This window comes from Marinicella marina, from assembly GCF_030065545.1.
In the GTDB taxonomy this organism is placed as follows: Bacteria; Pseudomonadota; Gammaproteobacteria; order Xanthomonadales; family Marinicellaceae; genus Marinicella; species Marinicella marina.
The window spans coordinates 173,015-220,635 of sequence record NZ_JASJNC010000006.1 but is presented as its reverse complement, the minus strand read 5'-3'; the positions used below and the strand labels follow the sequence as shown (position 1 = coordinate 220,635).

Genomic DNA, 47,621 nt, shown 5'->3' with positions numbered 1-47,621 from the left:
CATCAACTGTTCTTTCCACTTGTATAGCTGATTACGTCTGATTCCTAGCTGTGTGGCTATTTCCGATGATGGACGTTCTGATTCATCCATCATCCGAATGGCTTCAAGTTTGAACTCCTTGGTGAAGGTTTTATATGGTTTTCTTTTTCTTGTCATTTGGATACTCCTGGTAGACTATTGTCTACTAATAAATGTATCCGTCAAACTATGGCAGGTTCAGTTTTAGATTCCATGCGATCAAGGTCATCATAACTCATGCATGCACTAATTAGTTTTTCAGGAATAATTCATTCCATCCTATTTTCATATTTATATTTATACTTTTCATCTTTAGCATTATCTTCTGAAACCACCTGAAATGATTCTATATCAGCCCCTACAACTGGTTTATCGGTATAATATACTTGCGCATTATCAGCAATGTATCTTCCATCCAGTAACTTAAGGTTATTTACATCCAACGGAAGCCTTGTCCCCCACCAATACACATGAAATTCATCTTTGTAGAAGGCATCATAAAGAAGCTCAAATGTTTCAATGGATTTAACAGGCATATATCGATAATCACCATCGAAGCATTTATATGCAGCATGTTTATCAATCCCTAGTTGAACTTTCTTACCACTTAAATTTTGAAAATCTTTAACTTCGAATGTAGCCGTATCAGCTTCCTCAATTGGCTGATAATCACAAGACACTGTTTTGTCATCTTTCGCAAATAATTTATTCAGCAATATAAAAGTATTTGGATCAAAAAAATCAAGTTTCCTCCCTCTTAAAAAAATATTTTTATTATCCTTAGCCCATAGTAAATTATTACCTCCTAAAATTTCAAAGGTTTTAGCTTCAGCATCTGTTTCAAAAACTCTTGTACCATGGCCAGTGTTCCATGGCATTTCGTATAACACTCTATTGCCTTCAATTCTATAACCATCATCGTACCAACAAGAGCTCAAAAATATTATTAACCCCAAAACCAGTAACAATTTTATATTAGTTTCCATAATTACACTCCTTACCTAAGGATTTGCAAACATTACCAATACCATGTTGTTTGAACGACCAATCACTAGAACCACGAACTAATTGAGTCCTTTTCCCTATTGCATTGGCTATTCCAGGAATGCTGTCCTGAAACCTGCTCAATACTTCACCCTGCACAAATAATGCATTAATAAGTTCATCTTGATTATAAGAATTTTCAAGGTTAGTTAGACCTGTTTGAATTTGATAGTAGAAACCTAGACCAGCAGCATTAAACGTAGTTGCTTCTCTACCTGTTAATAAAGAAGCAAAACTAGCTAATCCACCACCTAGAGAGTGACCTGTGAAAGACAAATTAACACCTAACTCATGTGCACGATTAGATAAATCAATCACCATTTGTTCAATCTCATCATATTGAAAAGTTAAGAAAATAGACTGTGATACATTAGCTATACCATCTACAAATATTTCTTTAAAAATTAATCAAGGACAGGCATCCCTTTCAACCAAATTAATCAAGGACAGGCATCCCTTTCAACAAATTCTTACACGCTCATCAGAGTTTTGCCACAGATAATTGGCCACCAATTGCTGAAAATATAGTTTTTACATGGAATTTTGTATGACTATTGCCCGAAACCAGCAAATTTGTATCGAGGAAACGCCCTATTACCATGTCGTCTCAAGATGCGTTCGACGCGCCTTTCTTTGTGGTGAGGATAAAGTCACCGGAAAGTCTTTCGAGCACCGCCGTGGGTGGCTTATTGATCGTATCAAACAGGTGACATCAGTCTTTGCAATTGATGTATGTTCATATGCCATAATGTCGAACCATTTTCACATTGTTCTGAAGGTTAATTCAACTGAAGAATGGAACGCCACTCAAGTCCTTATGACTTGGTGTTCGTTATACTCACTACCTGTGCTTTGTGACCGCTATCTGAAGGGTGAAATCAACACCGAAGCTGAAATCAGGCGAGTAAAGGAATATGTGGCTGAATACCGTTCCAGATTGATGTCTGTATCTTGGTATATGAAGTCGATCAATGAGTATGTCGCCAGGATGGCCAATGAAGAAGATAAATGCACAGGACATTTCTGGGAAAGTAGGTTCAAAAGCCAAGCATTGCTTGATGAGCGCGCTTTGCTAACCTGCATGTGTTACGTTGATTTGAATCCTATCAGAGCAGCCATGGCTCAAGATTTAAAGGGTTCAAATTATACATCTATCAAAGAACGAATTGAGCATTCAAACACATGGCTTTCAGGCTTTGGCAAAGGTGATAATGAACTACCCTTTTATTTTTCTAGCTACATCAGTTTAGTCGATGAAACCGGTAGATGTTTGCGAGCTGATAAACATGGTTTTATTTCTGAAAAAACAGCCAAGGCCATCGATCAAATTGGCATAAATCCCGATGATTGGCTAGATGAATTGAAAGGCTTTAAATCCATTGGATTTTCGGCTGTAGGAACTGCTCAACAACTCAAGGAATACTCTGCCAAAACCAAGCGCAAATGGACGCTTGGAATTAAACTTGTTCCTGCTCTGGAGTAGCTAAAAAACCATCAAATACGAATCAGCAGATTCTGTCTGCAACCGTCTAGCTCGGTCGAAAATCAGCTAAACACCCTAAAAAGTCCAATCAAATCAAGCCAGCATAAAAACGCACTCGATTAACGCCTTGAACAATCATTTTTAAGCACTCAATACCCTTAAAAGATTCAGCTGGATCTCTTTAATCGATGCCTGTCCTTGATTAGTTGCTACAGGTATAGGTTCAAAAACAGAAACTCCTCTAATTACCTGATTAGCAAATGCCGAAAATGTATATTGTACGACAGCACCATCCCTTACACCTGATTGAGTAAATACTGCAAAATGTTCCGCATCACCTCTGTTATCGGCCAGATAAAACCCTCCACATGAAGCATCCCAATTACAATTAGACGTATCAATGTATATTGGTCCTTTGTTCAACAAGTACACTGCTGTCGTTATGTCCGTGCCATGAAAATACTCGTATTGACTAGAGTCATCTTCATTAATTTGATCCCGCACTCTTTGCGATATTTGCGAACTAGTTAATCTACTCGCAACAACAATTAACCATCCATCACTTCCCGGCCTACTCCAGTCATCATCATCCCAATTGGCAGCTCCTGCGTTAAAAAATTTATTATACGTATATACAGCATAAGCGGTAATAATACCAGCCACAGCTGCTGATGCACCTACTTCAACCAAAGAACTGAAATACCCACTAGGATCAATATTATTAACCGGATCCGCGTGCGTATACAAATACTTATGTAATGACTTCGGCTCAAACTGCATCCCCGGAAACACATCCATCTGACTGAACCTGCCTATCTCCGGATTATAATATCGTGCCCGCAAATAATAAAAACCCACATTATTATCATACTGCTCACCGGTAAACAGGTAGTTATTCTCAACGGAGCCGTATTCATAATCCAACTCACCAAAAGCTTGGTAACCATAGCTATTAACCACAGCGCCAGTTTGGTCAGTCAAGATTCTGGTAGAACCTAACCCATCATACCCAAAAGTATGCACACCTTGGTCATTGGTCTGATTGATCAAATCATCACCATAGGTGTAAAGCACCTGTGGCAAGAACAGATCATCTTGTTCTTCCAGTACTTGGTGGTATGACCTGTTGGGGTCTACCAAGTAATGCGTTATGACGCTATCCACAGTCTGTGACTGCCTGATACCACCGGCATCATAGGTGTAACTGATGCTTGAGCCATTGGTATTGGCCGTCAACATGCGGTTGTCTTTTGAGTAGGTATACTCAGCATCCAGTGCAGCACCAACAGTTTTAGTCAAAGTATTACCATTGGCATCATAGACATAACTGGTAATAATTCCATTTTCGGTTTCTGTCAGCAAATGATCGTTGTCGTTATAAGTGTATGTGGTCACGACACCATCAATGTCCTGTTGTAAACGATTACCCACCGCATCGTATGACCACTGGCTGAAGTGATTGCCATTGATGGCATCGGTCACGGTTTCAGTTTCTAATCGATACAGTGCATCATAACCATACTCAACCAAGCGGCCGGTGCCTTCAGTCAGGCTCAGACGGTTGCCATTGGGGCCCAGTTCGTAGGAATAACTGGCAATTTCAACGTTTAAGCTGTCAGTGTGCACCAAGTCCTCAAGGCGATTCAAAGCATCGTAACTGTAAGTTGCCACGGTGCCATTGGCGTTGATTTGTGAGGCACGGTTACCCACCGCATCGTAGGTATAAGTGGTGGTACCCGAACTGTCTGTAACAGTTTTTAATCGGTTCAGTTCATCATAGGTGTTGGTTACGGTTTGATTGGCTGTTGTTACTTCTGTTTTGTTACCATTCAAATCATAGCTGTACTCGATGTAGTTACCAGTTGGGTAATCAATGCGAATCAATCGGTCCTGGCTATCGTAAGAATAACTGGTGGTGCCATTGACTTCTGTGACTGTTTCCATCTGACCAGTGATGGTATAAGTGTTTGCCACTGTGGTGAAATCACTGTAGGTGGTTAACACCAACTGATTCAGGTTGTTGTACTCATAAGTGGTGGTGTCACCATTAAAGTCAGTCTTACTGATTCGATTGCCCACCGCATCATAGGTGTAGGACTCGAATTCGCCCATCGGTAAGGTTCGGCTGGTCACTCGACTCAATGCATCGTAAGTCCAAGAGGTGGTGTTACCTCTGGCATCAGTCTGAGTGAACTAATCAGGGACATGCATCCCTTCAACCAACTCTTAAAGACTCAACAAAAACTTACCAAATAATTAACCACTGATGATTCAGGTTTTTGAATTATTCATGCCGTTTTTCTTATTCTGATTGTAATTACTGTTTAATTAGATTACATTCAGCTTTCGAATCAGTGCCAAACCCAGATTTATTCAATTTTAATGGGTCTTGCACTTTAAAGGATTACCGAGGCTGTCAATCAGCACACCAACCAAAAACACATGGAGTCAAATATGATCAAAAACAAATTCACGTTTTTTTACAAAGAAAACACCCAAACACATCTAGAAACAAACAAATCAAAAGCTGCCATTGTTGGCGTGATTATGCTGCTTGTCTCTTTGACAACAGCTGCCCAACAAACATCTTTAGATATGGTCAGCGAGCCTGGTGACTATATTGGTCAAGGTCAAACGTATGAATTTGATGAGAACGATGGTACTTTCACTGCATCCACCAATTTTGATGATGGCGTGACCATCAGTTTTAACGGCCCTCCGGGATCTTTCACCATGAACTTTGCACCGAAACAAGATGCTGATTTCATCATTGGTCCCTACCCTGGAGCCACAAGATTTCCATTTCAATCACCGCGGGTTCCGGGCTTGAGCGCCACTGGTTTTGGTCGCGGTTGTAACCAATCATTCGGTGAATTTACTGTTTTGGATGTGATGGTGGATGGCAACGATGATGTCGTTTACTTTGCTGCTGATTTCGTGCAGCATTGTGAGTCAATTGATGCACCAGCACTGAGTGGCGAAGTCAGATTCAACATCACAGGTGATACTTTTCCACCAGTTCCAGATGATGATGATGACACCGTAGCCAACACCATTGATAACTGTATCAGTACCGCAAATTTGGATCAAAATGACACAGACAAAGATGGCATTGGAGATGCCTGTGATAATTATTTTAATGATACTTTCTTGGTTTTAGATTCTGAACAAGGCGACTATATTGGTCAGGGCCAATTCCAAGAATTATTTTTAGTTGATGGCACGTTGACTGCCGATAGGAATTTTGATAATGGTGTAACCATCCGTTTCAATGGCGCTGACAATTGGACTTTAGACTTTGCGGCACCGAACGAAGTACCACTGGCGGTTGGCTCCTATGAAATGGCAACACGTTTCCCTTTTCAAGATGCCAGTGAACCTGGTTTGAGTGTGTCAGGCGCTGGCCGAGGTTGTAACACCTTGACCGGTCGTTTCGATATTTTGACTGTTGAATACAACACCAATGGCGATGTTGAATCTTTCATTGCTACTTTTGAACAACATTGTAGCGGCGCCAAGCCGGCTTTATTTGGTGAAGTCAGGTACGATGGCATCATCGATTTGATTTTTGCGGATGATTTCGAGGATTAAAAACGATCCTGTAGAACCCAACTGGCCCATTCAGGCCAGTTGGGTCAATGATTCAGTTCAAAATAATCCCAAATCAAAATCCATACATGTTGTGTCCATTTCAGCCAGAAGCTCAAGTGCCGGTTTGATGTTGGGTAACTCATAGCGGAAGAAGTATTGGCAGGTTTTGATTTTGCCTTGATAAAACTGGCGATCTGTATCATTCACAGCCTCACTCATGGCAGTGACAGCTGTATGGGCTTGTTGCAACCACATCCATGCCACCACCACGTGACCAAAGGCATCCAAGTACAGGGACGCGTTGGCCAGGTAGGCATCGATGCCTTTATTGGGAATCTGTGCTTGCATGCCTTGGGTGGTGGCAATGATCAACTGCAAGTGACTGGCTAAGTCCGCAGCCATGGGCTGTAGTGCTGGATCTTTGACTTCAGCCAGGGTGGCCTGAATGGCTTGGATCAGTAGTTGGGTAGATTGACCTTCAAATTGTGTGACTTTGCGACCGAGCAAGTCCAAGCCTTGGATGCCTTTGGTGCCTTCATGAATGTGGTTCAGGCGGTTATCACGGTAAAAGCGTTCCACGGGGTAATCACGGGTGTAGCCATAGCCACCGTGTACCTGGATGGCCTGTTCGTTCGCTTTGAGGCCATATTCAGATGGCCATGATTTAGCAATAGGTGTGAGTATATCCAACAACAGTTCATGCGCTTTGGCTGCCTTCATCTGCCCTTCACTTATGGCGATGCGTTGTTGGTCGACCAATTGCGCACAATACAAACCCAAGGCCAAACCACCTTCGGCATAACTTTTCTGTTGGATCAGCATGCGTTTGACATCGGTGTGCTCAATGATGGGGACCATTGGGCTGCTGGGGTCTTTTTGATTCAATGGCCTGCCCTGTTTGCGGTCAGTGGCATAATCTAAGGCGTGTAAATAGCCGGTATAAGCCAGTGCCGTGGCTCCCAAACCGACTGCGATTCGAGCCTCGTTCATCATGTGAAACATGTAACTCAAGCCTTTTCCAGCCTCACCCACCAAATAACCAACAGCACCTTCGTTCTCACCAAAATTCAGTACGGTATTAACGGTGCCGCGGTAGCCCATCTTGTGGTTCAATCCGGCTAATACCACATCATTGCGAGCACCTAAACTACCTGCATCATCGACCATGAATTTCGGTACGATGAATAAAGAAATACCTTTCACACCGGCATCGCCACCAGGGATTTTAGCCAGCACCATGTGGATGATGTTTTCACTTAAATTGTGTTCGCCGCCGGATATCCACATCTTATTGCCGGTAATTAAATAACTGCCATCTGATTGTGGCACGGCTTGGGTTTTGATGTCCGCCAATGACGAGCCTGCTTGGGTTTCGGATAGGCACATGGTGCCAAAATATCGGCCCTCAATCAGTGGTTTTAAGAATTTTTGTTTTTGCTCATCAGAACCACAAGCACTGAGTAAATTGGCCACACCTAAGGACAACAAAGGATAGGCCGAAGTGGAAACATTGGCAGCAGCGAAAATAAAAGCCATGGCCTGAGTGACGGCATAAGGTAATTGCATGCCGCCTTCGCTATAACTGAAACTGGCTGCTGGCAAACCCGACTCAATAAAGGCATCCAACGCTTTTTTCACTTCAGGAATGATCTCTACTTGACCCTCCTTAAATGTCGGCTCATTGGCATCGACCTTGGCTGCGTGCGGTTGAAACAGTTCTTCAGCCATGCGCTCAACCAAATCAATCAGTTGTTCAAAATCATCAGTATGGTGATCCCTATACAAGCTGTTGTTGCACAGTTTTTCTAAGTTAAGTACTTCGTAAAGTTGGAAAGTCAGGTCACGGCGGTTGAATATGTGGGGCATTTTTCAGTCATTGGGTTAAAGACAATCATTGTAAATTAATTGCTGGTTGGGCATGAGTGAAAATTTTAATTTTTAGTCTGTTATGAACTGACTAAAGAACACTCAGCCTAGCGCAAACGAGCATTTTACCAACCGCCACCGCCACCGCCACCGCCGCCACCGCCGGAAAAGCCACCACCACCGCCACCACTGGATGAAGGCGGTACAGATGCTGCCGACACAGTGGATGCCATACCGGTACTCAAAGTACTGAAGTTATTGGAAGAACTGGACAAGTCAAAACGTCCACCAGAATACCAGTTGGGGCTGTAATCGTGCTGTGACTGTTCCAAGCCAGATGCTTTGAGATGATTTGCAAATCGTTGAGACCATTGGTTCTCCACACTCAATGCCATGGCATAAGGCAAATATTTCTCAAAGATTTGTGGTGTCATTTCTGGTGGGTGCATGATATCCAAGCGGTGTTGTTCAGCTGTAGACAGGTACAGTTTAAAACCCTCGATTTTATCCATCAATTCTCGACCAAACGGCGTGGGCGATTTGAGTAACCAGATAAATACACCGTTGATCACCACCAAGAAACCAGCGAGTATTAAAACATCGCCACTGATTTTTAAACCACTGCCACTGAAAACGATGTATAGCATGTATCCAACAAAGCCCAAGTTGCCGAGGTTAAATTGACTCTTAAAGGAGTGGTATATTTGGTAAAGACCGTAAGCCAAAACCCCGCCAGCAATACCAATACCCCAAAATATGTGGTGGCCAAATATATTCATGTGCATCAGATAAAACATCAAAATCACCACACTGATCATGATACCGAAGACCCCCAGCATGGTGTTGTCCTTAAAGCACTTGGCTTTGAACTCTTTTTTCAGGTGTTGTTTCAATTCACTGTTGGTTTTATTGATTTTTTTGTCATAAGTTTTGTTGATGGTGATGCTGTTGCGATTAGACAACAACTTACGCATGATGATTTTCTCACCCGATGACATTGACTCCAGTTGTTTTCCAGCCGTATCTTGTTTTTCAAGCAGGTAACCTGAGCCTATTTTTTTCAGTTTGACATAGCCCTTGACCGCTAAATTAATCAAGGCGGCTGTGAGGTTTTTGTGGTTGCTTTGTTCCTCCATCACAAAACGCATGGCAGCAGGTGATAAGTCTTTGGGCGGATAAAACAACGGCATGATCACTCCAGGCTCTGGGTCCTGGCCATGTTCTCTCCAAGCAATGGTATAAAACATCAGTAAAGATAAAAATGCCAGCACCATCAGAACCCACATCATGTTATCACTGAGAAAATCCAACAACCAGCTGCTGTTGTCAATGATATGTCCTTTCGGAATTTGTAAGCTGAAGGTCATGCCTTGGTAGGCTGCCAATGGTTGGGTACTGGTGATTTTGAGTTCATTGTCGTTGATTTCACTGTTGAAATCAGCACTGCTCTCACCACCAAAACCAGTCCAAACCTCACTGTTGACCATCGCCATTGAAACGCCATCCGGTAAACTGACTTGGGCGGTGACTTGATTCATGCGAAAGCGCCAATCATTGCCTGTGACATTCCAATAAAATCGATCATAGCTATCCATGAAGGCCACTTGGCGATTGGTGCGGTATTTAATCTGATAGGTTTGTTCACCACGTTCAACCATTTGTGACCGGGTGCCAATGTATACCCGCACACCATTGGACAATTGCTCGGTGTGGTGTGGCTCTGGCACACCGTTTCTGGTGACTGAAATCACCTCAAAATCAACCGTAGACTTGGTCAACAATGGTGTTTTATAAATGGTTGGGAAATCACGGTAAATGCCGCGCTTGATGTTGTGGTGCTCGACATTAACGGTGATGGTTTCAGTGACATACACATCGCCGTTGGCTTTTAACTCAATGTCACTGTGGTAGTGCTTGATGTATTCTTCAGCCAGCAGCAAGGTGCTGCTGCCCATTAAAACCAGCAATAAAATCAGTCTTTGCATCAGTTTAAAACTTAACTTCAGGATTTTCAGCGTGTTTTGGGTTATCCAGTTCAAAGAACTCGGCCTCTAGAAAGTTGTATTTATTGGCGATGATACTGGATGGAAATGACTGTACAGCGGTGTTGTATTCTCGTACCGCACCATTGTAGTAACGGCGTGCATACTGAATGTCATCTTCAATTTTTTGCAATTGTTGTTGGAGGTCGATGAAGTTGGTGTTGGCTTTCAAATCTGGGTAAGCTTCCACTTGCACCATTAAACCAGACAAGGCCTGTGATAGTTTTTGTTCATCCTGACTTTGTTGGCCTGGGGTGTGAGGGCCGCGCGCTGCATTTCTCAAGTTGATGACCTTTTGCAAAGTGTCCTGCTCATGTTCAGCGTACTTCTTTACCACATTAACCAGGTTTGGAATCAAGTCATGACGTAGTTTCAATTGCACATCAATACCACTCCAGCCATCCTCGACATGGTTGCGCTTTTTGACCAGGCGGTTGAACAGGGTGACGCCCCAAAAGGCAGCTGCACCGATGATCAATAACAAAAACAACAATAAATTGGGTCCACGCATTAGTCTACTCTCCTATGAATCTTACCAATCATTATAACGAAAACAATCACTTACCGATAGTGCCAGAAGTGATGCATGCCACCATTGCAGTTCCTCAAAAGTTTATTCATCCGGTTAAGTTAATTGCAGGTGTCAACAAAATCAATACAACAATCAAGGTCAACAAACCACTGAAGATACCGGCGTAAAACCATTCAGCGTTATCCTCATCAAGAGTGACTGACTTATTGAGGGTGAATGGGGGGTTTAGCACGATTAAAGCTGAATAGCCTGATAACCAAAGCGCCTGTTGAATATAATATGATGTATACAAAAATTTCAATCAAAGCAAAAAACAAAAATTCAATCAACAAAGCAACCATCAATCTAAACACATAGGTATTGAATCATTTTATGATAGCATTATGACAAGGGGGTTTTTAAGTGCCAAAAGTGATGACTCACATCAGGCCAATCTGCTTTGAAAAAGTTTGATACAAGCGATTATAACAATGTATCAGTCGTGCTATTTACAGCAAGTCAATCAGATGAATTCATCAAACAAATCAGCATGTACTTCACCATCCCACGGGTGCAGCATCATCAATTCACGCAAGCGCGCAAACTGTTCTGGGAAGCGTACGATCACTTGATGCGGCTGTGGCACTGACTTTTTATCCACAATCAAGCCAAATTCAACTTGGTCGTTGTAGGATAAAATACTGATACCCATGCCAATGGTGCCATTTTGGGGTACCCAGAACATGGTCTTTTCGACCTTACAACCAGCAATATACAACGGCACGGCTGGGCCCGGTACATTGGTCAGTACCGCTGTGGCTTTTTTGGAAAATTGATTCAGCAACATGGTTTGCACCGCTTGGGGCATCAAACCAATCAAGCTCAACAAGCCTAAGGACATCAATGCTTGTTTGGATTTTTTCAATTCGTTCATTTCATGGTGAACATAGGCCAAACGCTGTAATGGGTTTTCTTCGAATATAGGCAAGTTTAAAAACACCAGCCCGAAATGGTTACCCAGTTCTTTGGCGTGCTTCAGCGGCCTTAAATTCACTGGTACCGTGGCGCGAATGACTTTTTTATTGGGGTCGTCGCCCCGTTCAATCATATATTCTCGCAAAGCTCCGGCCAAACTTGATATAAGCACATCATTTACAGTGGTTCCGGTGGCTTTGGCAATGGCTTTAACCTCGGGCAATGGAATCGACTGTGCCCATGCCACCCGTTTGCGGGTGCACAACTCTGATTTATAAACTGTTTCAGGATCATCACTCAAGGTCAATGCGGTGAACAGCTCTTCAGCTATATCAATGGTGTCACCAACCCCTTTTTCGAGCAATGAAGGGTCTTGTAGAATTTTTTTACCTAATTCTGAAACATCACCTGCCAATTTAAGCGAATGAACAAATTGTTTTTTTGCTGGGTTGATGACTTGTTTTAACAAGCCCAAATTTTGGTGCTTTTCTTTTTTACTGCCATCACCATTGAACTCTAAACTGCTTTCGCGACTGGTACTGGTCATCGACAACAGCACTTGTATCAAGGCAATGCCATCGGCATAACAATGGTGGATGCGGGAGACAACAACTGGTCCTTTTTCATAGTTTTCGACAATATGAAATGACCACAAAGGCTTGTTTTTATCCAAGGGTGTTGAGGCCAAATTACTGACATAATCTTGTAATTCTGTGTAGTCGGCTTTGCCAGGCAGTGCCACACGACGCACATGGGCTGCCATATCAAAATATTTATCGTCTTGCCAATAAGATCCACTGGCTGACTGATGAGCCAACTGTTTAAAACGGCGGTAAGTTAAAAACTTTTTCTCTAAAGCCTCGGTAAATACGGCCAAATCGGGCATCTGATCTAAGAACATCAAACCAGTGATCATCATCAAGTTATGTGGCGACTCCATGCGCAGCCAAGCTGTATCGACCTTTCGCATGGCTTCTTTCTTGTTGCTGGCTTCATGGAACATAGAGAATTTTTTTTCGTTTTAATTTATCTGTCCTTCATTATAATAGAATCCATGAATAAATATAGTACCCTCTTACGCTAATGGATGATTCATTTAACATCAACATCCCCAATTTCACCTTAGGTAAAGAAATTGGACGCGGTGGTATGGCACGGGTTTTTTTGGGTGAGCAGTTGGAACCCAAAAGAAAAGTAGCGATAAAAATCGTTACACCACAAGGCAATGATCCGAAAATACTGGAAGACCTACAAAAAGAAGGCGACACTGTGGCCCAATTTTCTCATCCCAATATCGTCACGGTATTTGCTTGTGGGGTGATTGAACAAAACTACTATTTAGCCATGGAAATTCTTGGTGGTGGGGATTTAAAGCAAAAAATCGAGTCTGGCATCACCGAATTAGAAGCGTTTAACATCATGTTAGACATGGCCAAAGCACTGGAACATGCCCACAAGCGCGGCACCCTACATCGTGACATCAAGCCTGAGAATATTTTGTTTCATGAAGATGGCCAAGCCGTGTTGGTTGATTTTGGCATCGCCAAAGCGCAGAACACAGTCAGTGAATTCACCCGTGTCGGCGCGGTGGTTGGCACCCCGCACTACATGAGTCCAGAGCGTGCATTGGGTAAAGAAATCGATGAACGCTCTGACATTTATGCCTTGGGTGTGGTGCTGTATGAAATGTTAATGGGTAAAAAAGTATTTGATGGCGGCGATACATTTGCCATCAGCTATGCCCACGTGCACGAACCGGTACCAGATTTACCTGAGGAGAAAGCAAAATACCAAACACTGCTCAATAAATTACTGGCGAAAAATCCAGATGACCGCTTTCAGACCAGTACCCAGCTGGTCGCTCAACTGAAAAAGTATTTGCGGCGTTTAAAACCAGTCACTGATACCACCCACTCTTTTGCACCGATGCCTGAGTTGGCTGCGATGAAAAAGAAAAGCAGTCCATTGCCCTTCATTATCACTGGTGTGGTTATCGTTCTGACGGTGTTGGCAGGTATGTGGTTCATGGATAGACAACAGGCCATAGAGATCAATCAAACCACTCTGACACGCGAGCAACAAGTTGAAATGTCAAATAAATTGGGTGCTGCCAGTGGTCAATTTAATATGGGTAATTTTGATTTGGCAGAAGAACTCTACGAAACAGTCTTGGTTGAGTTTGATTGCAAAGATGAGGAAGCCAGAAATCGCATGAAAACCCTCAATAAAGTTAAATTCGATCAAATTGTGGCCTCTTGTGACGATTGAAGCAATAGTTAGACACAAAAAAGCGGCCCTCAGGCCGCCCTTCTGTCTCATTTTCACTCGGTCAACTGGTACTTAGATACTGGCGGGCAAGAAATAAAATTCACTGCCTTCATGCCCTGCATGTTTAACAGCTGTGTATTCTGGAATTTGTTGAATGCCAGATAATTTGGAGCGCAATTTGACTTGTTGTTCCAAGGCTTGATACAGCCTATAGCCTTCCATCACCCCATCGTTTTCTCTCAGCACATCCAGTAAGGCTGAGGCAAAAATGGAATGACCATCGCCGCCACTGTCCAGCACTGGCTGCAAACCACCTGAAGTCAGCACGGTTCTGGCTTTCACCCGAGAGGTGAACAAAATATCATTTTCAGCCACATCCTCAGGAAATGGGCGTATTGCTGAGCCTGACATGGTGCCTGAGTAGCATGAATCGGCGATTACCATGACGTGTTTGGCGTTCATGCTGGACATGAATTCACTGATGACTTTATTCGGTATCCAAGTTGATTTATCACTCATGCTGGCGTCGGTTGGAATCCAGTAGCCGTTTTGGCGCTTATCAATCAAGCCATGACCAGCATAGTAAACCACCAAGTTATCCAGTTTACCCAGTTCTTGTTGGTAGTCAGCCAATGCCTGTACAATCTCCAAGTGTGTCGCATTTTCAAGTACTTGGGTTTTGTAGCCGTAGGTTTTACTTAGCACGGCAGCCACTTCTCTGGCGTCATTCAGCGCTGTGCCTAAATTTTCTAAATCAGCGTATTCGTTGTTACCAATCACCAAGGCATGGTATTCGCCCAAATCTTTTTTGAAGCGTTTGGTGAACAAATCACTCAAGTAACGAGGTTTAATCTGTTCGAGAATTTGTCTGACCAAGACAAACCGCTCAGATGATTTGGTGCCATCCTTTTTGACAGCCTCAATACTGACCGGTGTGTCATCATTATCAATCAAAGGTACATCAACACTGAACAAACCTGTGTCAGTGAGTTTTTCAATGATGTCTTGTGAGTTAAAAGTCAATGCCGCCACCTCTGAAGGTGGATTAACTGATGCCAGAATCGATACCGATGTGTCTTTGTCATTAGGAATGGGTATGCTTCTGATGCCCCTGGTCAAAAGAATATCTGGTGTGATCACATTGACCCCAAAATCATTGTTTACCATCGCCACTTCTTGACCGTTATCAGCGGCAATTTTTTGCACCAAAGTAGAGGCCAATTCTTTGGTCTCTTGGTTTTGACTGGTCAGGTCTTTGACTTGTTGTTCCAAAGCTGCAATTTGTTCTTTTACCGCGGTGTTGTTTTGGTTGTCTCTGAGTTCAGCCTGTAGACGCATCAGTTCTTTGTTGGCTGTTTCGATGTAGTCTTGGGTTTTTTGGTAGTTATTATTCACCTCGGCCAATTCATGGCGTAAATTAGCGACTTCTCGTTGTAACTTGATGCGCTGGGATTCTTGTTCACGGCGCTCTCTGAGTTGTTGTTCAGTCACCAATTCAAGCTTGGCCTCATCAGCCACGCCGGCAGCTTGCCGATAGAGATTGATGGCTTTGATTGAATCTTGGGGCACACCCAAGCCTTTTTCATACAGGTTACCCAGATTCAACTGAGCTTTTGAAAAGCCTTGGTCTGCAGCCTGTTGGTACCATTGTGCCGCTGACTGATAATCTGGCGTGCCATTGATGCCACGCTCAAACAACTCACCCATGAAATTTTGTGCAGTGGCATCACCACCATCGGCCTGTTCTTTCCACACCTTGGCCACTGTGACGAAATTAGACTCATCATACGCCACATATTCACCACCGCGCAGTGCACATTCCTTGGCGGTTAGTTTGGCCGGTTTACGTGGCGGGATGTAGGTGAAGTTTTGTCCCAACTGTCGAATTTGTGGCGGCAACAAACAATCAACAATATACAGCTGATCGGGTGTAATCTGTCCTTCTTTCACTTCAGTCACTTTTTTGGAGCGCTTGGCTTCTGCGGGTGTGATAGCCAATGGTGAGATTACCAGCGATGCCATCGCCAAATAAACCACGGGTAATTTAATCATAACGTTTTTCATATTTTCACCTTTAAAACTCAAATCTGGCACCGATGTTGATGGTGCCTCTTGTAAATCCATCTAACCCAAATATACTGCGATAGTTGATGTATGCTTGTTTGCCATTGGCACCAATAAACACCAAACCGATACCGGCTGAACCGAATGTACGGTCTGGCTCGTCGGTACCGATGAAAAAGATTTCATCATCAGGTGCATCGATGAACCTGGCTTCAAGCAAACCACCGTCATTTTCAGTTTCACGACTGAAATTGAAATCGAATTGTGGAGAAATGATGCCATTTTTTAAACTGATGGCCTTGGACACACTGGCACCCACTGACCAAACCATGCTGGTCACTTCTTGTTCCCCAAAAGCAAAGTTAAAGCCACCTGCACCAGTTTCTTGGAATGCATCGATGGTGGTTTTTACATAGCGCATGGAGGCGTTGGGTGTGATGACCCAGGAGTTCTTATTGAAATGATAACCGGCACTCATTGCCACTGAGTATTGATCGGCATCGGTATCGCCACTGGCAACCCGATCAATGACTATCTCATCAACACTGAAATTAATGCGACGTTTTTGTTCAAAATCCGGGTTACCGTAACTGAGCCTGCCATCGACATAGAAATTATCTCTGAGGTAGAAAGAGCCATAACCAGTCAAGGTAAAGCCAGTTGATTGCATCTCAGCTTCACCCTCAATTTCAGAATCAAAATTAGCGTAACCCAAAGCCAAACCAGCCACTTTGGTTGCACTGAAGCGATAATCAACACCAGCTGTCAGGCCAAAAGTATCAAAATCAAAGCCCAGTTCACGGCCGGTGGCGTCACGTTCACCCATAGATATACTGCCATTAACGAAGAAACCCCACGGCGATACAAAGTCATTGATGTTGCTGACTGCTTGTTGTTCTTCTTCTGACTGATTCAAATAAGCCAACATACCCAGTGGTAAGGATTCATTGCCGTAGCGGGCATTAAGACCAGCAACGCTGAAGCCTGAGCCTCCGCCACCACGCAATTGTGCTAAGCGCGAACCGACGTTTCGGAACTGTGAGGTGATGATTTCAGCAGCCGAGTTAGACTGCGCTGCCACCTCATTGGGGGTTAATTCTTCCATAGCATTGATAATATCTGCGCCATTTTCTGGAGTGGCATCTTCAATGAACTCCTCACACAGACCCTCAATGGCACTGAAATAACTGCGCGCACAATAGCTGGATACATTGCGGATGGATTGAATCACAGTCTCACTGGCTGAAGAGCCCACTGCTGTTTGGAAACGGCTGAATATTTCATCTTCAGTTGGGGTGCGTGTCACCTCATTGGTAAAGCCAATGATGTTATTGCCAGGTTGGCTATCCATTGCATCAGATGAGATGTTGGCATTGAAAACCAGAGGCTGTGACTGTTGCACCACTTGTTGGGTACTGACCCTTAAATCGATCATTGAGCTCATGCCCACCGTGAACTCACCCGGGAACGAACAGATAAAATTATTCCCTGAAGCTTGGCAAGCCCAACCACTGGTATTTAAAAACTGAAGCGAATCAACCAATCCCGATAAACCACCTTCTATGCGGGCATTGATTGCTCTGTCAGGGCCCATATTCATGGCGTTGAAACTCAGCTCAAACACATCACCCTGTTGAACTGCTTGGTTACTGACAGATAATGCCAAACCCAAATCGGCTTGCAGGTTTTCCACTGAAGTTACGGTTATTTCGTTGTTACTGATGTTGTTGCTGGCATCAGGGTCGATGGCATCAGAACTGACTTCAAAGGTGTTCAGTAATACCCCTTCAAAACCATTCATGAAACTGCCTTCAAGCCGCACAGTGCTGGACGCCTCAGATGCCAGGCTGACAATGTCACACTGCAAAGAAGTAGCCAATAAAACACACTCTGCACCGTTGCTAACTTCGACAGATTCAGCAATAAATCCGTTGGGTAAAGCATTGAATAAACTCACATTTTCAGCCGTATCAGGACCAAAATTTTGAATATTGATAGTCCAAACCAATTGATCAGTGCTTAACACGTCATTGCCACTGACAATCACATCCAATGCCAAGTCAGCCCGTGCTGCACCACCGGTACCGACCGCCACATTGATGTTTGCTGTGCTGCTGTTATTAGCTGGATTGTCATCGTTGTTGACTACCAATGTCGCCGTATTACTGATCAAACCAGCTGAATCTGGCGCCACCAACTCAAAGGTTAACTGTGTGCTTTGATTACTTTCTAAAGTTCCTGAAAAATCACAACTAATCACTGCAGTACCAGCACAATTCCAATTAGTTCCAACTGCTCGCTGGAACACCACTCCCTGTGGTAGTTCATCTGTCACGGAGAATCCGCTTTGTGGGTTTTGGCCCAGGTTGGTAACTTCTAATTGAATATCAAAAGGGTTATTGGTTTCAACTTGTGTGGCAGATACTGTTTGCGACAAAGCCAAATCATTTTCAATATCTGATTGCACCACAGTGGTGGTGGTGACTGACTTACCAATGCCATCTGCGGTGACTGAGACGTTACCACTGACTAAGGAACCGGCTTGTTGTGCCACCAAGGTGACTTCAGCTTGAACCAAAGTATTGGTGGCCAATGGGTCACTGTTACTGCATTGATAAGCATTTGAAATTTCATTACAGACAAATCCAGGGACAACTAATCCAGTAACGGTTGCGCTGTCTGAGTTCGCATAGGCCAAATTAACATCAACCAAGTCAAAATTGCCGGTGTTGTTTAAACTAATCAGGTGCTTGAATGGTGTACCCACTTGTACTTCACCTGGGTTGCTTTGAATGTTCAGAGCAAAATCACTGGTACTGAAAGCGACCGTTAAACTGGCATTGACATCTGCTGGTAATTCATTGGCTGATAGCGTGCTGTTCAGTTGATACGTCTGATTGGCCTGAGGGATGGGTGCAGTGGCCTCAATGTTAAGACTGGTCGATGACGCACTGGCTAAAGTAGCAGTTAAGGTGCAAGTCAGTGTGCCTGCGTTTTCATTACAAGCCCATCCATCATTGGTAATAAAGCCATTGTAAGTAAAGCCTGTTGGCAGCTGACTCACCAATTGTAAGCCATTCAAATCAACTGTTCCGTTATTTTCGATCAACAGTCCAAACTCAACATCACCCTCAGGATCTACTGGACTTGGATTCTGGCTCAAGTTCAAAGCTGCCTGTGGATTTAACAACCCAACAGTGACTTGATCAATCACTTGCGGCCCAATATTATCGGCGTTGACTTCCATCTGGTTGGTGATGGAGGTGATGGAGGTGTTGTTGGTGGCAACCACCTCAACCACGATTTGTGCAGTGGCACCAGCGGCCAAGACAGTATCCAACACACAATCCACATCACTATTACCAAAATCTCCAGCCCTGACTTGCACCGCATTACAAGTCCAACCATTAGATAATACGTTCACCAAGCTGACTTCGGCTGGCAATGTGTCTGTGACTTGCACATTAACCGCATCATTGAATCCCGTATTTTCAACCACTAACAAATACTCAAAGTTTTGTCCGTATCCTACTTGTGTCACCGCCAATCCTGCAACCTGAGCTGTTTTTGTGGCGGAAACTGTGGTTAATGAAGGCCCTGTGACAATCACCGTAGGTGCTGTGGCGCTGTTGTTATTGGTAACACCATCGGCATCAACAACCGTTTCAGCAGTGGCGGTGTTATTGATGTTGTTACTGGCAACTGCCGCTGTCACATTGACATCAATGGTCACCGTTTCACCTGGCGGGAACGGCGCTCCACCTGTGTTGCAAGTTAACAAACCACCATTGTTGGCACCATCATGGTTACAATTGATATTGGTGCCCAATGCTGTGCCAACAATAAATGAGTCATAAGAAAGTTCGTTCGGCAACTGGTCAGATATTTCCACATCAGTCGGGCTGGCTGTCGAAGGCACAGGGTTATTAATCGTCAGCACGTAAGTAAAGGTATCACCGACGGCGAAATTGGTACCGCTGACTGTTTTATTGATGCTGAAATCAGCGACCGCGGCGTTAATAAAAAAGAAGGCTGAGGCGGTGTCGTTCGTTGGATTTGAATCAAAGTCACTGGTGATGGAAGCATCAGCTTGAGAGGAAGTTGCAGGTGTTGGCGCATCAGCTACCGCCGTAATTTCAAACAGTGTATTGGTGCCAATTGGCAAAGCATTGCCTTGAGAATCACAGGTAACTACGCCACCAGCGGGCGAACCATCATGGACACAATTGAACCCGATGCCGGAAGTTTCTTGGGCATTGACAAAAACTGACTCAGGTGACAGAACCACAGATAATTCAGCATTTTCAGGTGCTGCATTAGATGTGACTGGATTGTGTAGCGTCAGATCATGAGTGATTAAATCTCCAACCAAATAATTGGCTGAATCAGTGGTCATGGTTATGTCCAAATCAGCCACAGGAGCAATGATATTAAAAAACACTGCTGAGGTGTTATCTGATGGGTTACTATCCAAAAAAGTACTGGAGGCTGTATTGGTCACACCTGCACCAATGGGGCCATCGGCGGTGACAATGATACTGACACCGTCTTGACTGGCAGTGACCGGTAAATTGGGCGCATTACAACTGACGGTATTATTGGCAAAACTACAGGTAAAATTGGGACCCAATTCGCTGTGGCTTTGGTATGTAACTCCAACCGGTAAGGCATCGACGATATCGACATTACTGGCCACTCCTGCACCGGTATTGTTGACATCAATGATGTATTCCAACTGCTCACCTTGAATAATTTGCGTGAGGTTACCGACAACACTTTTAACCACCTCAATTTCCGCTGAACCAGCGGTGATGATTTCAATCGGGTATTGGAAAGTATTGTTGCTGGGGTCACTGTCGCCCAGCACATTGAACATACTTACGCCCACCGCATTGTTGATGGTGGCAGGGACTGGCACATTATCTGGTACTGGAATGGTTAAATTAATCACACTGGCTGTGAATGGATCAAAAATTGCTGCGTAATCACAAATCACTTGTCCGGTGACAGCGAAACAACTCCATGCAGGATCTGAGGAAGTTGCTGAAGCTGGGTTGGCAAATTGTGGGTCTAAATCAGGGCTGATATCAAATGTAACTGTAGTTTGATCACCCTCTGCCAACGGTCCCAGGTTTCTGATTTCAAAATCCATGGTTTGGGTGCCGCTTCCCGCTGGGTATTGGATGGGCTGTGTGGGATTCAATAAAGTCACTTGAAAGTCTAAGGCACCACCGGCCGTATATTCTAAATCTACAAAAAGGCTGTTATTGGATAAATCAGAATCTTGCCCACTTTGATCATTGATGTTTACCGAAAATGCCGGAGCCAAGTCGAAATCCCCTGGCTGGATAATAACACCGAGATCAATAAAAACAGGAGTGAATGGGTCAAAACTAGTCGGTAATAAATCACAAACCATGCTGTCACCATTTGGATTGCAGTTAAAATCTCCGGTATTGACGCTGCTGAAATCAAAACTGGGGTCAACAAACATGTCTTTGGTGAATGTCACGGTTACACCACCACTGGCACTGTTCGGACCAAAATTATCAAATTCATAAGTGATGAAGTTTTCTTGTCCATCACCTGAAAATTGGTACAGCGTGTCACTGGTCACTATAGACAAATCCGTCTGCGCCCAAGCTTGCACACCTAAAAACACACCCAAGACCGTTAAAAATAACCTTAACCCTTTCATATCCCTTCTCTCTTTTGATGCCTATGCTGGCAGTTAATTGCAATTAAACTATAGATTATTTTGGCTTTGAAACCATTAATTTTCAATGAAATAAGTTCTTTATTAAAGAATTTGTGGCGTAAATCACAAAAATTCAGTAATAAATAATGTTTGCTTTAGGATCAAGCGAACCAGCAAAAGGCGGAAAATGATTGAGACTCTGAAAAGGTGACTATTGAATGACGTGATCTATCTTCAGCTGTAAACTGCGTCGGTTGCGAAACTCATTGACCATCATTTGATAACAGACATGGATGTTTTTGCCCTCTTGACTGAAGTCATTGGGATGCTTGTTAAAAGCAATGGCTGCAATTTGCTTCTCTAAATTAGTGGTCTGCAGTGTCAGTTTGGTGTGGTTGTCACCAACCAATTGTTTTTTCTTGATAATGAACCAGTCATCAAATACCGGTTGATCAAAGCGCTGACCCCAAGGGCCAGCTGCTTGTATCAGTTCAGCGGTGCGCAAACGCAAATCGTCCACATCCACAGCGCCATCAGAATAAATGGTTTGCTCCAAACTCGATTCGTCCAAGTGTTGATTGACCATTGCTGTGAATAGATTTTTAAAAGTGTTCAGGTTTTCGCATGCCAAAGTCAAACCAGCGGCCATGGCATGGCCTCCAAATTTTTTGATTAAACCCGGGTGGTTGGCATCAATATCAACCAGTACATCACGAATATGCAATCCCTTTATGCTCCTGGCTGAACCTTTGACCCATTTGGATGTGGCACTTTCTTTGGCAAAAGCAATCACCGGTCGGTGGGTGTATTCTTTGACTTTTGAAGCCAGTAAGCCCACCACGCCTTGGTGCCAGTTTTCATGGTACAAACAAATCGCTTCAGGTAACTCATCTTGTTGTTTTAATTCATCAACCACCGAATCAGCAAACCGTTGCATGTCTGCTTGAATGGTTTTCCGCTGTTGGTTAATCGCTTGTAGCTCATGCGCCAAGCCCTTGGCCTCTTTGGCATCATCTGTCAGTAATAAATTGATGCCGATGCTCATGTCCTCCAGGCGACCGGCGGCATTCAGTCTTGGGGCCACGTAAAAGGCCAGCGCATCTGCATCAGCACTGGGCTGCTGCACACCAGCCACAGCAAACAAGGCATTGATGCCAAGACAACAGCGCTGTTGTTTGATGCGCTGTAACCCAGCATCTACCAAAATGCGGTTATTTTTATCCAACGGCACCAAATCAGCCACTGTACCGAGTGCCACCAAATCTAAAAATTGAACCAAGTTCGGGGGCTTCAGTTGCCTCTGTTCAAACCAATTATCAGCAAGCAAGGTGGCTTTGACAGCCGTCATCAAATAAAACGCGACACCGACACCTGCCAGTGATTTACTCGGAAATTCATCACCAGCACAGTTCGGGTTTACTATGGCGTCAGCTGGTGGTAATTGTTCGGGCGGTAAATGGTGGTCAGTGATAATGACATTCATACCCAGTGATTTGGCTTGACTCACACCATAAAAAGAAGAAATACCATTATCAACGGTAATCACCAGCTCAGCCTGCTGTTGTGCCAGGACTTCGACCAGTTCAACGGTCAGGCCATACCCAAACTCGAAACGATTGGGCACCACAAAGTCTACATACTGGGCACCCATCAAGCGCAGTGCACGCATCACCAAAGCCGTGGAAGTGGCCCCATCGGCATCAAAGTCACCCACAATCACTATGCGCTGTTGCTGTTTGATGGCGCTGTAGATGAGTTCAGCAGCGGCATCAATGCCCTTGAAACCATGGGGTGCTTGGAGGTTTTTAAGACGGTAATCAACTTCAGAGAAATCGACTATACCTCGGGCCAAATAAATCCTTTGTATCAGGTGGTGTAAATGTTCACCACCTAACAGCTTGTTTTGGGGAACAGTTCTTCTGACCACTTTGGCTTGGGTCATGACCTGCTCATAGAATTAAATGTATTGAATCGATTCAATGAAGTAGATTTTATCACCACCTGGGGCTTGTACCTCAACTTCATCGTCTTCACTTTTACCAATCAAGGCACGGGCTATGGGAGATGAGATAGAAATTTTACCGGCATCAATGTCGGCTTCAGCATCACCCACAATCTGATAAGTCACATGATCACCTGAATCTTCTTCTTCCAATACCACCGTGGCACCAAAAACAACCTTGTCACCCACATTTAACTCAGTCACATCAATGACTTGGGCATTGCCAATCAGGCCTTCTAGTTCAGCAATGCGGCCTTCAGTGAATGATTGTTGTTCTCGGGCTGCATGGTATTCTGCATTTTCTTTCAGGTCACCATGAGCGCGAGCCTCAGCCACAGCATCAATGACCTTAGGACGCTCTTCGGTCTTCAGTCTTTTCAGTTCAGCTTTCAGTTGCTCAGCACCTTTTTTGGTGATTGGATCTCTGTTCATGGTGTTTTCCTATTGTTCGTGTAACTCTTTCAATGAGTATATTTCTTGTTGATTTAAATAATCATAAGCAGCAATTGTAGCAGCAGCACCAGCAATGGTGGTGGTGTAGTTGATGCTTTGCTTCAGTGCTTCCTTACGGATGGAAGCCGAATCAGCAATGGCTTGCGCACCCTCTGTGGTGTTGATGATGAAATGAATTTCCTTGGATTTTATTTTATCAACGATGTGCGGACGACCTTCTATCACCTTATTCACACTTTCACAAAACAAACCAGCATTCCTCAACAACTGACAAGTACCATGTGTGGCCACCAACTCGAAATTCAACTCTCGAAGCTGTTTTGCCAACGGAATTAACTTCTCTTTATCAGCCTCTCTGACACTGACAAAAGCCTTACCACTTCTGGGCATATCCACACTGGCCGCCAGTTTTGATGAGGCTACAGCTGCACCAAATGTCTTACCAATGCCCATCACTTCACCCGTTGAGCGCATTTCAGGACCTAAAATTGGATCAACACCAGGGAATTTAACAAACGGAAAAACCGGTTCTTTGATTGAATAATGGTTCAAATCCAATCGCTCAGTCACACCCTGCTCTTTTAAACCAATGCCAGCCATACACAAAGCGGCTATTTTAGCCAACGGTAAGCCTGAAGCTTTTGAAACGAAAGGCACCGTTCTTGAGGCTCGAGGATTGACCTCCAAAATGTAGATGTCCTCACCTTGAATGGCAAATTGGGTATTCATTAAACCCACCACATTGAGTTCTTTGGCCATTAATTCACACTGACGAGCCAACTCTTTTTGGGTTTCAAGCGACAGCGTAAAAGGTGGGATACAACAAGCTGAATCACCCGAGTGCACCCCGGCTTGTTCGATGTGTTCCATGATGCCACCCACCATAAAGTCTTGACCATCACAAATCACATCAACATCCACTTCAATGGCGTGATCTAAAAAGCGATCGAGTAACACCGGTGAATCATTGGATACTTGCACCGCTTCATTCATGTAGCGCTTAAGCTCCTGCTGGGAATGCACCACCTCCATCGCTCTTCCACCCAAAACATAAGAAGGTCTGACCACCAAAGGGAAACCAATATCCTCTGCAACAGCAATCGCTGCTTCAGCAGAGGTGACTGTACCATTGGGCGGTTGCTTCAAGTTCAGCTTGTCCAGCATGGCTTTGAACTGTTCGCGGTCCTCGGCTTTGTCGATACACTCAGGTGATGAACCAATGATGGGTACACCTGCTTGTTCCAGGGCGTTGGCTAGGTTCAACGGGGTTTGTCCGCCATATTGAACAATCACCCCCTTTGGCTGCTCAACTTGAACAATTTCCAGTACATCTTCCAGCGTCAATGACTCAAAGTACAGCCGGTCTGAGGTATCGTAATCGGTAGATACTGTCTCTGGGTTGCAGTTAACCATGATGGTTTCAAACCCCGCTTCTTTCAAAGCCAACGATGCATGCACACAACAGTAATCAAATTCAATGCCTTGGCCGATTCGATTGGGTCCACCACCAAGTATCATGATTTTGTCCTTATCTGTGGGGTTGGCCTCACAGTGTTGTTCATAAGTTGAATAGAAATAAGCGGTGGGAGCCTCGAATTCAGCGGCGCATGAGTCGACGCGTTTAAATACCGGTTTTATATCGTTGCTGTGACGGAAGTAACGCACAGCCTGCTCACTGCAATTCAAAATTTCAGCCAACCTAACATCTGCAAAACCCTCACGTTTCAGCTGCCGCATTTGAGCAGCATCTAAGTCGCCCAGTTGACATCCTTCAAGAGCCAGTTCTAACTGCACCAAGTGTTCAATCTGGTTTAAAAACCACGGGTCAATTCTTGAAATTTGATGTATTTCTTCACTGCTCATACCTTGTCTGAAACCATCGGCAACATAAAACAGCCTTTCCGATGAAGGTTCACGAATTTCTTTGACTAAATCAAAACCAGCTTGTATTTGTTTATCAGTGACCACCGGATCCAGACCTGACTTACCTGTTTCCAAACCACGCAAAGCTTTTTGTAATGATTCATTGAAAGTACGACCAATGGCCATCACTTCACCAACAGATTTCATTTGGGTACTGAGTCGATCGATGCTGTTATTGAATTTCTCAAAAGCGAAACGCGGTATTTTGGTCACCACGTAATCAATGGTTGGCTCAAAAGAAGCCGGGGTGGCACCACCAGTGATTTCATTCTGTAATTCATCCAAGGTATAACCAATGGCCAGCTTGGCTGCCACTTTAGCAATGGGAAAGCCAGTGGCTTTTGAAGCCAAAGCTGAAGACCTAGAGACCCTTGGGTTCATCTCAATCACAATCAAGCGACCATCAGCTGGGTTGACAGAAAATTGGACGTTGGAACCACCGGTCTCAACGCCAATTTTACGCAATACAGCCAGTGAAGCATCACGCATCACTTGGTATTCTTTATCGGTCAAGGTTTGGGCAGGAGCCACGGTGATTGAATCACCTGTGTGGACACCCATGGGGTCTAAATTTTCAATCGAGCAAATGATGATGCAGTTATCCGCTTTATCGCGCACAACCTCCATTTCGTATTCTTTCCAGCCCAACAGCGATTCTTCCAATAAAACCTCCGTGGTGGGCGATAATTTCAAACCCTCAGCGGTGATTTCCTCAAATTCCTCTAAGTTATAAGCAATGCCACCACCGGTGCCACCGAGGGTGAATGAGGGACGAATAATCACTGGATAGCCGATGTCTTTTTGCGCCATCCTGGCCTCATCCATGTCATGTACGATGAAAGACTTGGCACATTCCAGCCCGATGTCTTCCATGGCCACGCGAAATTGTTCACGGTCCTCTGCCATATCGATGGCTTCTCTGGATGCACCAATCATCTCGACGCCGAATTTCTGCAACACCCCTTGGCTGACCAAATCCAATGAACAGTTCAAAGCGGTTTGACCACCCATGGTAGGTAGCAAGGCATCAGGTTTTTCAATTTCTATGATCTTGGCTACGGTTTGCCAGTTGATGGGCTGAATGTAGATGCTGTCAGCCGTTTCTGGGTCAGTCATGATGGTGGCTGGGTTGGAGTTGACCAAAATCACTCGATAACCTTCGTCTTTCAGCGCTTTACATGCTTGGGTGCCAGAATAATCAAACTCACAAGCTTGTCCTATCACTATGGGTCCAGCACCCAACACCAAAATACTCTTAATATCTGTGCGTTTAGCCATGAGCCTGCTCCTTCATTTGGGTGATAAAAGGTTGAAACAACTGCTTGGCCTCATGGGGTCCAGGACTGGCTTCCGGGTGACCTTGAAAACCATAAGCGGCCAGTGTTTTGTGTTTAACGCCTTGGATACTGCCGTCGAACAGTGAGCGGTGCGTCACTTCTAGGCTATCCGGCAATTGCGTTTCTGCTACCGCAAAGTTGTGATTCTGACTGGTAATTAAGACCGTTTTATCGGTGCAGTTTTCAACAGGGTGATTGGCGCCATGGTGACCAAATTTCATTTTACTGGTTTTTGCACCCAGGGCCAGGGCCAAGATTTGATGGCCCAAACAAATGCCAAACAGTGGCATTTTCTCCGCTAAAAATTGTTGGCAAGCTGAAATGGCATAATCACAGGCCGCTGGATCTCCGGGCCCGTTGGATAAAAACACCCCATCAGGATTCATCGCCAACACGGATTCAGCTGGCGTTTGCGCCGGCACTACAGTCAGATCACAACCCAATTCTTTCAATATTCTGAGGATGTTGTGCTTGACGCCAAAATCATAACAAACCACTTTCAGCTGATCGCTCTGTGGGTGCTTGAAGGCATTTTTCTTTAAATTAAATGTGCCCTCTTGCCACTCATAAGGTTGCCTACAAGTGACTTCTTTGGCCAGGTCCTTGCCTTCTAAACCAGCAAAGTCTTGAGCCAGTTCAATCGCGCGTTGCTCATCTAGGTCTTCACCACTCATGATGCAGCCATTCAGAGAACCGTTTTGGCGCAATAAATTGGTTAATGCGCGGGTATCTAAGTCACTGATTGCAACCACACCATGTTCTTTGAGGTAGGCGTTCAAATCTTGTTGATCGCGCCAATTACTGGCCAATGCGGGATAATCGCGGATGATCAAACCTTTGGCATGAACTGATTTGGATTCGTTATCTGCTGGGTTGGTACCGGTATTACCAATGTGCGGATAAGTCAAAGTCACCATCTGATCGGCATACGATGGGTCAGATAAGATTTCTTGGTATCCGGTCATTGCGGTATTGAATACCACTTCGGCGACTGTGGTACCGGTGGCACCCAGGGCCATGCCATGAAATATGCTGCCATCCGCTAAGGCCAAAATGGCGCTGTTGGGCTGACTTCGGGGAAATAATAATTGCTGTAGTTTAGACACTTTGCTCAACTCTTAAAGGCGTAAAAAAAGCTGGCGCTAACCAACTTTTTACTGTTATCGAATTGAAAGCGAATTTTAACTCAATAGCCGCAGAAACACCACAACACTTACAGCTTTTTTCATATAATAATGCCATGCAAATTCATTTGGCAATCTTCCACCCCAAACATGCAGGCATTTTAAGTGCGGCACTGACATTAGGTGCAGAAAAAGTGATCCTGCTTTATCACCCACAAGATGACATCAGTGGCCTGAAGTCAGCGATACAGGCCCGCGGCATCAAGTGTGAAGATGGACTGATCGACTTTGATACCCAGTTGGCTCGTGAGCATTTTGCTCAGTTGATTGAAACACATCAACAACATGACATCATTTTTAACGCCTCCAGCGGCTACAATAAATTGGTGCTATTGGCCTTTGAGCAGTTTACTAATTTCGGTTATCCTGTTTTTTTGGTGGATAAATTCACCGATGAGTTGCATTGGCTGAATGAAAAACACACCCACAAAGACATTCACCTCTCACATGAAATCAAATTGAAAGAGTACTTGAAATCTTTCAACACACAAATCATTGACAGTGGACAAACCTCACCTGAAGACAAAGCATCCAGAGAGTTAACCCAGTGGATAGTTTCACAACTCGGTCAAGCCGACCGCGCTATTGGTAGCATCAATTACATGGCGATGAGTGCCGATATCAATCACCGCTATACCTTGCAACAAAACGATTTTAAAAACCACCATTTACAGCAACTATTGGATCATTTTGCTGCCGCTGGCAAACTGACCATACGTGGTAAGAAAATCAAATTCACCGATGATGCCAGTCGATTTTACTGCAATGGTGGCTGGCTGGAGAATCATGTTTTCGCCTTACTATATGGCATGCGCAAGCAGCGTCCTCAACTGGCCGACTTGGCCAAAGGGATGACCGTGGTAAGAGACCAAGGTAAAGTTCGCAATGAAATCGATGTGGCAGCCATATGTCACAATCGCTTGCACATCATTGAATGTAAAACCCGGCGATTTGGTAACAGCAAAGCTGACAAATCCGCTGCCAACACCGCAATTTATCGACTGGATACCATCAAGTCACTGGCCGGCGGGCATTCCGGTAAAGCCATGCTAGTCAGTTACCAACCACTGAACAAATACACGCTTTCCAGGGCCAAAGATTTGGGTATATACTGTTGCTCGCACACCCAATTAAAGCAACTGGAACGGCACCTTTTTAAATTCATTGACCAAACCAACTAAAATACCAACATGAACTTTCGCAGCGATAACGAAGCCCCAATACACCAAGAAATCCTCAATGCCATCATCGAAGCCAATGCAGGTTTTGAAGAATCTTACGGCTATGATAAATTCAGTGATCATTTCACTGAGCAGTGCCAACAATTGTTTCAGTGCTGGTGTGAAGTATTACCCCTGACAACCGGTACAGCCGCTAATTCAATTGCCATGACCTTGGCCTGCCCGCCCTATGGCTCAATCTTATGTCATGAACATGCACACCTCAATGCCGATGAATGCGGCGCACCAGAATTTTTCACCGGTGGTGCCAAATTGATTCCTATCAAAGGCGATCATGGCAAAATCGACTTGAATGCGCTTGATAACTACTTGTCTCATACTGGCGTTCATGGCGAACATGAGTCACTACCCAGCGTCATCAGTATCACCCAATGCAGTGAAGCTGGAACCGTTTACTCTCTGGCTGAACTTGAACAACTCAAAGCCATCAAACAAAAATACAATCTGACATTGCATATGGATGGTGCACGTTTTGCCAATGCTTTGTGTTCTCTGGGTTGCGATGTGGCTGAAATGACTTGGAAATCTGGTATTGACATGTTGTCCTTCGGTGCCACTAAAAACGGCGCGATGATGGCCGAGGCATTGATTGTATTCAACCCACACCTGACCAAAGAAATCAAAAGACTGCGCAAGAGAAGCGGACATTTGATCAGCAAAATGCGCTTTGTCAGTGCCCAACTCAATGCCTATCTAAAGGATGACTTGTGGTTAAAAATGGCGCAACATGCCAATGACATGGCACAACATTTCCACCAAACCACCAATGCCAAAGTAAAATTCATTCATCCAGTTGAGGCCAATGAGGTATTCTGTCAGTTACCAGTTACTGTGATTGAACAATTGCGCATTGAAGGCTTTGAGTTTCATGTTTGGCCTGGCTCAACTGACATCATCAGATTGGTTTTCTCACATGCCACAAATGCAGAGGATGTCAATCGGTTGGCGCAGTCAATTATGCAACAAATTGATTAACTGGCAGGCTTGATGAGCACCTATTCAGAGGCCAGTTGGTAAAAGTCATAAAACTTCATGGCTTTTCTGAAATAGTAACCTTGGCCTTGGTCACATGATTCAGCACTGAGGAGCTCGATTTGCGCCTCATTTTCAACCCCTTCAGCAACAGTGGTGATATTGAGGTTTTGACCCATAGCAATCATGGTCTTCACCAGTTCCAAATCATCTTTGTCTGAATCTATGTCTTGAATGAAAGACTTATCAATTTTTAAGATATCTACTTGAAAGTTTTTCAAATAAGAAAGCGATGAGTAACCTGTACCGAAATCATCAATGGCAATGGCAATACCCATTTCTTTTAATCTATCCAAAATGAAGCGGCTGTTTTCTACGTTTTGAATCAAAGTTTGTTCGGTCAACTCCAACTCTAAATTTTTAGCTGGAAACTGCGTTTTTTTCAAAACTTTCTGTAAATTCACCAAAAAATCTGGATGTTCAAGTTGTTTGGCAGAGACATTGAAGGACATGAACAGCTTGGGTTGATGCTGTAACAATTTTCCAAACTGCTTACAACATCGACTCAGCATCTTCCATGATACCGGAATAATCAGTGAGGTTTCTTCCAACAATTCAATAAACCCGGCTGGCTCCTCCACTTGTCCATCGGACTTGTTCCATCTGATCAGCGCCTCTGCACCTATTATCTGCTTGCTGGCCAGATCATAACGTGGCTGATAATACATCTCAAACTCATCTTGTTCATGGGCTGTATGCAGTTTAGATATCAGCTGTATGCGGTCTTTGGCCTTTTGCTCGATTTCAGAATCATAAATCGCAAATGTGTTGCGTCCTTTGTCTTTGGCCCGATAAAGTGCGGCATCAGCATGCGACAGTAATTCGGTGACATTGGCACCATGTTGTGGAAAAAATGCCACGCCCACACTACCCGTTAACCTGATCAGATGTTCGCCTATCTCAATTGGATATTCTAGAGACTTCAAAAACCTTTCAACCAGTTTCTCAACATCAGAAACACTCATCTCTCCGGGTAAGTAAACAATGAATTCGTCGCCTCCCATGCGAGCAATGACATCGTCATGCCTGAACACGCGATTAAAAAGTACAGGCAATTTTTTCAACATCTCATCACCCACCGCGTGACCTAAGGTATCGTTGATGTCTTTGAAGTGATCCAAGTCAATGAACAAAACAGTGAACTGCTGTTTTGAAGTTTTAGAATAATTTACCCTGGCTTTGATGAAGTTGGTGATGTAGTGACGATTGGGCAGATGGGTTAAAGTGTCATGGTTGGCAAGATACTCTAACTCAAATTGAATTTTTTCTTTTTCACTGATTTCATTGGCTAATTTTAATGACTCTTTTTTGGCCTTCTGTTGAGAACGCAATGTGAGCATAAACAACAGCGCAATGATGGCACCAGCGAAAGCAATGAAATACGGCATAGGAGAGATAATTAAGTCCAATGAGCTGTTGGTTGGATAAACTTTAAACAACCAGCTGTCACTGTCTGTGTCCATATTTAATTCAAAATATTCGAGTTGTGAATAATCATCTAAATCAGGACCATTGGCATATACCACGTCTTTACCTGAATAGACTTTGGTGTAATGCCCGACTGTAACTGGGTCACCGAGAATGTTATCAAGATACTTATCAACCAACACACCAATCACGTAAAAACCATTGAACGAGTCAGCATCCCCAATCGGTTGAAAAATATAAACTATTACTTGGTCTTTAAAACTGTAAGTTTGAGATATTTCGGCTTGACCTGATTCCCGGGTTTGTACCAGCTTCAGGATAATATCGGGATCACTGATGATCTCATTGATCTGCTTTTGATGGGCAGAATCCCGTGGCTCAGACCAGACGATTTCATATTCTGAGTCAATTAACCAGAAGTATTCTGCACCCACGGTGCGAGCCAAAAAGTCTTTGGCGTTTAACCGCCAAAGGGGTTGATTATCCGACATCTCTGCAGTACAACGCGCGCTGGTTGCTTTGATGTCTGAAAACAAATCTAAAGTACTGTTTACAACTTTGATTTCGGTGCTCTCAGCTTGACCCTTTAAAATCTGATCAAGCACCTTATCTTGGGAACGATGAACATAGACTGCAATGACTATAGCAATCAGCAAGAGACTCAAAGACATAAAAACTATCCTTGTTTTTGGGTTTTGCGATTTTAATTGACTGTTTTCAGTCAAAATGATTCCCTCTTAAAATGATGATGACAGCTTATCATGTGAATATTAGCAACACAAACTATATCAATTAGATAACAGCCAGGTCGCCCTTTTCTTGCAACCATGATTTCCTTTCACTGGCTCTTTTCTTGGCCAGCAGCATATCCATGATACTGTGGGTATCATCACCGGCAGAGACCGAAAGTTGTAACAGCCTCCGGGTATCTGGTGCAATCGCACTTTCTCTGAGTTGTGAAGGGTTCATTTCACCCAAACCTTTAAAGCGCGTGACACTGACTTTACCTTTTAATTTGTCTTTCTCAATTTTATTGAGGATTTGGTCACGCTCACTTTGGTCCACAGCATAAAACTTTTTCTTACCCACATCAATGCGAAACAAGGGTGGCATCGCGACAAATATGTGCCCGGCCCTAACCACCGGTTCAAAATGCCTCAAAAACAAGGCACACAGCAGCGTAGCAATGTGCAAACCATCTGAATCGGCATCAGCTAAAATAATGATTTTCCCATAGCGCAAACCAGACAAATCTGTGCTACCGGGGTCGACCCCCATAGCCACTGCCAAATCATGTACTTCTTGGGACGCCATGACTTGAGTCGATTCCACTTCCCATGAATTCAATATTTTACCGCGCAACGGCATGATTGCTTGAAACTCGCGGTCGCGAGCTTGTTTGGCAGAGCCTCCTGCAGAATCACCCTCCACCAAAAACAACTCACCCAACATCGGATCTTGTGAACTGCAGTCAGCAAGCTTACCCGGCAGCGCAGGTCCTGCTGTGACTTTTTTGCGCACCACTTGTTTGGCTTTGCGTAAACGATTTTGGGCATTATTAATGGCTATCATGGCAATTTGCTCGCCATCAGCCACATTTTGACTTAACCACAACACCAAAGCATCTTTGATGGTATTGGAAACATACGAGGCGATTGAACGAGATGATAAGCGCTCTTTAGTCTGACCAGAAAACTGTGGATCTTTCATCTTAGTGGACAGCACATAGCTGACCCGATCCCAGACATCATCCGGTGCCAACTTCAACCCCCTGGGCAACAGGTTGTGGCTGTCGGCAAAATCTCTGATGGCCTCAGTCAAGCCAGTACGCAGGCCATTCACATGGGTCCCCCCTTGGGCGGTTGGAATCAAGTTCACATAACTTTCAGTGACCAGCTCACCTTGTGGTACCCAAGTAAGAGCCCAATCAACCGCAAACTCCTCGTCTTGTTGTGCGCCAATAAATCCGGCTGCAGGCAACATCACCTCGGCATCAATCTCATCAATCAAATATTCTTGTAACCCATCCTCAAACTGCCAAGATTCATTGCTGTCATCTAAATGACTTTTAAAATCAACGCGCAATCCTGAACACAGAACGGCTTTGGCTTTGAGTAAATGCTTGAGTTTTTTAATCCCCACCTTGATGCTGTCGAAATACTCAGGGGCTGGGGTAAATTGTACGCGGGTTCCAGTGTTGCGCTGCCCTACTTGACCGACCACTTTAAGTTCTGAAACTTTTTCACCATGTTCAAAGGCAATGTGGTGTTCTTTGCCATCGCGTTTTATCCAAACATCTAAGCGCTGACTCAAGGCATTAACCACCGATACACCCACGCCATGAAGACCACCAGAAAAAGTGTAGTTTTTATTCGAAAACTTACCACCAGCGTGCAACTTACACAAAATCAATTCCACGCCTGATACACCATGCTCTGCATGTACATCAACCGGCATCCCGCGACCATCATCTGCCACTTCGATGCTACCATCTTGGTGCAAAACCACACTGATTTTACTGGCATGACCTTCAAGTGCTTCATCCACAGAGTTATCTATCACCTCTTGAATCAGGTGATTGGGACGATTGGTTTCGGTGTACATACCTGGACGTCTTTTGACCGGATCCAGGCCTGATAAGACCTCAATGTCTGAAGATTGATAGGTTTTTGTCATAAATCGTTTATCCTGCTTTGACCTTCTGTAATTAAAACCGCCATGAGGCTGGTGATATCAAAATTAATCTTGCAGATTCTATCATTTTGATGACCGTTTAAAACAATTGTTTTGTCGCTCTTTTAATCAGCGGCAAAAAGCAAATGACAAAACAGCAAATCAATTTTTTACACATGCATTACAAACCACCTTTGAACACTGGTTTTTATATTTCAGCATAAACCTCAGTGTCTTCACTCTCTGGCTCTTGCTCATCATCAGCAAACAGTTCGGTAAAAGCTTGGTATTGGCTGCACAATCCAATCCCGGTCACTGTAAAGACGAAAAAAAGGACCAACACGTTGGCCACTAATTGGCCAGCACTGCCCATCACCATCAGCACCACAGAACCAACAATACTGGCTAATATCAATACACCAAAAAACACCAAAACAATCAATAATACCAAAGCGATGAAAGCTTTCCAAGACCGCAATACAGCCAATACACTGAATTTTATTGCATTCACGGGATGTGCCCGCTTAAATAATATCAAAGCCGGTGAAAAGGCCAAGGCCAAGGCAACCGGGAGGTTGGTTATCAAGTTAAATAGCACCCTGAGCAGTGCCTCTGCGCCACTCATGTTCATAGCCATTTCTTCAGTCATCTCAAGAGGTAACTCATAGGCGCTTAATAGCAAGACATGCACTTGTTGCATTACCATGCTTAATAAAGCAGAGAACAGCCCTAACAACAAAAAATAATTCAGTTGTTTGAACACATCCTGCCACAGCATATTGATCTGCAGCGGCTGACCCAAACGCACCGCTTGGCAACAGTTCATAATGAATGCAGTGACCATGGGGGAAGCAAAGATAACCAAAACCGCCACCAGCGGCAATGCCACAGATGCCAATAACAAAAACAACACGCCCATAACCAGACAGCTGACGTACCACATGTTCTTCACCAGTTTAAAAAAGATGATACCTTGATTGAACCAGTTTTTTCCATCTTGCCATGTGAAGTTTTTGTCGCTGAAGCTGATCTTGGGTTCGTTTGATTTCATGGCTGGTTTTTTAATTGATTAATAATGATGTGATCACTCTGTGGTGGTGCTGGACTGCCCTTTGATGGCAGCATCAACAGCATACCAACATAAGGTGGCTGATTTAATTCTAGAGGGAAATTTTTTTACCGTAATGAGGGTATTGACCTCACCCAGTTCATCGTATGACACTTGCTCGTTGTTTGGGTCCATGAGTTGTTTGAATAAATTGAACCTGTTTTGCCAGTCTTGCAGCGTTAAACCAGTTGATAGCTCAGTCATCATCGATGCCGATGCCATAGCAATGGCACAACTCTCCCCAGCAAAGTTCACTGCAACCAATCGATCATCAGCAATGGTTAAATAAACTTCAACCAAATCACCACAAATGGCATTCAAGCCCTCGGCATGGTGCGTCCATGTTTCCGGCTTGCCATAATTGTGTGGGTTTTTATTGTGTGCAAGTACTGCTTTTTTGTAAAGTTTATTTAATTCCGACATCTACTCAAACATGTTCACTGGAACATGGCTTTGGCTTTGAGCAGGGATTCTACCAGAACATCAACTTCTTGTTCAGTGTTATAAAATGCCAACGAAGCACGACAGCTACCGGCCAAGCCATAAAACTGAAAAATTGGCATGGTACAGTGATGCCCTGTGCGAATGGCCACACCATGGTGATCAATGATGGTGCCAATGTCATGAGCGTGAATCCCGTCAATAACAAAAGAGAACACTGGGGATTTATTTGTCGCCGTGCCCACCAAGCGTAAGCCAGGTACTTCAGACAGCGCTTGTTCGGCGTACACTTTCAAAACCTGGTCTCGTTCTGCAATTTTATCCATACCAACTGTCATCATGAATTCAGCGGCGGCTCCTAAACCAATGCCACCGGCAATATTCGGGGTTCCCGCTTCGAATTTTGCTGGCACGGCATTATAAACCGTTGATTCGAAAGTGACTTTACTGATCATCTCACCACCACCATGATAAGGTGGCATGGCTGATAAGTGCTCAGACTTACCATACAATATACCTGAGCCTGTTGGCCCATACATTTTATGTCCAGAGACGGTATAAAAGTCACAATCTAAATCTTGTACATCAACTTTGATGTGCGGTGTGGCTTGCGCACCGTCGATTAAAACTGGAATATCCTTGGCATGAGCGGCAGCAATCAACTTTTTAACAGGGTTGATGGTACCCAACGCATTTGAGACATGCACCACAGACATGAACTTGGTCCTCTCATTCAGCAGTTGATCCAAGTCATCCAAAACCAACTCGCCTTGTTGGTTCATGGGAATCACTTTCAGCTTGGCACCTGTTTGTTCGCACAAGATTTGCCATGGCACAATATTTGAGTGGTGCTCTAGGTGTGAAATCAATATTTCATCACCGGCTTTGACTCGGCTTCGGACAAAAGTTTGCGCAACTAAATTAACACCCTCTGTACAACCCCTGACAAAAATCAGGTCTTTTTCTGAAGGGGCATTGATTAATCGTGCCAATGAATTTCTTGCTTGTTCGTATAACTCAGTCGCTGATTCACTCAAACTGTGAACACCGCGGTGAATGTTGGCGTTGTGTTTGAGGTAGTAATTATTGATGGCATCAAGCACCGCTTGAGGCCTTTGCGCGGTGGCGGCATTATCCAAGTACACCAATGGTTTACCGTGTACTTGTTGTTGTAACCCCGGAAACTCGTGCCGCATCATAGTAAAGCCTCCTGTTCGAATGATTCAATCATTATGGCACGTGCTTGTTTGATATCGATGCCACGAGACTGAAGATAAAACAGCGATTGATCATCTAAAGCACCAATGGTAGAGCCATGCGCAGCAACCACCTCATCAGCATAAACCTCTAGCTCTGGTTTACTGAAAATCTTGGCATCAGGTGAGAGCAGAATGTTCTTTAAATCTTGTTCAATCTCAGATTCATCCGCACCCACAGCCACAAAGGCTTTGGCATTGGTGAAAATTTGTGAGGCGCCATCAGCTATTGAGCGATGGGTGACATCTGACTGGTTACTTTTTTTATTATGATTTACTTCAACTAAATCAGCTATATTATTGTTATTTATTGATTTATTAACCGTGCCCATTTTAAAAACAGCTTGATTGCCGTTGAAGTTAACACGGTGTAGGTGATGCTGTAAGCTGCCGCCTAAATGCTGATTTGTGCTGTTCAATTGTGCCTGGGCAGAGAGCTCAAATTGATTGAAACTGATCAAATTTTGGGCATCAGATAAATTGGCCATTTGGTGTCTATTAACCACACTGCCACGTTGCAAATCGTAAACGTTAACCACATTAACCTGTCCTGAATTGAAACGCTCTTCTACCGAGAATTGAGCACCTGTATCGACATTGATTTGATTGCGCACGTATCGCCATTGTTCATCAAATTTGTAGTCGTACTCAAACACCAAATTGACTTCAAGCGCAGCCGAACATTCTACCGAAACACCATGCATAAAGCATGCCGTATTAGCCAGGTTGGCGACGGTTTCTTGATTCATATCCAAATCAAGCCATCGGCTTTCATCAATTGCGTTGATTGGACTGATTCGAACTGAGCCGGGACAATTGTCTGAAACGGTAAAACCATTATCATTCAATTTAATCACCACTTGCTCAACCCCATCATTTGCTATAGATACCGGGTGTGATTCAAGCGATGAAGGCGATGCTTCGCCCCCTTTCAAAGCAAGTCTATTGGCATCGCTGTAGCGCCAATACTCAAGCTTTCTGCTGGGTACGCTCAATGTCTTCAATTGTGCCACTGCCTGTTGTTTTTTGGCTTTCAACCAGTCTGGCAAGTTACTGTCATTGACCAATTGATCATCAGCCAATGTTGTCCAATCAGTTATTAAGCCAGCCATAACCCTGCTCTTCCAATTCTAAGGCCAATTCTTTCGGGCCTGATTTAACAATTTTCCCATCTGCCAATACATGTACAAAATCTGGTTTGATGTAATCCAATAAACGCTGGTAATGCGTAATGATTATGAAGGACCGGTCAGGCGCCCTCAATTGGTTGACACCATCAGCCACGATTTTCAACGCATCAATGTCCAAGCCTGAGTCAGTTTCATCAAGAATTGCCAGCTTGGGCTCTAAAACACCCATTTGAAAAACTTCGTTGCGTTTTTTCTCACCACCTGAAAAACCCACATTAACAGGCCTTTTTAACAAATCATCACGCATGTTCATGTCTTTGATTTTTTGTTTCACCATGCGCAAAAACTGGGCTGAATCCATCGGTTCCTCGCCACGGTATTTGCGCTGTGCGTTCAATGCCGTGCGTAAGAAGTACATGTTATTCACGCCGGGTATCTCAACCGGGTATTGGAAAGCAAGAAAAACACCTTCTGCGGCACGTTCCTCAGGCTCCAGTTCAAGCAGGTCTTTACCCATGTACTCAACTTCACCACGCTGTGATTGCACATAAGGCATACCAGCCAGCAGGTTTCCCAAGGTGCTTTTACCTGCACCATTTGGACCCATGATGGCGTGAACCTCACCGGATTTCACCTCCAGTGACAAACCTTTCAATATTTCTTTATCGCCAGCAGAGGCGTATACGTTATCAATTTTTAACATCAGCCAATGGCTCCTTCTAACGAGATGTCTAACAATGCTTTTGCTTCAACAGCAAACTCCATAGGTAATTCTTTAAATACTTCTTTACAAAACCCATCAACAATCAATGAGATGGCATCTTCTTCTGTGATACCACGTTGTAGACAGTAATTCAGTTGGTCTTCAGATATTTTTGAGGTGGTTGCCTCATGCTCTAACTTGGCTGTCATGTTGGCAGATTCCGTGTAAGGAAAAGTATGGGCTGCACACGTCTTACCAATCAACAAAGAATCGCACTGGGTAAAATTTCTGGCGTTGTCGGCTTTTTTGGCCACACGAACCAGACCGCGGTAGGCGTTTTGGCTTTTGCCCACAGAGATGCCTTTTGAAATGACTGTACTTTTGGTGTTTTTACCCAAGTGTATCATTTTGGTTCCGGTATCGGCCTGTTGGTGGTTGTTGGTTAATGCCACAGAATAAAACTCACCGCTGGAATTATCACCACGCAATACACAGCTGGGGTACTTCCAAGTGATGGCCGAACCTGTCTCGACTTGGGTCCATGAAATTTTTGAATTTTTACCCAGACAATTACCGCGTTTGGTGACAAAATTGTAGATGCCGCCTTTGCCGTCTTCGTCTCCCGGGTACCAATTTTGCACAGTTGAGTATTTGATTTTGGCATCATCCATGGCAACCAACTCAACCACCGCAGCATGCAGTTGGTTTTCATCCCGCATCGGCGCTGTACACCCCTCCAAGTAGCTGACATATGATCCTGCTTCAGCAACTATCAAAGTTCGTTCAAACTGGCCGGTGTTGATGGCATTGATTCTGAAATAGGTAGAAAGCTCCATCGGACAACGCACACCCTCTGGAATGTAAACAAAAGAGCCGTCACTGAAGACAGCAGCATTCAGCGCAGCAAAATAATTGTCTCTTGATGGTACCACTGAGCCCAAGTATTTTTTGACCAATTCAGGGTGATCATGCACCGCTTCAGAGAATGATGAAAATATCACACCCACTTTCTCTAGTTCAGCTTTGAAAGTGGTTCCAACAGAGACTGAATCAAACACCGCATCCACTGCCACGCCAGCCAATCGCTCTCTTTCGTGTAGTGGCACGCCTAACTTGTCATATGTTTCGATGAGTTTAGGATCAACTTCATCCAATGATTTAGGTGCATTTTTTGCCTGTTCATTCGGTGAGGAGTAATAAGATATGGCCTGAAAATCTATTACAGGTATATTTAATTTAGCCCAATTAGGTGGATCCATCTTTTGCCACTTTTCAAAGGCGTCTAAACGGTAGTCTAACAACCACTGCGGCTCATCTTTTTTGGCTGAAATCAACCGAATGGTGTCCTCATCCAATCCAGGCGGGATGGTGAAGGACTCAATATCAGTAACAAAACCTTCTTTGTACTTTTGTTTGGCACGTGCTTTAACAACCGCATTTTCTTCGTTGTTATCGACGCTGCTTGTTTCTGTGTTTTGATTCATGATTTAATTTCTAAGTTAATTCTATCTTGTTCGTCCCAAATATCGCTGACACTGACGCTTTGCAGGGCCTCTAATAATATTTGATTGACCTTCTTCATACCGCTACTCATATGACACTGAGACATAAAATGACATGCCTCATCATCATCTGCACATTCGGTTAAAGACATCCCTCCTTCCATGGCGATAATCACTTCATTCAGTGAGATGTCGCTTTTTTTCTTGACCAGGTAGTAGCCACCATTGGCGCCCAGCTTTGAGTTCAGCAAACCGGCTTTTTTTAATAATTTCATGACTTTACTGACTGTGGGCGTTTCCAGCCCAGTGAGCTGCGACACCGAGTCAGCTGAGGACGGTGATTGCGATTTTTCCAGGGCCATAATCACAATAAATCCGTATTCAGTTAGTTTTGACATCTTTATCATAGACTGCATTTTACCACATAAAGGACTAATTTAGTACTACTTGAGGTTCAATCTATGAACAAAACGAGACTTTAACAACCGGGGTGCAAAATACGCGTCAAAAATACTGTATAAATTAACAACAATCAGAGTTGATTAATGATTTTTTCAGCCAACCCCCATTGAACTGACCATTGGGCTTCGGGTGCTTGGGCGGTAATGACAAATAAGTCATTGTTGTGGTCATCAATGTAATATTCAGTGGTGGTTAAAATATTGTTCGGCTGTTGGTACTTGATGTTGAATACCTTGAACCGATCATGGCTTTTGAATTGACTGTCTAACAAACGGTGGCCTGGATTGTCTCTGATTTGGTGGTACAGCAACAAGGCCTGAGCAAAAGCGCCCATGCGCAGGTTTGACATGGTGTCTTTATAAGCCTTTAATGACACCCCGGCTTGGAATTCTGCTGGTGAATTCAATACTTTTCTGCTCCACCATGTCTGTTCATGATCGCGTGATTGGCGTTTATACACGGACCAATTAGCAGGTATAAAACGCGCCCAGCCAAAACTAAAATAAGGACTGCGTGCTTGCGCGATGTTGTTGGGCATTGAGGGCTTAACAGACTGGTGAGGCTGTTGCAGCGGCTTTGGCCGCCTTTGTAACGGCTTTTTCCTCTCAGAGCGAGTCGCTTGTGATTTTTGTTGCAACGCTGTAACTGCACACTTTCGGTCTTGAATCACAGTTGTACCATCGGCCTGATTACAGTGATAGAGCTTGGTTTTTTTGGCCTGTAAAGAGGACGCCATTGAAAAAGCAAATAACAACAGCAAAAACTTCATGACAATACAATCAGAATGGCATGCCACCAGGTAATTTACCACCTAATTTCTGCATCATTTTCATCATTCCTTTGCCCTTGAATTTACGCATCATTTTCTGCATTTGATTGTACTGTTTCAATAATTTAGAAACATCCTGTATGGTGGTGCCAGAACCGTTGGCTATACGGCGCTTTCTGGAACCTTTGATCAGCTGGGGGTACCTTTTTTCTTTCAATGTCATCGAGCTTATCACCGCCAACATGCGTCCAGTTGACTTGTCATTGACTTGGTCTTTAACCATATCTGGCAAATTGCTCATACCTGGTAACTTATCCAACATGGAGGACATGCCGCCCATGTTTTGCATTTGCAGCAGTTGTGACTGAAAGTCTTCCAGTGTGAACTTATTGCCTGTGGCTACTTTTTTCGCCAGTTTTTCAGCTTCTTTTTTATCGACCTTGCGCTCGACTTCTTCAACCAAAGAAAGCACGTCACCCATGCCGAGGATGCTGGATGCAATTCGATCAGGGTGAAAAGGCTCCAAAGCCTCCATTTTTTCACCCACGCCTTGGAATTTAATTGGCTTACCAGTGATGTTTTTGACAGATAACGCCGCACCGCCTCGGGCATCACCGTCTACTTTGGTCAACACCACACCAGTTAAATCCAAAGCATCAGAAAAAGCCTTGGCAGTGTTGGCAGCATCTTGGCCAGTCATGGCATCTACCACAAATAATGTCTCTGTCGGATTGATGCTGTTTTGCAATGACTTGATTTCTTTCATCATCGCTTCATCAACCGCCAAACGGCCTGCAGTATCCACGATCAGGACATCAAAATAACCTTTCTTAGCAGCTTGTAACGCCGTCATCCCAATGGTCACTGGGTCATCAATCACAGATGATGGAAACCACTCAACGCCGACCTGTTCTGCCACAGTCTGCAATTGTTCGATGGCTGCAGGTCGATAGACATCTGCCGAAACCACCATGACTTTTTTATTCTCGCGTTCTTTCAGAAACTTTGCCAGTTTACCCGTGGTGGTGGTTTTACCCGCACCCTGCAGGCCTGCCATCAAAATCACCACAGGAGGCTGGGCATTAAAATTGATACCTGAAGTTTCCTCGCCCAAGACCTTAACCAATTCTTCTTGCACCACTTTGACCAACACTTGTGCTGGTTTCAAACTGGTCAATACTTCAGTACCTAGGGCACGTTCTCTGACATCTTCGATGAATGACTTCACCACAGGTAAAGCAACATCAGCCTCCAACAAAGCCACCCGCACTTCTCGCAAAGCTTCTTTGATGTTGTCCTCGGACAGATTTGCTTGTCCGCGAATCTTTTGAATACTCTTAGATAGTCTGTCTGTTAAATTATCGAACATGATGCCAATTATCCTGTTGGTAAAAAATAAGACCTGCTATTATAATGTCATTATCTTCAAATATAAATGAGACGGCTTAATTAATATGGCCTCTTAACAAATATGACATACCTTTTCGCCATCACAGGCTTGCTCCACCTATTGGCTTTGGCCAATATCAAGAAGTACCAAGTCTCTGTCGCATTTTTCATTTTGGCCAGCTTATGCCAAACGGTCATAACAAGCCAGGTACTTTTATCCGAGTCTGAATGGTCTTTCAACGCTCAAAACGCTTGTCTGGTAGTCAGTTGGCTATCAAATATCATAGTTCTACTGGCACAGTTCAGATTGGTATGGGTTAGGGTCATGGTGCATGTGATTGCTCTGGTCATTTTGACATGGATTTACTTTTGGCCCCACCCAAGCATTTCTAAACCCTATGTTTGGGCCATAGACATGCATATTTTGTTATCCATTCTGGCTTATTCTTTGTTGTTTGTTTCATCCTTAATCTCAATCAATTTGGGCTGGCAAATCAAACAAATGAAGAAAAATGTATTTGACACCCAAAGCATGACCATCAACAGCCTGCTGAAAAACGAAGAAAAACTATTCAAACTTATTTTCTTGGGGTGGCTGTTTCTCAGTTGCGCCCTACTGACTGGTGTGATGTTTGTACAAGGCTTCTTGGCTGACGGTATGGGCCATAAGATTATTTTCTCATTGGTTGCCTGGGTGTTATTTGCTGTGTTGATTGTGGGCAGAATCACCAAGGGATGGCGCGGCAAAAAAGCCATCAAACTCAACCTCATAGCCATGAGTCTATTGATGCTTGGCTTTGTAGGCAGTTACTTGGTTTTGGACTATTTGGTCTGATGGGGCACTGAGTGATTTCCGAACTACCAACCAACACTTTACTGATCATCATCGGCGTCTTACTGGTGCTCTCGGCATTTTTTTCCAGCTCTGAAACCGCCTTGATGGCACTGAACAGAATCAAGCTGAAAAATGATGCCAAAAAGAAAAAGGGTGCTTTTTTGGCGCAAAAGTTATTAGAGAAACCCGATCGATTGATTGGACTGATCTTGATAGGCAACAACTTCATCAATATCGCTGCCACTGCCCTCACCACCATTGTTGCAATTAAAATAGCCGGCGACAAAGGGGTCGCCTATGGCACCGCTATTTTAACTTTTGCCATCTTGATTTTCTCTGAAGTAACACCCAAAACCTATGCAGCATTGAATCCTGAAAAATTAGGTTATGTGGCCTCCTACGTATTAACTCCGATGCTGAAACTGCTCTATCCGATTGTTTGGGGCACCAATTTAATGACCAATGGATTGTTGCGTTTACTGGGTGTACCTAAAGAAATTGCGCAAGAAGCCTTGTCGCGTGAAGAACTCAAAACGCTGGTCATTGAGAATGACTTAATCAATCCAGATGTTCACCAAAAAATGATGATCAATGTGATGAATCTTGATCACATGAACATTGAAGATGTGATGGTACCCCGCAATGAAATACAAGGCATCAACATCAATGATGACTGGGAAGTCATTGAGAAACAATTGGTTAATACCTACCTCACTCGATTACCGGTTTATGTTGATAACATTGACCAAGTCATTGGCATCTTGCACATCAGAACCATTCTGACCATGCTCAAGAACCAAAACCTTGACATCACCAAACTCAAACGCATCCTAAGAAAACCTTATTTCGTTCCCGAAACCGCCAGTTTGTCAGCACAACTCAGTGAGTTCCAACGCAAAGAACGGCGCATGGGCTTGGTCGTGGATGAATATGGAGATTTAGTCGGCTTGGTAACTCTTGATGATATTTTGGAGGAAATTGTTGGTAAATTCACTTCTGAACCGGGAGACCGAGGGCTAAAAATCATCAAACAAGACGACAACCAATACCTGGTCAAAGGCCGCATAGCAGTGCGTTCGCTGAATCGCCGTTTACAATGGGATTTACCCACTGATGAAGCAACCACCATCAATGGCCTGATCACTGAATATTTGAAAGACTTACCGACTAAGGATTTAGCTGTTTCAATTGATGGTTACCGCATGACCATCATCGAAACAACTGCAGACAACATCATCAGTAAAGTATTGATAACGCCGCCGAATGATGACTAATTACTGACTCGTTTCAGGCCGAACAGTTTGAATCCAAACAAGGCAGCTACCAGTAACAATCCTGCCGCTGCAGATAACACATAATCGCGATTTAAACTGAGCAAATAGCCACCCAATGCACCACCAACAAAAGCCCCTATAAACTCACTGGTGGCAAAAACCCCCATGGCCGCACCACGGTATTTCTCTGCCGCTATTTTGGAGATGACTGAAGGCATTGAAGCTTCTAAATAGTTAAATAAACCAAAATAGGCCACCAAATACACTGCCAGCAACCAAAAGTTGGCATGAACCAAATTCAATAACATCAAACTGCCAGAAAGCAACAAAAACGCCGCACTCATCATTTGCATGTGATTTTTCAACTTCTCTTGAGCAATGATGAGCGGCACCATGATACCAATAGATAACACCAATACGGGCAGATAGAGCCGCCAGTGGTGGGCCAACTCAAAATTGAAATTTTGTACCAGCACCAGGGGCAAGACCAAAAACAAAGCCGTCATACTGGCATGCAAAGCAAACACACCAAAATCCATCATCATCAGTGGTTTCAGCTTAATACAATGCAGCAACTCTTTGAAACTGTAATCCCTTGCAGCCAATTTTTCCGGCTCTTCAACCACAAAAATCAACACCAACAAAGCAGCCACCGCGAGTGATGCTGTGAACCAAAACAAACCACTTAAACCGAATTGGGCCGCCAAAATAGGTCCGCTGATAAATGCCAGCATAAATGACAAACCGATGCTGCTACCAACTATGGCCATCATTTTACCGCGTTGTTCTGGACGCGACACATCTGCCACTAAAGCCAAACCCGTGGCTGCAATCGCTCCCATCCCTTGGATCAGACGACCTACAATGATCCAAAAAATATCATCTGCCAAAGCCGCCACAACCGAACCCAGTGCAAACAAACACAAACCCAATGCAATGACTTTCTTGCGGCCCCAAACATCTGACAAAAAGCCCATGGGTATTTGTAACAAAGCCTGGGTCAGGCCATAAACGCCAATGGCCAAACCAACCAACAGCGGCGTTGCACCATCTATATCAACGGCATATACTGAAAAAACAGGTAAAATCAAAAACAGACCATACATGCGCAAAGCAATCATAAAGGCAATCGCAATGGCTGATTTTTTCTCTAGGGCATTCATCTTAGACATGGGGGCGCATGGTACCAAAAATCCTGTTTTAAAACCATTGATAGATTAACCTGACCAAGATTTTTTTATCAGCTATCTGTTTATGCTGAACCAGGTCTTATATAATGGCAGCTCATAATTAAGCAGGTCACTGACCCTGAATTTACACCACATGGAAAACAGCAACATTAATATTCAAGATGTCATGAAATTAACCGATGTCGGTATGAACGCAGTTAATGACCACCTGCGCAAACAACTGAATTCAGAAGTTATACTGATCAACCAAATTGCCGAATACATCATCAGCAATGGCGGCAAACGGTTGCGTCCAGTGCTGATGCTATTGATTTCCAAAGCACTTGACTACAAAGGCGATCAAGGCATTAATTTAGCAGCCGTGATTGAATTGATTCACACCGCAACTTTATTGCATGATGATGTGGTCGATGAATCAGAAATGCGAAGAGGTGAAAAAACCTCGCATGAAATTTGGGGCAATTCAGCCAGTGTCTTAGTGGGTGACTTCTTATACTCTAAATCATTCCAGATGATGGTCAAAGCCGACAACATGCAAGTGATGTCGATTTTATCAGATGCCACCAATAAAATATCAGAAGGCGAGGTACAACAGCTACTCAACGTGGGCAACGTCAATATTTCAGAGGATGCTTATTTTCAAATCATAGCCAACAAAACAGCTAAGTTATTTGAAGCAGCTTGCCAATTGGCGGCAGTCATTGCTGACGAAAATGCCGCTTCACAAAA

Annotated in this window: 35 protein-coding genes (1 of these 35 cut by a window edge); 9 read left to right on the top strand and 26 right to left on the bottom strand. The window is 44.0% G+C overall.

Annotated features, from left to right (window positions below; genetic code table 11):
• The 3 genes from QNI24_RS15475 to QNI24_RS10895 all read right to left on the bottom strand — a co-directional run.
• On the bottom strand, positions 1-156 hold a 156-nt coding region (locus QNI24_RS15475; RefSeq protein ID WP_430539212.1), incomplete at its 3' end, for a transposase.
• A 131-nt stretch (positions 157-287) separates the two neighbouring features.
• Positions 288-1,004: a DKNYY domain-containing protein gene (locus tag QNI24_RS10900; protein ID WP_267177160.1), complete on the bottom strand. Its 717-nt coding sequence runs from the start codon at positions 1,002-1,004 to the stop codon at positions 288-290.
• Complete coding sequence (locus tag QNI24_RS10895) at positions 994-1,440, bottom strand: Tle-like phospholipase domain-containing protein (protein WP_488192487.1); 447 nt, start codon at positions 1,438-1,440, stop codon at positions 994-996. The genes QNI24_RS10900 and QNI24_RS10895 overlap by 11 nt, the downstream gene beginning before the upstream one ends.
• A 169-nt stretch (positions 1,441-1,609) precedes the next feature.
• Here QNI24_RS10895 and QNI24_RS10890 point away from each other — a divergent pair, with 169 nt between their 5' ends.
• Positions 1,610-2,545 carry a transposase gene (locus tag QNI24_RS10890; RefSeq protein WP_267177158.1) on the top strand — a complete coding sequence of 312 codons (936 nt, stop codon included), beginning with the start codon at positions 1,610-1,612 and terminating at the stop codon, positions 2,543-2,545.
• 141 nt (positions 2,546-2,686) lie between these two features.
• Here QNI24_RS10890 and QNI24_RS15425 read toward each other — a convergent pair whose 3' ends face one another.
• On the bottom strand, positions 2,687-4,678 hold the full coding sequence (locus QNI24_RS15425; protein ID WP_410174835.1) for an RHS repeat domain-containing protein: 1,992 nt from the start codon (positions 4,676-4,678) through the stop codon (positions 2,687-2,689).
• 321 nt (positions 4,679-4,999) lie between these two features.
• Here QNI24_RS15425 and QNI24_RS10875 point away from each other — a divergent pair, with 321 nt between their 5' ends.
• Positions 5,000-6,136, top strand: a complete 1,137-nt coding sequence (locus QNI24_RS10875; RefSeq protein ID WP_267177157.1) for a hypothetical protein — start codon at positions 5,000-5,002, stop codon at positions 6,134-6,136.
• Positions 6,137-6,193: 57 nt separating this feature from the next.
• Here QNI24_RS10875 and QNI24_RS10870 read toward each other — a convergent pair whose 3' ends face one another.
• The 3 genes from QNI24_RS10870 to QNI24_RS10860 all read right to left on the bottom strand — a co-directional run bounded on the left by QNI24_RS10870 (position 6,194) and on the right by QNI24_RS10860 (position 10,555).
• Positions 6,194-8,002 carry an acyl-CoA dehydrogenase gene (locus tag QNI24_RS10870; RefSeq protein WP_267177156.1) on the bottom strand — a complete coding sequence of 603 codons (1,809 nt, stop codon included), beginning with the start codon at positions 8,000-8,002 and terminating at the stop codon, positions 6,194-6,196.
• Between the two features lie 125 nt (positions 8,003-8,127).
• Complete coding sequence (locus QNI24_RS10865) at positions 8,128-9,987, bottom strand: DUF2207 domain-containing protein (protein ID WP_267177155.1); 1,860 nt, start codon at positions 9,985-9,987, stop codon at positions 8,128-8,130.
• A gap of 4 nt (positions 9,988-9,991) precedes the next feature.
• Complete coding sequence (locus tag QNI24_RS10860; protein ID WP_267177154.1) at positions 9,992-10,555, bottom strand: LemA family protein; 564 nt, start codon at positions 10,553-10,555, stop codon at positions 9,992-9,994.
• Between the two features lie 14 nt (positions 10,556-10,569).
• On the opposite strand from QNI24_RS10860, the gene QNI24_RS10855 reads away from it, so the two are divergent.
• Entirely contained in the window at positions 10,570-10,743 is a 174-nt protein-coding gene (locus tag QNI24_RS10855) for a hypothetical protein (RefSeq protein WP_267177153.1), read from the top strand.
• 335 nt (positions 10,744-11,078) lie between these two features.
• On the opposite strand, the gene QNI24_RS10850 is transcribed toward QNI24_RS10855, so the two are convergent.
• Positions 11,079-12,533, bottom strand: coding sequence for a WS/DGAT/MGAT family O-acyltransferase (locus QNI24_RS10850; protein WP_283708710.1), 1,455 nt, complete (start codon positions 12,531-12,533; stop codon positions 11,079-11,081).
• Between the two features lie 80 nt (positions 12,534-12,613).
• Here QNI24_RS10850 and QNI24_RS10845 point away from each other — a divergent pair, with 80 nt between their 5' ends.
• Positions 12,614-13,798, top strand: a complete 1,185-nt coding sequence (locus tag QNI24_RS10845) for a serine/threonine protein kinase (RefSeq protein WP_267177151.1) — start codon at positions 12,614-12,616, stop codon at positions 13,796-13,798.
• Positions 13,799-13,870: 72 nt separating this feature from the next.
• On the opposite strand, the gene QNI24_RS10840 is transcribed toward QNI24_RS10845, so the two are convergent.
• From QNI24_RS10840 to carA, 6 genes are all read right to left on the bottom strand, one after another.
• Positions 13,871-15,850, bottom strand: a complete 1,980-nt coding sequence (locus QNI24_RS10840; protein WP_283708709.1) for a caspase family protein — start codon at positions 15,848-15,850, stop codon at positions 13,871-13,873.
• 22 nt (positions 15,851-15,872) lie between these two features.
• Positions 15,873-21,560: an autotransporter domain-containing protein gene (locus tag QNI24_RS10835; protein WP_267177149.1), complete on the bottom strand. Its 5,688-nt coding sequence runs from the start codon at positions 21,558-21,560 to the stop codon at positions 15,873-15,875.
• 211 nt (positions 21,561-21,771) lie between these two features.
• Entirely contained in the window at positions 21,772-23,502 is a 1,731-nt protein-coding gene (recJ, locus tag QNI24_RS10830) for a single-stranded-DNA-specific exonuclease RecJ (protein WP_267177148.1), read from the bottom strand.
• 15 nt (positions 23,503-23,517) lie between these two features.
• Positions 23,518-23,994 (bottom strand): transcription elongation factor GreA, encoded by a 477-nt coding sequence (gene greA / locus QNI24_RS10825; protein WP_267177147.1) that lies wholly within the window; start codon positions 23,992-23,994, stop codon positions 23,518-23,520.
• Between the two features lie 9 nt (positions 23,995-24,003).
• On the bottom strand, positions 24,004-27,216 hold the full coding sequence (carB, locus tag QNI24_RS10820) for a carbamoyl-phosphate synthase large subunit (RefSeq protein WP_267177146.1): 3,213 nt from the start codon (positions 27,214-27,216) through the stop codon (positions 24,004-24,006).
• Positions 27,209-28,381, bottom strand: coding sequence for a glutamine-hydrolyzing carbamoyl-phosphate synthase small subunit (carA, locus tag QNI24_RS10815; RefSeq protein ID WP_267177145.1), 1,173 nt, complete (start codon positions 28,379-28,381; stop codon positions 27,209-27,211). The genes carB and carA overlap by 8 nt, the downstream gene beginning before the upstream one ends.
• A 134-nt stretch (positions 28,382-28,515) precedes the next feature.
• On the opposite strand from carA, the gene QNI24_RS10810 reads away from it, so the two are divergent.
• The gene (locus tag QNI24_RS10810) at positions 28,516-29,640 is read left to right on the top strand and encodes a Card1-like endonuclease domain-containing protein (RefSeq protein ID WP_267177144.1); all 1,125 of its coding nucleotides are present in this window, start codon (positions 28,516-28,518) and stop codon (positions 29,638-29,640) included.
• A gap of 9 nt (positions 29,641-29,649) precedes the next feature.
• Entirely contained in the window at positions 29,650-30,675 is a 1,026-nt protein-coding gene (locus QNI24_RS10805; protein ID WP_267177143.1) for a threonine aldolase family protein, read from the top strand.
• Between the two features lie 20 nt (positions 30,676-30,695).
• Here the strand turns inward: QNI24_RS10805 and QNI24_RS10800 are convergent, their stop codons facing one another.
• The 11 genes from QNI24_RS10800 to ffh all read right to left on the bottom strand — a co-directional run bounded on the left by QNI24_RS10800 (position 30,696) and on the right by ffh (position 43,573).
• Positions 30,696-32,831 carry a putative bifunctional diguanylate cyclase/phosphodiesterase gene (locus tag QNI24_RS10800; RefSeq protein WP_267177142.1) on the bottom strand — a complete coding sequence of 712 codons (2,136 nt, stop codon included), beginning with the start codon at positions 32,829-32,831 and terminating at the stop codon, positions 30,696-30,698.
• Positions 32,832-32,952: 121 nt separating this feature from the next.
• Positions 32,953-34,836, bottom strand: a complete 1,884-nt coding sequence (gene parE / locus QNI24_RS10795) for a DNA topoisomerase IV subunit B (protein WP_267177141.1) — start codon at positions 34,834-34,836, stop codon at positions 32,953-32,955.
• A gap of 205 nt (positions 34,837-35,041) precedes the next feature.
• A complete protein-coding gene (locus QNI24_RS10790) occupies positions 35,042-35,884 on the bottom strand; it encodes a BPSS1780 family membrane protein (RefSeq protein WP_267177140.1) in 843 nt (280 codons plus the stop codon).
• Between the two features lie 33 nt (positions 35,885-35,917).
• Positions 35,918-36,364 carry a Fe-S cluster assembly sulfur transfer protein SufU gene (gene sufU / locus QNI24_RS10785; RefSeq protein ID WP_267177139.1) on the bottom strand — a complete coding sequence of 149 codons (447 nt, stop codon included), beginning with the start codon at positions 36,362-36,364 and terminating at the stop codon, positions 35,918-35,920.
• Between the two features lie 14 nt (positions 36,365-36,378).
• Complete coding sequence (locus tag QNI24_RS10780; RefSeq protein WP_267177138.1) at positions 36,379-37,581, bottom strand: aminotransferase class V-fold PLP-dependent enzyme; 1,203 nt, start codon at positions 37,579-37,581, stop codon at positions 36,379-36,381.
• The gene (locus tag QNI24_RS10775) at positions 37,578-38,750 is read right to left on the bottom strand and encodes a SufD family Fe-S cluster assembly protein (RefSeq protein WP_267177137.1); all 1,173 of its coding nucleotides are present in this window, start codon (positions 38,748-38,750) and stop codon (positions 37,578-37,580) included. The genes QNI24_RS10780 and QNI24_RS10775 overlap by 4 nt, the downstream gene beginning before the upstream one ends.
• On the bottom strand, positions 38,731-39,471 hold the full coding sequence (gene sufC, locus QNI24_RS10770) for a Fe-S cluster assembly ATPase SufC (protein WP_267177136.1): 741 nt from the start codon (positions 39,469-39,471) through the stop codon (positions 38,731-38,733). The genes QNI24_RS10775 and sufC overlap by 20 nt, the downstream gene beginning before the upstream one ends.
• Positions 39,471-40,955: a Fe-S cluster assembly protein SufB gene (sufB, locus tag QNI24_RS10765; RefSeq protein ID WP_267177135.1), complete on the bottom strand. Its 1,485-nt coding sequence runs from the start codon at positions 40,953-40,955 to the stop codon at positions 39,471-39,473. The genes sufC and sufB overlap by 1 nt, the downstream gene beginning before the upstream one ends.
• Positions 40,952-41,371: an SUF system Fe-S cluster assembly regulator gene (locus QNI24_RS10760; protein ID WP_267177134.1), complete on the bottom strand. Its 420-nt coding sequence runs from the start codon at positions 41,369-41,371 to the stop codon at positions 40,952-40,954. Before QNI24_RS10760 ends, sufB begins: the two co-directional genes overlap by 4 nt.
• Positions 41,372-41,505: 134 nt before the next feature.
• Positions 41,506-42,204, bottom strand: a complete 699-nt coding sequence (locus QNI24_RS10755; protein ID WP_267177133.1) for a hypothetical protein — start codon at positions 42,202-42,204, stop codon at positions 41,506-41,508.
• A gap of 10 nt (positions 42,205-42,214) precedes the next feature.
• Positions 42,215-43,573 carry a signal recognition particle protein gene (ffh, locus tag QNI24_RS10750; RefSeq protein ID WP_267177132.1) on the bottom strand — a complete coding sequence of 453 codons (1,359 nt, stop codon included), beginning with the start codon at positions 43,571-43,573 and terminating at the stop codon, positions 42,215-42,217.
• Positions 43,574-43,675: 102 nt separating this feature from the next.
• Between ffh and QNI24_RS10745 the strand changes: the two genes are divergently transcribed.
• Positions 43,676-44,428, top strand: a complete 753-nt coding sequence (locus QNI24_RS10745; protein WP_267177131.1) for a cytochrome C assembly family protein — start codon at positions 43,676-43,678, stop codon at positions 44,426-44,428.
• An 11-nt stretch (positions 44,429-44,439) separates the two neighbouring features.
• Positions 44,440-45,702 (top strand): HlyC/CorC family transporter, encoded by a 1,263-nt coding sequence (locus QNI24_RS10740; protein WP_267177130.1) that lies wholly within the window; start codon positions 44,440-44,442, stop codon positions 45,700-45,702.
• On the opposite strand, the gene QNI24_RS10735 is transcribed toward QNI24_RS10740, so the two are convergent.
• On the bottom strand, positions 45,699-46,874 hold the full coding sequence (locus tag QNI24_RS10735; RefSeq protein WP_267177129.1) for an MFS transporter: 1,176 nt from the start codon (positions 46,872-46,874) through the stop codon (positions 45,699-45,701). The two genes, QNI24_RS10740 and QNI24_RS10735, sit on opposite strands and share 4 nt — an antisense overlap.
• A gap of 184 nt (positions 46,875-47,058) precedes the next feature.
• Here QNI24_RS10735 and QNI24_RS10730 point away from each other — a divergent pair, with 184 nt between their 5' ends.
• A protein-coding gene (locus tag QNI24_RS10730; RefSeq protein ID WP_283708708.1) for a polyprenyl synthetase family protein crosses the window boundary here: on the top strand, positions 47,059-47,621 show its 5' portion. It continues 388 nt past the right edge of the window; 563 of the gene's 951 nt are visible here — the first part of the coding sequence; it begins with the start codon at positions 47,059-47,061; its stop codon lies beyond the right edge, outside the window.

Bases quoted from the DNA above. Each gene is read 5' to 3' on its own strand.
- QNI24_RS10875 (WP_267177157.1), top strand. From the start codon at position 5,000: ATGATCAAAAACAAATTCACGTTTTTTTACAAAGAAAACACCCAAACA.
- parE (WP_267177141.1), bottom strand. From the start codon at position 34,836: ATGACAAAAACCTATCAATCTTCAGACATTGAGGTCTTATCAGGCCTG.
- QNI24_RS10780 (WP_267177138.1), bottom strand. From the start codon at position 37,581: ATGATGCGGCACGAGTTTCCGGGGTTACAACAACAAGTACACGGTAAA.
- QNI24_RS10865 (WP_267177155.1), bottom strand. From the start codon at position 9,987: ATGCAAAGACTGATTTTATTGCTGGTTTTAATGGGCAGCAGCACCTTG.
- QNI24_RS10900 (WP_267177160.1), bottom strand. From the start codon at position 1,004: ATGGAAACTAATATAAAATTGTTACTGGTTTTGGGGTTAATAATATTT.
- QNI24_RS10775 (WP_267177137.1), bottom strand. From the start codon at position 38,750: ATGGCTGGCTTAATAACTGATTGGACAACATTGGCTGATGATCAATTG.
- QNI24_RS10735 (WP_267177129.1), bottom strand. From the start codon at position 46,874: ATGTCTAAGATGAATGCCCTAGAGAAAAAATCAGCCATTGCGATTGCC.
- sufB (WP_267177135.1), bottom strand. From the start codon at position 40,955: ATGAATCAAAACACAGAAACAAGCAGCGTCGATAACAACGAAGAAAAT.
- sufC (WP_267177136.1), bottom strand. From the start codon at position 39,471: ATGTTAAAAATTGATAACGTATACGCCTCTGCTGGCGATAAAGAAATA.
- QNI24_RS10790 (WP_267177140.1), bottom strand. From the start codon at position 35,884: ATGAAATCAAACGAACCCAAGATCAGCTTCAGCGACAAAAACTTCACA.
- QNI24_RS10840 (WP_283708709.1), bottom strand. From the start codon at position 15,850: ATGATTAAATTACCCGTGGTTTATTTGGCGATGGCATCGCTGGTAATC.
- QNI24_RS10870 (WP_267177156.1), bottom strand. From the start codon at position 8,002: ATGCCCCACATATTCAACCGCCGTGACCTGACTTTCCAACTTTACGAA.
- QNI24_RS10805 (WP_267177143.1), top strand. From the start codon at position 29,650: ATGAACTTTCGCAGCGATAACGAAGCCCCAATACACCAAGAAATCCTC.
- QNI24_RS10835 (WP_267177149.1), bottom strand. From the start codon at position 21,560: ATGAAAGGGTTAAGGTTATTTTTAACGGTCTTGGGTGTGTTTTTAGGT.
- sufU (WP_267177139.1), bottom strand. From the start codon at position 36,364: ATGTCGGAATTAAATAAACTTTACAAAAAAGCAGTACTTGCACACAAT.
- QNI24_RS10745 (WP_267177131.1), top strand. From the start codon at position 43,676: ATGACATACCTTTTCGCCATCACAGGCTTGCTCCACCTATTGGCTTTG.
- QNI24_RS10800 (WP_267177142.1), bottom strand. From the start codon at position 32,831: ATGTCTTTGAGTCTCTTGCTGATTGCTATAGTCATTGCAGTCTATGTT.
- ffh (WP_267177132.1), bottom strand. From the start codon at position 43,573: ATGTTCGATAATTTAACAGACAGACTATCTAAGAGTATTCAAAAGATT.
- QNI24_RS10855 (WP_267177153.1), top strand. From the start codon at position 10,570: ATGAATCTTACCAATCATTATAACGAAAACAATCACTTACCGATAGTG.
- QNI24_RS10845 (WP_267177151.1), top strand. From the start codon at position 12,614: ATGGATGATTCATTTAACATCAACATCCCCAATTTCACCTTAGGTAAA.
- QNI24_RS10890 (WP_267177158.1), top strand. From the start codon at position 1,610: ATGACTATTGCCCGAAACCAGCAAATTTGTATCGAGGAAACGCCCTAT.
- QNI24_RS10850 (WP_283708710.1), bottom strand. From the start codon at position 12,533: ATGTTCCATGAAGCCAGCAACAAGAAAGAAGCCATGCGAAAGGTCGAT.
- QNI24_RS10810 (WP_267177144.1), top strand. From the start codon at position 28,516: ATGCAAATTCATTTGGCAATCTTCCACCCCAAACATGCAGGCATTTTA.
- QNI24_RS10860 (WP_267177154.1), bottom strand. From the start codon at position 10,555: ATGCGTGGACCCAATTTATTGTTGTTTTTGTTATTGATCATCGGTGCA.
- QNI24_RS10760 (WP_267177134.1), bottom strand. From the start codon at position 41,371: ATGTCAAAACTAACTGAATACGGATTTATTGTGATTATGGCCCTGGAA.
- carB (WP_267177146.1), bottom strand. From the start codon at position 27,216: ATGGCTAAACGCACAGATATTAAGAGTATTTTGGTGTTGGGTGCTGGA.
- QNI24_RS10755 (WP_267177133.1), bottom strand. From the start codon at position 42,204: ATGAAGTTTTTGCTGTTGTTATTTGCTTTTTCAATGGCGTCCTCTTTA.
- recJ (WP_267177148.1), bottom strand. From the start codon at position 23,502: ATGACCCAAGCCAAAGTGGTCAGAAGAACTGTTCCCCAAAACAAGCTG.
- greA (WP_267177147.1), bottom strand. From the start codon at position 23,994: ATGAACAGAGATCCAATCACCAAAAAAGGTGCTGAGCAACTGAAAGCT.